At 53.3% G+C, this 56,832-nt stretch carries 51 protein-coding genes, 3 tRNA genes and 5 pseudogenes (1 of these 59 cut by a window edge); 21 read left to right on the top strand and 38 right to left on the bottom strand.

All coding sequences use genetic code 11. The features are described 5' to 3' along the window. The 3 genes from CKV66_RS00575 to CKV66_RS00565 all read right to left on the bottom strand — a co-directional run. Positions 1–721 carry the 5' portion of a M16 family metallopeptidase gene (locus CKV66_RS00575; protein WP_408633890.1) on the bottom strand. The gene continues 602 nt to the left of window position 1, outside the view, so only the first 721 of its 1,323 coding nucleotides appear in the window; its start codon is at positions 719–721; its stop codon lies beyond the left edge, outside the window. A gap of 109 nt (positions 722–830) precedes the next feature. Then, positions 831–1,934, bottom strand: coding sequence for a peptide chain release factor 2 (prfB, locus tag CKV66_RS00570; protein WP_085364192.1), 1,104 nt, complete (start codon positions 1,932–1,934; stop codon positions 831–833). Between the two features lie 160 nt (positions 1,935–2,094). After that, a complete protein-coding gene (locus CKV66_RS00565) occupies positions 2,095–3,123 on the bottom strand; it encodes a hypothetical protein (protein ID WP_085364180.1) in 1,029 nt (342 codons plus the stop codon). A 306-nt stretch (positions 3,124–3,429) separates the two neighbouring features. Between CKV66_RS00565 and CKV66_RS00560 the strand changes: the two genes are divergently transcribed. From CKV66_RS00560 to CKV66_RS00530, 7 genes are all read left to right on the top strand, one after another. Beyond that, positions 3,430–4,281: a mechanosensitive ion channel family protein gene (locus CKV66_RS00560; RefSeq protein ID WP_085364191.1), complete on the top strand. Its 852-nt coding sequence runs from the start codon at positions 3,430–3,432 to the stop codon at positions 4,279–4,281. A gap of 30 nt (positions 4,282–4,311) precedes the next feature. Beyond that, positions 4,312–5,064 carry an AraC family transcriptional regulator gene (locus tag CKV66_RS00555; protein WP_085364179.1) on the top strand — a complete coding sequence of 251 codons (753 nt, stop codon included), beginning with the start codon at positions 4,312–4,314 and terminating at the stop codon, positions 5,062–5,064. A 296-nt stretch (positions 5,065–5,360) separates the two neighbouring features. Continuing rightward, on the top strand, positions 5,361–6,326 hold the full coding sequence (locus CKV66_RS00550) for a 4-hydroxyproline epimerase (protein WP_085364178.1): 966 nt from the start codon (positions 5,361–5,363) through the stop codon (positions 6,324–6,326). Next, positions 6,323–7,576 carry an NAD(P)/FAD-dependent oxidoreductase gene (locus CKV66_RS00545; RefSeq protein WP_085364177.1) on the top strand — a complete coding sequence of 418 codons (1,254 nt, stop codon included), beginning with the start codon at positions 6,323–6,325 and terminating at the stop codon, positions 7,574–7,576. The genes CKV66_RS00550 and CKV66_RS00545 overlap by 4 nt, the downstream gene beginning before the upstream one ends. A gap of 88 nt (positions 7,577–7,664) precedes the next feature. Continuing rightward, positions 7,665–8,528, top strand: coding sequence for a 4-hydroxy-tetrahydrodipicolinate synthase (gene dapA, locus CKV66_RS00540; protein WP_085357788.1), 864 nt, complete (start codon positions 7,665–7,667; stop codon positions 8,526–8,528). A gap of 194 nt (positions 8,529–8,722) precedes the next feature. Continuing rightward, positions 8,723–10,192 (top strand): aldehyde dehydrogenase, encoded by a 1,470-nt coding sequence (locus tag CKV66_RS00535; protein WP_085364176.1) that lies wholly within the window; start codon positions 8,723–8,725, stop codon positions 10,190–10,192. A gap of 245 nt (positions 10,193–10,437) precedes the next feature. Next, positions 10,438–11,889 (top strand): alanine/glycine:cation symporter family protein, encoded by a 1,452-nt coding sequence (locus CKV66_RS00530; RefSeq protein ID WP_085355687.1) that lies wholly within the window; start codon positions 10,438–10,440, stop codon positions 11,887–11,889. Positions 11,890–11,996: 107 nt separating this feature from the next. Here the strand turns inward: CKV66_RS00530 and CKV66_RS00525 are convergent, their stop codons facing one another. From CKV66_RS00525 to CKV66_RS00425, 21 genes and pseudogenes are all read right to left on the bottom strand, one after another. After that, entirely contained in the window at positions 11,997–14,162 is a 2,166-nt protein-coding gene (locus tag CKV66_RS00525; RefSeq protein WP_085355686.1) for a polysaccharide biosynthesis tyrosine autokinase, read from the bottom strand. Positions 14,163–14,199: 37 nt separating this feature from the next. After that, on the bottom strand, positions 14,200–14,640 hold the full coding sequence (locus CKV66_RS00520; RefSeq protein ID WP_085364190.1) for an arsenate reductase/protein-tyrosine-phosphatase family protein: 441 nt from the start codon (positions 14,638–14,640) through the stop codon (positions 14,200–14,202). 32 nt (positions 14,641–14,672) lie between these two features. Further along, complete coding sequence (locus CKV66_RS00515; RefSeq protein WP_085364175.1) at positions 14,673–15,803, bottom strand: polysaccharide export protein; 1,131 nt, start codon at positions 15,801–15,803, stop codon at positions 14,673–14,675. Positions 15,804–15,854: 51 nt separating this feature from the next. Then, entirely contained in the window at positions 15,855–17,759 is a 1,905-nt protein-coding gene (locus CKV66_RS00510; RefSeq protein WP_085364174.1) for a nucleoside-diphosphate sugar epimerase/dehydratase, read from the bottom strand. 101 nt (positions 17,760–17,860) lie between these two features. Next, a complete protein-coding gene (locus CKV66_RS00505) occupies positions 17,861–19,036 on the bottom strand; it encodes a DegT/DnrJ/EryC1/StrS family aminotransferase (RefSeq protein ID WP_085364173.1) in 1,176 nt (391 codons plus the stop codon). Continuing rightward, positions 19,029–19,154: pseudogene (locus CKV66_RS00500) on the bottom strand (formyl transferase); the annotation flags it as partial. The pseudogene CKV66_RS00500 and the gene CKV66_RS00505, both read right to left, overlap by 8 nt. Positions 19,155–19,233: 79 nt before the next feature. Beyond that, positions 19,234–19,914, bottom strand: a complete 681-nt coding sequence (locus tag CKV66_RS00495; RefSeq protein ID WP_085364172.1) for an HAD family hydrolase — start codon at positions 19,912–19,914, stop codon at positions 19,234–19,236. Beyond that, positions 19,907–20,872, bottom strand: a complete 966-nt coding sequence (locus tag CKV66_RS00490; RefSeq protein WP_085364171.1) for an ATP-grasp domain-containing protein — start codon at positions 20,870–20,872, stop codon at positions 19,907–19,909. The genes CKV66_RS00495 and CKV66_RS00490 overlap by 8 nt, the downstream gene beginning before the upstream one ends. After that, positions 20,859–21,503: a sugar transferase gene (locus tag CKV66_RS00485; protein WP_085364170.1), complete on the bottom strand. Its 645-nt coding sequence runs from the start codon at positions 21,501–21,503 to the stop codon at positions 20,859–20,861. Before CKV66_RS00485 ends, CKV66_RS00490 begins: the two co-directional genes overlap by 14 nt. Then, positions 21,496–22,668 (bottom strand): glycosyltransferase, encoded by a 1,173-nt coding sequence (locus tag CKV66_RS00480; RefSeq protein WP_085364169.1) that lies wholly within the window; start codon positions 22,666–22,668, stop codon positions 21,496–21,498. The genes CKV66_RS00485 and CKV66_RS00480 overlap by 8 nt, the downstream gene beginning before the upstream one ends. Before the next feature lie 16 nt (positions 22,669–22,684). Next, positions 22,685–23,752: a glycosyltransferase family 4 protein gene (locus tag CKV66_RS00475; RefSeq protein WP_085364168.1), complete on the bottom strand. Its 1,068-nt coding sequence runs from the start codon at positions 23,750–23,752 to the stop codon at positions 22,685–22,687. Between the two features lie 186 nt (positions 23,753–23,938). Further along, the gene (locus CKV66_RS00470) at positions 23,939–25,237 is read right to left on the bottom strand and encodes an O-antigen ligase family protein (protein WP_085364167.1); all 1,299 of its coding nucleotides are present in this window, start codon (positions 25,235–25,237) and stop codon (positions 23,939–23,941) included. A gap of 5 nt (positions 25,238–25,242) precedes the next feature. Beyond that, positions 25,243–26,418 (bottom strand): glycosyltransferase, encoded by a 1,176-nt coding sequence (locus tag CKV66_RS00465; RefSeq protein ID WP_085364166.1) that lies wholly within the window; start codon positions 26,416–26,418, stop codon positions 25,243–25,245. 54 nt (positions 26,419–26,472) lie between these two features. Next, positions 26,473–27,903 carry a lipopolysaccharide biosynthesis protein gene (locus CKV66_RS00460; protein WP_085364165.1) on the bottom strand — a complete coding sequence of 477 codons (1,431 nt, stop codon included), beginning with the start codon at positions 27,901–27,903 and terminating at the stop codon, positions 26,473–26,475. A gap of 60 nt (positions 27,904–27,963) precedes the next feature. Further along, the gene (locus tag CKV66_RS00455) at positions 27,964–29,043 is read right to left on the bottom strand and encodes a DegT/DnrJ/EryC1/StrS family aminotransferase (protein ID WP_085364164.1); all 1,080 of its coding nucleotides are present in this window, start codon (positions 29,041–29,043) and stop codon (positions 27,964–27,966) included. A gap of 16 nt (positions 29,044–29,059) precedes the next feature. Next, positions 29,060–29,641, bottom strand: a complete 582-nt coding sequence (locus CKV66_RS00450; RefSeq protein WP_085364163.1) for an acyltransferase — start codon at positions 29,639–29,641, stop codon at positions 29,060–29,062. After that, positions 29,638–30,678 carry a glycerol-3-phosphate dehydrogenase/oxidase gene (locus CKV66_RS00445; protein ID WP_085364162.1) on the bottom strand — a complete coding sequence of 347 codons (1,041 nt, stop codon included), beginning with the start codon at positions 30,676–30,678 and terminating at the stop codon, positions 29,638–29,640. Before CKV66_RS00445 ends, CKV66_RS00450 begins: the two co-directional genes overlap by 4 nt. 15 nt (positions 30,679–30,693) lie before the next feature. Further along, positions 30,694–31,746 (bottom strand): Gfo/Idh/MocA family protein, encoded by a 1,053-nt coding sequence (locus CKV66_RS00440; protein WP_085364161.1) that lies wholly within the window; start codon positions 31,744–31,746, stop codon positions 30,694–30,696. Between the two features lie 15 nt (positions 31,747–31,761). Continuing rightward, entirely contained in the window at positions 31,762–33,066 is a 1,305-nt protein-coding gene (locus CKV66_RS00435; protein WP_085364160.1) for a nucleotide sugar dehydrogenase, read from the bottom strand. Positions 33,067–33,502: 436 nt separating this feature from the next. Further along, entirely contained in the window at positions 33,503–34,597 is a 1,095-nt protein-coding gene (gene ribD, locus CKV66_RS00430; protein WP_085364159.1) for a bifunctional diaminohydroxyphosphoribosylaminopyrimidine deaminase/5-amino-6-(5-phosphoribosylamino)uracil reductase RibD, read from the bottom strand. Between the two features lie 45 nt (positions 34,598–34,642). Continuing rightward, a complete protein-coding gene (locus tag CKV66_RS00425; RefSeq protein ID WP_085364158.1) occupies positions 34,643–35,209 on the bottom strand; it encodes a cytochrome C in 567 nt (188 codons plus the stop codon). Positions 35,210–35,690: 481 nt separating this feature from the next. Between CKV66_RS00425 and CKV66_RS00420 the strand changes: the two genes are divergently transcribed. From CKV66_RS00420 to CKV66_RS12405, 7 genes and pseudogenes are all read left to right on the top strand, one after another. Then, positions 35,691–35,909 (top strand): hypothetical protein, encoded by a 219-nt coding sequence (locus CKV66_RS00420; RefSeq protein ID WP_085364157.1) that lies wholly within the window; start codon positions 35,691–35,693, stop codon positions 35,907–35,909. Positions 35,910–36,339: 430 nt separating this feature from the next. After that, positions 36,340–36,558: a hypothetical protein gene (locus CKV66_RS00410; RefSeq protein WP_085364155.1), complete on the top strand. Its 219-nt coding sequence runs from the start codon at positions 36,340–36,342 to the stop codon at positions 36,556–36,558. Positions 36,559–36,733: 175 nt separating this feature from the next. Then, positions 36,734–37,126, top strand: coding sequence for a hypothetical protein (locus CKV66_RS00405; RefSeq protein WP_143773814.1), 393 nt, complete (start codon positions 36,734–36,736; stop codon positions 37,124–37,126). A 244-nt stretch (positions 37,127–37,370) separates the two neighbouring features. After that, positions 37,371–37,671: pseudogene (locus CKV66_RS00400) on the top strand (HlyD family secretion protein); the annotation flags it as partial. Between the two features lie 40 nt (positions 37,672–37,711). Then, positions 37,712–37,921, top strand: coding sequence for a hypothetical protein (locus CKV66_RS00395; protein WP_085364153.1), 210 nt, complete (start codon positions 37,712–37,714; stop codon positions 37,919–37,921). 74 nt (positions 37,922–37,995) lie between these two features. Next, positions 37,996–38,226 (top strand): annotated as a pseudogene (locus CKV66_RS00390) (cysteine peptidase family C39 domain-containing protein); the annotation flags it as partial. Beyond that, a pseudogene (locus tag CKV66_RS12405) lies at positions 38,226–38,395 on the top strand (lipoprotein signal peptidase). The pseudogenes CKV66_RS00390 and CKV66_RS12405, both read left to right, overlap by 1 nt. Before the next feature lie 353 nt (positions 38,396–38,748). Here CKV66_RS12405 and nrdR read toward each other — a convergent pair. The 10 genes from nrdR to pdxA form a co-directional block, all read right to left on the bottom strand. Next, a complete protein-coding gene (nrdR, locus tag CKV66_RS00385; RefSeq protein ID WP_085364152.1) occupies positions 38,749–39,207 on the bottom strand; it encodes a transcriptional regulator NrdR in 459 nt (152 codons plus the stop codon). Positions 39,208–39,464: 257 nt separating this feature from the next. Then, positions 39,465–39,540, bottom strand: a tRNA-His gene (locus CKV66_RS00380). A 13-nt stretch (positions 39,541–39,553) separates the two neighbouring features. Beyond that, a tRNA-Arg gene (locus CKV66_RS00375) sits at positions 39,554–39,630 on the bottom strand. A gap of 51 nt (positions 39,631–39,681) precedes the next feature. Continuing rightward, positions 39,682–39,759: transfer RNA gene (locus tag CKV66_RS00370), tRNA-Pro, on the bottom strand. 122 nt (positions 39,760–39,881) lie between these two features. Beyond that, positions 39,882–40,274 (bottom strand): ribosome silencing factor, encoded by a 393-nt coding sequence (gene rsfS, locus CKV66_RS00365; RefSeq protein WP_085364151.1) that lies wholly within the window; start codon positions 40,272–40,274, stop codon positions 39,882–39,884. A 77-nt stretch (positions 40,275–40,351) separates the two neighbouring features. Continuing rightward, the gene (nadD, locus tag CKV66_RS00360; RefSeq protein ID WP_085364150.1) at positions 40,352–40,963 is read right to left on the bottom strand and encodes a nicotinate-nucleotide adenylyltransferase; all 612 of its coding nucleotides are present in this window, start codon (positions 40,961–40,963) and stop codon (positions 40,352–40,354) included. A gap of 22 nt (positions 40,964–40,985) precedes the next feature. After that, a complete protein-coding gene (locus tag CKV66_RS00355) occupies positions 40,986–41,564 on the bottom strand; it encodes a beta-class carbonic anhydrase (RefSeq protein ID WP_085364149.1) in 579 nt (192 codons plus the stop codon). A gap of 118 nt (positions 41,565–41,682) precedes the next feature. Further along, the gene (locus tag CKV66_RS00350) at positions 41,683–41,982 is read right to left on the bottom strand and encodes a DUF6968 family protein (RefSeq protein WP_085364189.1); all 300 of its coding nucleotides are present in this window, start codon (positions 41,980–41,982) and stop codon (positions 41,683–41,685) included. 91 nt (positions 41,983–42,073) lie between these two features. After that, on the bottom strand, positions 42,074–42,322 hold the full coding sequence (locus CKV66_RS00345; protein ID WP_085364148.1) for a VIT1/CCC1 transporter family protein: 249 nt from the start codon (positions 42,320–42,322) through the stop codon (positions 42,074–42,076). 20 nt (positions 42,323–42,342) lie between these two features. Beyond that, positions 42,343–43,353 (bottom strand): 4-hydroxythreonine-4-phosphate dehydrogenase PdxA, encoded by a 1,011-nt coding sequence (pdxA, locus tag CKV66_RS00340; RefSeq protein WP_085364147.1) that lies wholly within the window; start codon positions 43,351–43,353, stop codon positions 42,343–42,345. A gap of 128 nt (positions 43,354–43,481) precedes the next feature. On the opposite strand from pdxA, the pseudogene CKV66_RS12265 reads away from it, so the two are divergent. Continuing rightward, positions 43,482–43,627, top strand: a pseudogene (locus CKV66_RS12265) (lipoprotein signal peptidase). 28 nt (positions 43,628–43,655) lie between these two features. Here CKV66_RS12265 and CKV66_RS00330 read toward each other — a convergent pair. Beyond that, a complete protein-coding gene (locus tag CKV66_RS00330; protein WP_085364146.1) occupies positions 43,656–43,895 on the bottom strand; it encodes a TM2 domain-containing protein in 240 nt (79 codons plus the stop codon). A gap of 238 nt (positions 43,896–44,133) precedes the next feature. Further along, on the bottom strand, positions 44,134–45,018 hold the full coding sequence (locus CKV66_RS00325; protein WP_085364145.1) for an NUDIX hydrolase: 885 nt from the start codon (positions 45,016–45,018) through the stop codon (positions 44,134–44,136). Positions 45,019–45,324: 306 nt separating this feature from the next. On the opposite strand from CKV66_RS00325, the gene parC reads away from it, so the two are divergent. The 5 genes from parC to CKV66_RS00300 all read left to right on the top strand — a co-directional run bounded on the left by parC (position 45,325) and on the right by CKV66_RS00300 (position 53,254). Further along, entirely contained in the window at positions 45,325–47,634 is a 2,310-nt protein-coding gene (gene parC, locus CKV66_RS00320; protein ID WP_085364144.1) for a DNA topoisomerase IV subunit A, read from the top strand. 142 nt (positions 47,635–47,776) lie between these two features. Next, entirely contained in the window at positions 47,777–49,372 is a 1,596-nt protein-coding gene (locus CKV66_RS00315; protein WP_085364143.1) for a two-component system sensor histidine kinase NtrB, read from the top strand. Next, entirely contained in the window at positions 49,359–51,044 is a 1,686-nt protein-coding gene (locus tag CKV66_RS00310) for a sigma-54-dependent transcriptional regulator (protein ID WP_085364142.1), read from the top strand. Before CKV66_RS00315 ends, CKV66_RS00310 begins: the two co-directional genes overlap by 14 nt. 84 nt (positions 51,045–51,128) lie before the next feature. Then, positions 51,129–51,887: a class I SAM-dependent methyltransferase gene (locus CKV66_RS00305; protein WP_085364141.1), complete on the top strand. Its 759-nt coding sequence runs from the start codon at positions 51,129–51,131 to the stop codon at positions 51,885–51,887. Positions 51,888–51,982: 95 nt separating this feature from the next. After that, positions 51,983–53,254, top strand: a complete 1,272-nt coding sequence (locus tag CKV66_RS00300; protein WP_085364140.1) for a tetratricopeptide repeat protein — start codon at positions 51,983–51,985, stop codon at positions 53,252–53,254. A gap of 202 nt (positions 53,255–53,456) precedes the next feature. Here CKV66_RS00300 and ffh read toward each other — a convergent pair whose 3' ends face one another. Continuing rightward, positions 53,457–54,827 carry a signal recognition particle protein gene (gene ffh / locus CKV66_RS00295; protein ID WP_085364139.1) on the bottom strand — a complete coding sequence of 457 codons (1,371 nt, stop codon included), beginning with the start codon at positions 54,825–54,827 and terminating at the stop codon, positions 53,457–53,459. 122 nt (positions 54,828–54,949) lie between these two features. Here ffh and CKV66_RS00290 point away from each other — a divergent pair, with 122 nt between their 5' ends. Further along, positions 54,950–55,756, top strand: coding sequence for a cytochrome C assembly family protein (locus CKV66_RS00290; protein ID WP_085364138.1), 807 nt, complete (start codon positions 54,950–54,952; stop codon positions 55,754–55,756). 396 nt (positions 55,757–56,152) lie between these two features. Here the strand turns inward: CKV66_RS00290 and CKV66_RS00285 are convergent, their stop codons facing one another. Next, complete coding sequence (locus tag CKV66_RS00285; protein ID WP_085364137.1) at positions 56,153–56,812, bottom strand: HAD-IA family hydrolase; 660 nt, start codon at positions 56,810–56,812, stop codon at positions 56,153–56,155. Between the last annotated feature and the right edge of the window lie 20 nt (positions 56,813–56,832).

Genomic DNA, 56,832 nt, shown 5'->3' with positions numbered 1-56,832 from the left:
CGTTTTCTACGGCGCTGCTGCGTGCGGGCAGGCCGTTGAGTGCTTTTGCGACCAAGGCTTCGGTTTGGCGGCGGTTGAGGTCGCCGATCACGGCAACGATGGCGTTGTTTTTACCGTAGCGGCTGCGGTGGAAGGCGCGGATGTCGTCGAGCGTGACTTTGCGGATGCTCTCGACGCTGGTTTGCGCCGAACGGCCATAAGGGTGGCTGCCGTAATTGAGGCGGGCAAACTCGCGGTTGGCGATGAAGCCGGGGTCGGTTTCCTGCTGTTGCAAGGCGGTAATGCTTTGTTTGCGCAGGCGCTCGAATACAGGTTCGGCAAAGCGCGGTTGGGTCAGCGATTGGTTGAGCAGGCCGACGGCGGGTTGCAGGCTGCTGTTTTTGCTGAGGCTGCGCAAGGTGATGGATGCGCTTTCTTCGCTGCTGTTGCTGTTGAGTGAGGCGGCCAAATCGTTGATGCGGGCGTGGAAGGCTTCTTCGTCGAGCTGCTGTGTGCCGGTGGTCAGCATGGCGGCGGTAAATTCGGCCACTTCGCTTTTGTCGGCCGGGTTGAACGTGCTGCCTGCGCCTTTGAAGCTGATGCTGACATCGACGATGGGGTTTTCATGGCGTTCGACCAGCAAAACCTGTGTGCCGTCGGCGGTGTGCCAGCGTTGAATCTTCACGGCGGCTTGGGCGGTTAAGGGCAGGAGGAGCAGGGGGAGCAGGAGTTTGGAAGATATAGACATGATGCGGCTTTCCGGTGTCGGAGGCCGTCTGAACATTTCAGACGGCCTGCCTGTTCGATAACGGCTGCGCGGCAGCAAGAGAGGGTGAAGAAGCGGCTCGGGTTTAAACGCCCTGTTTCAGACTGGCTTCGATAAAGCCGTCCAAATCGCCGTCCATCACGGCTTTGATGTTGCCGACTTCGTAAGAAGTGCGCAAATCTTTGATACGTGATTGGTCGAACACATACGAGCGGATTTGGTGGCCCCAACCCACGTCGGATTTGCTGTCTTCCAGCGATTGTTTTTCTTCGTTGCGTTTGCGCATTTCCAATTCAAACAGCTTCGCTTTCAGCATGTTCATCGCTTCGTCGCGGTTGCGGTGTTGCGAACGGTCGTTTTGGCATTGCACCACGATGCCGGTCGGGTTGTGGGTAATCCGCACGGCGGAATCGGTTTTGTTGATGTGCTGGCCGCCCGCACCGGAAGCGCGGTAGGTGTCGATGCGCAGGTCGGCGGGGTTGATTTCCACTTCAAAGCTGTCGTCTACTTCGGGGTAAACGAATACCGAGCAGAATGAAGTGTGGCGTTTGTTGTTGGAATCGAACGGCGAGTAGCGAACCAAACGGTGGATGCCGGTTTCGGTGCGTAACAGGCCGTAAGCGTATTCGCCTTCGAGCTTGATGGTGGCGCGGTTGATGCCGGCAATGTCGCCTTCGTCTTCTTCCAACACGTCCACTTTGAAGCCTTTACGCTCGGCATAGCGCAGATACATGCGGTAGAGCATGCCCGCCCAATCTTCCGCTTCGGTGCCGCCCGCACCGGCGGTGATGTCGATAAAGCAGTTGTTCACGTCGGCCGGCTGGTTAAACATACGTTTGAATTCCAGCTTGCCCATTTGTTTTTCGAGGTTGGCGATGTCTGCCTGCACGGCGGCAAAGCCTTCTTCGTCGTTTTCTTCCACCACCATTTCCAGTAGCTCGCGGTTGTCGTCGATGCCGGCGGCGATGTTGTCGAGCGTGAGCACGATGCCTTCGAGCACTTTGCGCTCTTTGCCGATTTCTTGGGCTTTTTTAGGGTCGTTCCACAAATCGGGGTCTTCGGAAAGGCCGACGACTTCTTCCAAACGGTCTTTTTTGCCGTCGTAGTCGAGGTAGCCGCGGATGTCTTTGCTGCGTGCGGCGAGGTCGTTGAGCATACCGTTTAGTTGGTTGACGATTTCGGCTTCAATCATGATGTTCTCTTTATTCGTCTCAATCTTAAAAATCAGGTGCGTATTGTACTGAATTTTATAAGGGCTTGCTATGTGGCTTGGGTGTGCGCTGCTTGGCTTGCGGGTAACAATTGAGGCCGTCTGAAATGTTCAGACGGCCTCAAAGTGCTCATCGGGATTATTTGTTGAGATCGGCGTAATCGATCAGCAGGTAGCGGGCGGGGCGTTGTTTTTTCACGCTGCCTTCGTCGCCCATCAGCAGCAGGCGGGGTTTGCCGTTGACGGTTACCGATTCTACGGCTTCGATGTTTTTCAGCTTCACGTTTTCAGGCAGGTTCAGCGCCACGGGTGCGGATTGGGCTTTGCCGTCCCACGTCCATAATTGCGATTGGCCTTTGCCGTTTTCGCCGGTTACTTCGTTGGCCAGCAGGTAGGCTTTGAGTACGGGATCGTAAGTCAGCGAACGGATGCCGCCGCCTTGCAGTTTGAGAACCACCGGTTCGCCGAAGCGCGGTGCGGCGCCTTTGCCGAACACGTCGTCAGGGTTTTCAATCGGCACGATCATGCTTAAAGGATCACGGAACCCGAGCAGCAGGCGCTTGGTGGCTTGGTCGTAGTGCATGCCTTCGACGTTCATGGTGTGGAAGTCGAGGGTGCGGCCGGTTTGTTTTTTGATGCTTTGCAGCAGGGATTGGGCATTGCCGAGTGCGTCTTTCAAATTGGGCGCGTAGCTGATTTGTTCGGCTTTGTTGCCGTTGATTTTAAAGCGCAAAAAGTGTTCGCGGTCGGTGAGGCGCTCGTTTTGCTTGGTTTCGGAATGCGAGCTGACGGTATAAATCCAGCCTTGCGGGTCTTGGGCAAGGGCTTCCAAATCGCTGTGCGGGTGTTTGAAGCTGCCCATCAGTTCGGCATCGGCGGCTTCGTCTTCTTTAACATTGCCGTCTTGCTCAAACGAGAGCAGGTTGAAGGCGCGCTTGGCTTCGTCTTCTACTACCAAAACGCGGCCGTCTGAAAGCTGGATGGCACCGGAAGGCTCGTAAATGTTTTGCAGGTGGTAGCGGCTGTCGGCTTTATCGCTTTTTTCGGCTTGGCTGTTTTGTTTTTGTTCGGTTTTGCTGTTGCTGCCGCTGTTGTCGGCGCAGGCCGGAAGCATGGCGCAGGCGATCGATACGGCCAGCATACGGCTGAGAATTGAGGGTTTAAACATGATTTTCCTATCCTTTCCGGGGTTGGACAATGTTGTGTGCAGGTAGTTTCAGACGGCCTGCCCGGGCAATCTAACACAGTAAAATTAGTCGGATATTAGCGGATAACGGGGCAGATTCCAAATTGACAGCCGTTTGGGCGGGCGTCTCGGCAGCGGCGGCGGAAGGGTTTACAATCATGCCGGTAAACTTTTACACGTCTTGCCGCAGGGGATTTTTCAGACGGCCGAGATATGCCCGGCCGCTTTGCTATATACTGCTTTATCTTATCTTGGCGGCATGACAAATATAAACGGAATAAATGGATTATGTGGGAAACCATACACCAATATATTGAAAACGGGCCGGTAAAGGCCGAAATACTCGAATCGGTGCTGATGATTGTCGGCATACTGATTTTGCGGGGCGTGATTCTGCAAGCCCATTTCCGCAGAAATCCGGCGATGGAAATCGAAGAAAAACGGCGCTGGGTGGTGGTGAGCCGCAACTTCACGCTGATTTTTGCCGTGTTCGGGCTGGCGATTATTTGGGCGGCGCAAATCCAAACGCTGGCATTATCCATGTTTGCCGTGGCCGCCGCCATTGTGTTAGCCACCAAAGAGCTGATCATGTGCTTGTCGGGCAGCCTGCTGAGGGCATCGACCAACCAATATTCGGTTGGCGATTATATAGAAGTGAACGGGCTGCGGGGCAGGGTGGTCGATATCAATCTGCTCAATACCCTGATGATGCAGATCGGCCCGCATACTTTGGTGGGGCAGTTGAGCGGCAAAACCGTATCCTTTCCCAACAGCCTGCTGCTGTCGCATTCGGTGCAGCGCGACAACGTGCTGGGCATGTATGTGATTCATACGCTCGAAATCCCCGTGCCCATTCATTTGGATTCGGATGCCATCGTGCCCGGCCTGCAAAAGCTGCTGGAAAAACTCTGCCTGCCCTATATCGCCGCCATCGAACGCCACTTGGAAGAAGTGCAGACGCAAAAGCTGTTTATTACGCCGGCCGCACAACCGCGCATCACCCGCGTGCCGCACGACGACAAGGTGTACCACATTGTCGTGCGTTTTGCCTCGCCGGTGCAGAAGCGTTTGGAAATCCAGCAGGCCTTGCTCGACGAATTTATCCGTATTCAGTATAAATTATTGAATAATAAAGATTAATAAAGAAACTGCCGCACAACCTTATCCGCCATGCTACCCGCCTTCCTCCCGCCCGCGGTTCAGCCGCAGGATTTAAACGACCTCATCCGCAGCCTGAACATGTTTGCGCCTGTGTTGCAGGTGCTGCCGAGCACGGTGTTTTTTGTAAAAAACACGCAGGCGCAATACGTTTATGCCAACGATACGCTGCTGCACCGCCTGCAATTGCCCGATATGGCCGCTTTGATCGGCAAAACGTCGGAAGATCTGTTTCAGTCGGAATGGGGGCAGCGCTATACGCAGCAAGACAGGGAAGTGTTGAGCGAGGGCAAAACCATCAGCAACAAGCTGGAGCTGCATACTTATGCTTCGGGAGAACTGGGCTGGTGTATCACGCATAAAATGCCGGTGCGCAATCCGCAGGGTGAGGTTATTGCCATGCTCGGTGTGTCGGTGGATGTGGAAACCAACGACAGCAACCGCCCCGAGCTGAACAAGAAAATCGCGCTGATTGAAAAATACATCGCCGGCCATTTCGACCAAAGCATCAAAATGAAAGACTTGGAAGCCGTTTCGCGCCTTTCCACCGCCCAAATCGAGCGTTATTTCAAAAAGATTTTCCACATCACGCCTTCGCAATACATTCAAAAAGTGCGCATCGAAGCGGCGATGGCGATGCTGGAAACGGGCTTGTCGGTCACGGAAATTTCCGCCCGCTGCGGCTATTCTGACCACAGCGCGTTTACGCGGCAGTTTAAGGCGCTGGTGGGCTTGGCGCCGTCTGAATTTAAGAAATCGAGATAACGGCGAAAGTGTAGAAACGCCTGTCTGAAAACTGTTTTTCAGACAGGCGTTTTGTTTTGTGCAAGCGGCAAGTGAAGCAATTTGCACCAAAGTACGTCCGTCATACTCGGGCTTGACCCGAGTATCTCGAATTTCAGTAAGGCCGGGAGATACTCGGGTCAAGCCCGAGTATGACGGTTTTGTGATTTAACTGTGGGTATGCCCATTTCTGCACAAAAAACGGGAAATTCATCAAGACGGCGGCAGCGGCGGTTTTGTAAGGTTGGCGGAAGTTTGTTTAGTAATAGGATTTGGCCATGCCGCATACCGAATATACTTTTTCCGTGATTGATTCCCATACCGGCGGCGAGCCGACCCGTGTGGTGTATGGCGGATTCCCCGAGCTTTCCGGCAGCAGTTTGCAGGAGCAGTGCGCCGATTTTGCCGGGCGTTTCGACCATTTGCGCCGCGCGTTGATTTTGGAGCCGCGCGGTTCGGACGTTTTGGTGGGGGCGTTGTTGTGCAAGCCGCAAGACCCCGCTTCTGCCGCCGGTGTGATTTTTTTCAACAACAGCGGCTATTTGGGCATGTGCGGCCACGGCACCATCGGCCTGATTAAAACGCTGCAACACCTCAAACGTATTGATGTAGGCACGCACACCATCGAAACGCCGGTGGGCAATGTGCGCTGCACGCTGCATGAAGACGGCTCGGTGAGCGTGCGCAACGTGCCGGCCTACCGCTACCGCAAAGACGTGTCGCTCGACGTGGAAGGCATCGGCAGCATCACCGGCGATATTGCTTGGGGCGGCAACTGGTTTTTTTTGGTGAACGACCACGGCTGCACCATCGCGCCCGACAATCTGGAGCAGCTCACCGATGTTTCTTGGCGCATCCGCACCGCGCTGAACGAGCAGGGCATCACCGGCAAAGACGGGCAGGAAATCGACCACATCGAGCTGTTCGGCAAAACCGACACGGCCAACAGCCGCAGCTTCGTGCTCTGCCCGGGCAAAGCCTACGACCGCTCGCCCTGCGGCACGGGCACCAGCGCGAAGATGGCCTGTTTGGCGGCCGACGGCGTGTGGCCGTCTGAAAAAGAATGGATACAGGAAAGCGTGATCGGTAGCCGCTTTGCCGCGTCTTACGAACCGTTTTCAGACGGCCTGCATCCAGAAGGGATGATCATACCGACCATCAAAGGCGAGGCGCACATTCATGCGGCGGCGGAAATTTTTGTGAACGCGGACGACCCGTTCCGCTACGGAATCGAAACATCATGAGCGGGCAGGTTTTTTCTGCGGCGGTGGTCGGCGGCGGCATCGTCGGTTTGAGCATTGCGCTGGCATTGCAAAGCAGCGGCGAAAGCGTGCTGCTGTTGGAGCGCGATAACGTGTGCGGCGGCGCATCTTACGGCAATGCGGGGCATATCGCTACCGAACAGGTGTTTCCGATTGCGTCGCCCGACGTGCTCAAGCAGCTGCCGAAAATGCTGTTCGACCCGCTCGGCCCGTTGCGGCTGGATTGGAAATACCTGCCGAAAATCACGCCGTGGCTGTTCAGCCTGCTGCGCCATCTCACGCCCGAACGCTTCCGGCGCAGCCACCGCGCCCTGATGGCGCTCAACAGCCGCGCTTTACCGGCATGGCAGGCGTTTGCGCGCGAATGGGGCGTGGAAAAGCATATCCGCATCGAAGGCTCGCTGCTGGTGTGCGAAACCGAAAGCGGGCAGGCGGCGTTGCAAAAGCACGGCAGGGCGTTGAATGAATTGGGCGTGGTCAACGAATGGCTCGACCATGCCGGCCTGCATGAGCGCGAACCGGCGCTGGCCGACACGCAACGCGGTGCGTTGTTTTACCCCGATACCGGCCATGTGGTCGATTTGGCGGGCATGGCGGCGGATTTGCAGCAAGCATTTATACGGGCGGGCGGCACGGTGAGTGAACATACCGACGTTTCCGATATCCAATCCTTTTCAGACGGCCTGTTCCGCATCATCGGCGGCGGCAAGGCGTTTGAAGCTAAGCGTGTGGTGATTGCCGCCGGTGCGTTTTCCAAGCCGTGGCTGAAAAAGTTGTGCGGCAGTAGCGTTCCGCTCGACACCGAACGCGGCTACCACCTGATGTTGTCGCACAGCCGGGATATTTTGAACGTGCCGGTGAGCAGCTTCGAGCGCAAATTCATCATGACGCCCATGAACGCGGGCTTGCGCTTGGCCGGAACGGTGGAGTTTGCCGGGCTGGACGCGCCGCCGAATATGGAACGGGCGGAGCAGCTGTTCCGCTTGGCGGAACCTATGCTCAAAGGCCGTCTGAACCGGCAAGGCGCGGTGCCGTGGATGGGTTTCCGCCCGTCGGTTGCCGATTCGCTGCCGGTAATCGACCGCAAAGAAAACGTTTTGCTGGCGTTCGGGCATCAGCATTTGGGGCTGACCCAAGCACCGCTGACCGCGCAATTGGTCAAAGCCCTGTATTTCGGCGAACAGCCTGCCATGGATTTAAGCCCTTACCGTTTTAACCGTTTCGGCAGCTAGAAAGTCCCGTCATATTCGGGTTAAGCCCGGGTATGACGGATGTAGTTTTTTAAATTGATTCACCATTTATCTCAAGAGGAGAAGCATCATGAACATCGAAGGTATTTTAGTTCCCATCGTTACCCCGTTTACCGCCGACAATCAGGTCGATACCGCGCTGCTGGCCGAATTGGTGGACGCGTTTATCGCCAAAGGCGTGCGCGGCATCGTGGCCTGCGGCACCACCGGCGAGTATTACGCCTTGTCGGAAGACGAGCGCGAAACCGTGTTGAACACCATCGTCAAAGCCGCCGCAGGCCGCTGCACGCTGATTGCAGGTGTGAGCGATATGTCGAGCGAAGTGGCGGCACAACGCGCCATACGCGCCAAAGAATTGGGCTACCACGGCCTGATGCTGTCGGCGCCGCCATACAGCCTGCCGTCGCAACAAGGCATTATCGAACACTTTGAATATGTGGCTTCCAAAACCGATTTGCCGATTATTCTCTACAACTTCCCCGCGCGTATCGGCGTAGAACTCGAATTCGACACCGTGGCGCATTTGGCGAAACACCCCAACATCGTCGGCATCAAAGAAAGCACCGGCAATTTCTCCAATGCGCTGCGCATGATTCAGGCGAAATTCGACAATTTCCAAGTGGTGTGCGGCTGCGACGACCAGCCTTTGGATTTCTTCTTCTGGGGCGTGAAAAGCTGGATTGCCGGTGCCGCCAACGTGTTCCCCGGCGAGCAGGTTGCCCTGTTTAACGCCGCACAAGCCCAAGATTGGAACCAAGCCCGCCAAATTCTCACCAATCTTTATCCCGCCCTGCATTCGATGGAATCGGGCGACTACAACCAAAAAGCCAAAATCGGCTGCTTAAACGGCACCAAACCCGCCGGCAAAGTGCGCCTGCCGCTGCACAACCTGACCGCGCAGGAAGCCGCCGAATTTACGGCTTTGTTGAAATAAGTTTCGAACCGCTTGCTTTATTACAGCTCGTCATACTCGGGCTTGACCCGAGTATCTCCTAAATTTACTGGAGCCAGAGATACTCGGGTCAAGCCCGAGTATGACGAGCGTACTATTTTTAAGTTGATTCACTTAGTGTATTCAAAAATACCCAACCTTTCTTAAGAGAGGTTTCCAAAAGAAAAGGAGTATAGATGAAAACCGTTGAACAAATATTCGAGGCCGCCAAAGCAGGCAGCCTGTGGGCGGGGCATTTGATTCCGAACCACGCCGATTCGGGCAAGAAGCTGGAAAACCGCACGCCTATCGACAATTCCCTTATCGGCTATATCGCAGACGGCAGCGAGCAGGATATGGATGCCGCCGTGCGCGCCGCGCGGGCTGCATTTTCAGACGGCCTTTGGGCAGACCAAAGCCCGTCTGAAAAGCGGGCCGTGCTGCTGCGTTGGGCGCAATTGATTGAAGAACACGCCGAAGAGCTGGCCGCGTTGGACTGTATCGATGCGGGCAAGCCCATCAGCGAGTGCATCAACACCGACATGCCCGCCACCATCGAAACCTTTTATTTTTACGCCGAATATGTCGATAAAGCCTTCGGCCGCGTTGCCCCCACCGGAAAAGACGCCATGGGCTTGATTGTGCACGAGCCGGTCGGCGTGGTCGGCGCGGTGTTGCCGTGGAACTTCCCCGCACAGATGTTCGCGTGGAAAGTGGTGCCGGCATTGGCGGCAGGCAATTCGGTGATTGTGAAACCGGCCGAGCTGACTTCGCTGAGTGCCTACCGCATGGTGCAGCTGGCGCATGAAGCGGGCGTGCCCGAAGCCGCGCTGACGCTGGTGTGCGGCTTGGGCGAAACGGTGGGCAAGGCTTTGGGCATGCATCACGATGTCGATATGGTGGCCTTTACCGGATCTACCGAAGTCGGCCGCTATTTCTTGGAATATTCGGCCAAGAGCAATTTGAAAGAAATCGTGTTGGAATGCGGCGGCAAAAGCCCGCAAATCGTGTTTGCCGACGCGGATTTGGATAAAGCCGTGCCGTCGATTTTGGCCGCCGCATTCTGGAACATGGGCGAAAACTGCAGCTGCGGCTCGCGCCTGATTGTGGAAGCAAGCATTAAAGACACCTTGCTGGCCAAGCTTTCAGACGGCCTCAAGCAAGATTGGAAAGTCGGCGATCCCCGCCTGCCTGAAACCAATCTCGGCCCGCTGGTGGAAGAGGCGCATTTCGATAAGGTGTGCCGTTATTTCGATACCGCATTGAAAGAGGGCGGCAAACTGCTTACCGGCGGCAAAACCGGCGAAGGCTGGTATTTCGAGCCGGCGATCATCGACGGCGTAACCGCCGATATGACCGTGTTCCAAGAAGAAATTTTCGGCCCGGTGCTGGCGGTAACCACATTCAGTAGAGAAGAAGAAGCCGTTCGTTTGGCGAACCAATCGGACTACGGCTTGGCCGCTTCGTTCTACACCTCCGATGTCCGCCGCGCCCACCGCGTTGCCCGCAAAATTCAGGCAGGCACGGTATCGGTAAACGGCTTTTCGGAAGGCAGCATCGCCACGCCGTTCGGCGGCTACAAGCAATCCGGCTTCGGCGGCCGCGACAAAGGCGTGGAGGCGTTTGAACAGTACACGCAGGCAAAAACGATTTGGTTTGTGGAATAACAAAAAACAATACTCAGGCCGTCTGAAGCCGGTAGGTTTCTGCGAAGCCCAAACTGCTTTTTCAGACGGCCTTCTATAGTGGAGCAACTTAAAAACAGTACGTTCGTCATACTCGGGCTTGACCCGAGTATCTCCTAAAGTTAGCGAAACTCAAGATACTCGGGTCAAGCCCGAGTATGACGGAAATACTAATAAAATCAAGTGTTTTAACTATATAACCACAAATAACCACAAAGGAGAAAAAGATGGAAAACATAGTCAATACGCTGGTGGACTATATTTGGGGTAACGGCCTCGTTTATCTGGCTTTGGCCGTCGGCCTCTATTTCACCGTGATTACCAAAGGCGTGCAGTTCCGCTATCTGCCCGAAATGATCCGCCTGTTGAGGGAAAAGCAGGAATCCGGCGCGGGTATTTCGTCGTTTCAGGCATTCTGTATGTCGCTGTCGGGGCGTATCGGTGTCGGCAACATCGCCGGCGTGGCCACCGCCATTGCCGCGGGCGGGCCGGGGGCGGTGTTTTGGATGATTGTGATGGCGCTGTTGGGCGGTGCCAGCGCGTTTGTAGAATCGACTTTGGCGCAGGTGTATAAAACCAAAGTCGGCACCGAATACCGCGGCGGTTCGCCTTACTACATCGAACGCGGCCTGAAGCTGAAAGCCTTTGCCGTGTTGGTGGCCGTGGTGATTTTCTTGAGCTACGGCGTGTTGGTGCCGGGCATTCAGGCCAATACCATCGCTACGTCGTTTGAGAACGCCTTCGGCCTGTCTGTATGGATCACCGGCACCGCGGTTTCCGCCATGCTGGCGTTTCTGATTTTCGGCGGCACCAAACGCATCGCCCGCGCCGCCGACCGCATCATCCCGCTGATGGCCTTGGGCTATGTCGGCCTGATGCTGATTGTGTTGGTTAGCCACGCCGCGAAAATTCCCGAAACCGTGAGCCTGATTATCGGCAGCGCGTTCGGCACCGATGCGGTATTCGGCGGCATTGTCGGCACTGCCATTTCGTGGGGCGTGCGCCGCGCCGTGTTCTCCAACGTAGCCGGTGCGGGCGAGGCAACGTTCAGCTCGGCCGCAGCCGAAGTGAGCCATCCCGTGAAACAAGGTTTGGTACAAGGTTTTTCGGTGTATATCGACACCGTGCTGGTGTGCACTTCAACCGCCATCATGATTCTGATTACCGGCATGTATAACGTGCAGCCGCCCGGCATGGAAACGCCGCTGGTGGAAAACATCCCCGGCGTGGTTGCAGGCTCGGCCTACACGCAGGCGGCCTTGGGCACGGTGTTCGGCGATTTCGGCGGCGCATTCGTGGCGGTGGGCATTTTCTTCTTTGCTTTCACCTGTCTGCTGGCTTACTACTACATCGCCGAAACCGCGCTGCTTTACCTCGACCAAAAGCTGAAATACCCCATTCTCAGCATGATTTTGCGGGTGGTGTTTTTAGCCGTCGTGTTTACCGGCAGCGTGCAGTCCGCCAGCCTGATGTGGGGCTTGGGCGACATCGGCTTCGGCAGCATGTGTTACCTCAACCTGATTGCCATCGTATTCCTGAGCAAACCCGCCCTGCGCGCGCTGCGTGATTACGACCGCCAGAAAAAAGCGGGTTTAGACCCGGTATTCGACCCGCGCGAGGCGGGGATTGAGAATGCTGAGTTTTGGGTGGAGTACGCACAACAGCACGGTAAGCGATAACGCGCAAGCCCGCATAAATGTTTATTAAGCGTGTTAAGGCCGTCTGAAAATATGGTTTTCAGACGGCCTTCTTTTGATACATGATGCGGCGGTTCAATACGGCGGGTTTACGCTTTCTTGTAGTTGTAAGAAGTGTAATAGCCGTAGCCGTTGGGCGAGTCGCTCTTCATGCCGTTGAGAATGATGCCGTGTACTTCGACGTTGCTTTGCTGCAAGCGGTTGACGCTGAGGTCGAGTTCGTGGGCAGAGGTTTTGTCGTATCGGGTAACCATCAGGGTAATGCCTGCCTGCTGGCCGACAATGTTGGCATCGGTAACCGACAACACCGGCGGGGTGTCGATAATCACATAGTCGTAGCGTTGGCGGGCACGGCTGAGCAGGGTGTTCAGACGGCCGTCGAGCAGCAGTTCGGACGGGTTGTCGGGCAGGGTGCCGTGGCTGATAAAGCTCAGGTTGGGCACAAGGGTTTCCTGAACGGCCTGGCCGGGGGAGAGTTTGCCTTCGAGAATGTCGGAAAGGCCCTGTTCGGGGTCGGCATCGAAGAAATCGTCGAGATAACCTTTGCGCATGTCGCCGTCGATTAAAAGGATTTTTTTGCCGGATTGCGCCATGACTGCGGCGAGGTTGGCGGCGATGAACGATTTGCCGGAGCCGGGTGCGGGGCTGGTGATCATCAGCAGGTTGTTTTTGGCATCGTTCATGGAGAAGTAAATGTTGGTACGCAGGGCGCGCAGGGCTTCCACGGCGGCATCGGTCGGCGCTTCGCTGGTGAGCAGGTAGCCGGAGCGGGGCGTGGAGGCGGAAAGGCCTTTGAGCTTGCTGCCGAGGGCATCGTGTTTCTGTTGTGCGCGTGAAAGGGGGATGATGGCGGCAACGTCTAATCCGAGGGTTTCGATGTCTTCGGGTTTGTTGAGGCCGTGGCGCATCACGGAGCGCAACAGATACCACGCGGCGGTTAATACGCCGGCGGTGATGGCGGAAAGCAGGGTAATCACGGCTTTGCGCGGGGCGACGGGTTTTTCGGGTTTGTCGGCGTAATCGACAATCCATACGTTACCTTGTGCGCTGGCTTTCATGATGTTGAGTTCTTGCTGTTTGGTCAGCAGCTGGGTGTAGGTGTTTTGGTTGGTTTCTACGTCGCGGGTCAGGCGGATCACTTCCTGCTGGGTATTGGGCAGGTCGGCAATTTGCTGGTTGATTTTTCTTTTGGCTTTTTCGAGCACGGCAAGTTTGTCGAGCACGGCTTTGTAGTTGGGATGCTCGGGCGTGTAGAGTTCAGCCAAGCCGGCTTCTTCGGTGCGCAGGTTGGTGATTTGGGTTTCGATGTTGATCAGGCTTTCAAGCGCGCCTTTGGATTCGACGGGGATGTCGAGCGAGCCGCTTTTTTTGCGGTATTCGTTCAGTTTGTTTTCGGCTTCCTGCAATGTGGCTTGAAGGCGGGGCAGCTCTTCCGAGATGAAGGCCAAACCGCTGGCGGCCACCTGAACGTCGCGGTTGATGTTTTGGTTAACGTAGTTGTCGGCGATGCTGTTGAGAATGGCGGTGATTTTTTCGGGTTCGGTGCCTTTGTATGCCAGATTGATGATGGGGCTGGTTTTGCCTTTGCTGGATACGGTCAGGTTTTGTTTGATGTGGTCGATGGCATTGAGCCGCGAGTGTTTGGTCAGGGTGAAACGCTGTCCGTTTTCGGCCAGAATCTGGTTGATTTGCAGTGTGGTTTGCCCGTTGATTTTGAGCGGCTGGCCGACTTTGCCTTCCATGATGCGGTCGTTGGGCAGCTCTACGGAGTAGAGTTTTTTGCTTTTGGCTGTGATGATAAACGGTTTGTTGCGCCATTCTTCATCTACGGTGAAGGTATGGATTTTCAGCTCGGGTTCGATGTCGCTTCTGAGGTTGTGCACCAGCCGCCCGAATACGGGCAGGTATTTGGGTTCTACGGTTTGGTCGAGCTGAAGGTCGTCGACGGTTTTGCCGAGCACCAGCCGCGATTGCAGTAATTCCAATTCGGCTTCGGATGTGGGCGAATCCGACGAAGTCAACATGTTGTTGATTTCGGTAAGAATCTGGTTTTGCTTGGTTTCTACTTCCAGCATGGCGTCGGCACGGTACACGGGCGTAACCGACAGGCTGTAAACGGCACCCAAAAGGCCGCCGGCAACCACTGCGATGGCAATCGGGTATTTGTAGTTGAGCAAGTTGCGCAGCTGCAGGCCTACGTCGATTTCACCGCTGCTGTTTTTTTGTTGGAGGTTGGGCGGGTATGGTGTTGGCATTGTCGGGTTTTCCTTCTCATTTTTTACCGGGGAGGGTTTACGGTCTGACGGTCAGTTTGTATGCCCATTGTTCGGCGGCTTCTTCCAGTTTCCGGTAAACCGTTTCAAAAAACGCCTCGGTTTGCATATAGGGATCGGGTATGCTTTTTTGCGGCAGCCATTGGGCGAACAGCATGGTTTTGCTTCGGGCGGAAGGCAGTACGTCGGCAACCATGTCGATGTGCTGCGGTTCCATCACCAATATCAAATCGGCTTCCCCGCACATGGCGGGGGTAAGCTGGCGGGCGGTGTGTCCGGCAATGATGAGGCCGTGCCGCAGCGCCGTGCGTATGGCTTGCAGATCGGCGTCTTTGCCTGCCAGAGCCTTCAAACCTGCGGAGGATATCTGCAGGTGGGGCATTTTTTGCTGCAACAGCCGCTCCGCCGTGGGCGAGCGGCAGATGTTGCCGATACAGACGATTAAAATCTTGTTAAACATCTCGCGTCGCTTCTGGGGCTTTGCGGCCGGCATCAGTTGAAGGAGCTGTTCAGGGAGGTAATGTTGGAAACGGAGTTGGTTACTTGGGAAACTACGCGGTTCCAACGCGATACCGGTGCGGCAGTTACATAAACAACGTCATCGGCACGCAGTTTGAAGCGGTTGGCCAATGCGTAGGCTGATGCGTCTTTCAGGTTGAGTTGGTAAACGTGTATCGGTTTGGCCCGGTCTTCGGGCACGTTGCGGATCACGAATACGCCGGATGCGTTAGCCGTTACTTGGTTGATGCCGCCCGCGTCGCCCAGTGCCTGCGTGAGGGTCAGGCCGTAGCTGCCCATACGCAGGGAGGTTTGTTTGCCGACTTCGCCCATCACATGCACTCTGCTGTTGTCGGTGGTGGGTACATACACGATATCGCCGCCGCTCAACAGCAGGTTTTGCGACAAGTCGCCGTGTTGGCGGATGTCTTGCAGCGAGATGGTGCGTTCTACGCCGTCTTTCGTCCATCGGATGTTGTTGGTGTCGGCGTTTTCGGCTGCGCCGCCTGCTTGGTCGATGGCGTCAACCAAAGTCAGAGGCACGTTGGTAATCGGGAACTGTCCCGGTTTGCCGACTGCGCCGGACACGGAAACGCGTTGCGAGCGGAATTCGGTCACGGTTAACGATACTTGCGGGTTTTTGATGTAGCGTTTCAGACGACCTGTGATGATTTTTTGCAGTTCGGGCAGGGTTTTGCCGCGGGCGTAGATTTTGCCTGCCAGCGGATAGGCGAGATAACCGGCTTCATCCACCCACACGCCGTTGCTTACTTGTTTGCTTTCGGCCGACATGCCGGACGAAGAGGGGGAGTTCAGGTCGGGATGGTGCCATACCATCACGTTTAATACGTCGCCGCTGCCGACGCGGTAGCGGTAAGCTGATTTCTGACGGTCAAGTGCGGGATTGCTCAAGGCGCCGCGGCGTTGTTCCTGCATACGCTCGATCAGGCCGAGGGTAATGGGGTAGATATTGATGCGGCTGTCTAATGCGGTGTCACGCGGGGTTTCGTTATTTTCGTAAACCACGGTTTTGTTGTGCGTGGGCAGGCCGGAGCCGGGCACGACGGTACAGCCGGCGGTAAAAGCCAGCAGGGACAAGCTGATTGCAGTGAGTGTAGTCTTCACAGTTTTATCCTTTAAGGTGTTGCGGCAGGCCGTCTGAACGGTATGGGGTTTTCAGACGGCCTGCCGGTTTTGCAGCCAAACCAAATCGCAGATGTCGTCTTTGGGCGCAAAACCGGTTGGTGCTTCCAATAAGAGTTGTCTGAGGGCCATTTGGTTCATTTCGCGGCATGCCGTATCCATACGGGTGAGAATGTCGGACAGGGCATCCCACGGCAGCATGACTTCGTTGGCGGTCATGATACGGGGATGGCCGGTTTGTTGAACTTCTTCGCCGATCAGCAATTCTTCATACAGTTTCTCGCCCGGGCGCAGGCCGGTTACTTTGATTTCGATGTCGCCGTCGGGGTGTTCTGCGTCTTTCACTTCCAAACCGCTCAGGCGGATCATTTGTTTGGCCAGGTCGATAATCCGCACCGATTCGCCCATGTCGAGCACGAACACGTCGCCGCCTTTGCCCATTGCTCCGGCTTGGATCACCAGTTGGGCGGCTTCGGGGATGGTCATAAAGTAGCGGGTAATGTCTTGGTGGGTCAGGGTAATCGGCCCGCCTGCCTCAATCTGTTTCTCAAACACGGGTACCACGGAGCCGGACGAGCCGAGCACGTTGCCGAAGCGCACCATGCAGAAACGGGTTTGTTGGCCGGCTTCGGCGGCCATTGCCTGAAGGCAGAGTTCGGCCATACGTTTGCTGGCGCCCATGGTGTTGGTGGGGCGCACGGCTTTGTCGGTGGAAATCAGCACGAAAGTTTCCACACCCGCATCTACCGCGGCCTGTGCGCAGAAGAGCGTGCCGTACACATTGTTGCGCACGCCTTCGATGGTGTTGAACTCAACCATCGGCACGTGTTTGTAGGCGGCGGCGTGGTAAACGGTTTGCACGCCGTAGGCTTCCATGATGCTGAACAGGCGTTTGCGGTGTTGAACCGAACCCAGCAGCGGCACAACTTCGATATCCAAGTTTGAGGCCGTCTGAAATTCGCGCAGCTCTTTATCGATGCTGTACAGCGAAAATTCCGACAATTCAAACAGCAAAAGTTTGGCCGGACGGTAGCGGATAATCTGACGGCACAACTCCGAACCGATAGAACCGCCCGCGCCCGTTACCAACACCACTTTATTGGAAATATCGGCGCTCATCAGTTCGGGGCGGGGCGCAACGGGGTCGCGGCCGAGCAGGTCGATAACAGACACCTTTTTCAGCGAGCTGATGCTGATTTTACCGTCCACCAAATCTTTCATGCCCGGAATCGCCAGCACTTCGCACGAAAAGCTTTTTAACCGTTCCACAATCAGCTTGCGTTCTTCTTTCGACGCACTCGGAATCGCCAGCAGGATTTTCTCCACGCCGTAGCGTTTGATCAGGTCTTCCAATTCAGACGGCCTGTACACGGGCAGATCGTAAATGGTGGTACGTTGGATGGCGGGATTGTCGTCCACAAAGGCCACGGCATTGTATTCGTTGACCTGTTTGATGGCTTCCAAGAGTTGGCGCCCGGATTGGCCGGCGCCGTAGATAATCACCGGCGCCATCTGCTTGCGGTGGCGGCGGTCGGAAAGAATCGATTTAAGAATGATGCGCGAGCTGGTCACCAGCACCACCAGCATCAGGAAATACACCACCGGCAGCGCCAGCCGCAGACGTTGCTCGAATACCCACACACTGATCAGGAAAATCAGCGCGGAAACCATGCAGCCGAATACCGCCGTGCTGAGAATGCGCGTACTCACATAGCGGGTTACGGCGCGGTAAAGACCCATTTTCACAAACAGCAAAATCGTCAACAGCGCCGTGGCGGCGAATGCCAGCCAGTTGGCCGTGCTGACCCATTCGGCGTCGTAGCTAACCTTCAGGCTCTGCGCGAACCAAAAAGACACGAAAATCACCAATACGTCGTGAATGATGAAGCATGCTTTTTTGGCGTTGCGCGGCAAGGAAAGTAAGGTTTCCAGATTCATAATCGTTTATCCGGTGTTGTTATTTATTGTTGTTGTGGGCGGTTTTGCACAGCATATTCAGACGGCCTCAAAACCTGAAAGGCCGTCTGAAAAGGCAGGATTTATGCCGTAGCTTCTGCCATCACTTCTTCGATATGGCGGCAGCAGAAATCTATTTCTTCCGGCGTGATGGTCGGATGCACCAAGAACATCAGGCTGGTGTCGCCCAATTCCACCGCGTTTTTCAAACGCTCTTTCGGCCGCCACGGCGTGTTGTCGAAAGCTTTTTCCAAATACACCTCCGAGCAGCTGCCCTGATAGCACGGCACTTTGCGCGCGCCCAATTCTTCGACGATGCGGTCGCGGCTCCAGCCTGCTTTGAGGTTTTCGGGTTTCACGAACGCATAGAATTTGTATTGCGCGTGTTCGATGTAGTCGGGAACGTTCACCAAGCGGATGCTGCCGAAGTTTTTTAAGACGGCCTCCAGCTTAGCGGCGTTGGCTTGGCGTTTGGCCGTCCATTCCGGCATACGTTTGAGCTGAATGCGGCCGATGGCGGCCTGCATTTCCATCATGCGCCAGTTGGTGCCGAAACTTTCGTGCAGCCAGCGGAAGCCGGGCGGATGTTGGCGGTTGTACACGGCATCGTAGCTTTTGCCGTGGTCTTTATACGACCACATTTTCGACCACAGCTCTTTATCGTTGGTGGTAACCATGCCGCCTTCGCCGCCGGTGGTCATGATTTTGTCTTGGCAGAACGACCATGCGCCGACATGGCCGATGGAGCCGACCGGCTTGCCTTTGTATTTCGCACCGTGCGCTTGGGCGCAGTCTTCGATCACCCACAGATTGTGCTTGTCGGCCAAAGCCATAATCGCGTCCATTTCGGCGGGCATACCGGCCAAATGCACCACGATAACGGCTTTGGTGTTCGGAGTTAAGGCCGTCTGAATGGTTTCGGCGGAAATGTTTTGGCTGTTCAAATCCACATCGGCAAACACGGGGTTGGCACCGGCGGTTACGATGGAAGAAGCGGAAGCCAAAAACGTGCGCGAGGTAACGATCACATCGTCGCCCGCACCGATGCCCATGGCTTTCAAGGCAACGTCCAAAGCCAGCGTGCCGTTGCCGAGTGCCACGGCGTATTGCGTGCCGGCAAAGGCGGCAAATTCTTGTTCAAACTCGCGGCATTCCGTGCCCGTCCAATAATTGACTTTGTTGGAGAGCAATACGCGGGATACGGCATCGGCCTCTTCTTGGGTAAACGAAGGCCACGGGGCGATAGAAGTGTTAAGCATCGGCTTGTCCTGCAAAAAGGCTGGTGGAATCTTTAGGGGCGACGTCTTCTAAAATCCGGCGGTTGACCAGAGTGAATTTTTTGCCGTCGATTTCAATATACGCATCGTCGTAAGGGGGAACCAAAACGCGGGCTGCGTATTTTTTAATTTATCAATCTTATTGGATGTGTGTTTTGTGATGCCGGTTGGAGCCGGTTTTATTGTTCGAGTAATTGGGGCAGTTCTTCGATTCCGTTTAGCCACACTTGCGGCTGGTAATTCGTATCAAAATGCTTTTCTTGATGTTGGTGTATGTTGTTTTGTTTGGGAAGAATGCCTATGGTCAGCCAGCCTAATTTGTTGGGAGTAACGAAATCTTTGGCAATGTTGTCTCCCACATAAATATATTGTTTGTTGGGATATTGCTGCTGTATGTGTGTCAGGCGCTTATCATCGGGTTTCTCTGAATTAAATGTTTCTGAAATTAAAATTTCATCAAAACAGTCTAAAAGTCCCAGCGCATGCAGTTTCAAGCGCTGGGTAAGGCTCCGGCCGTCTGAAAGCAATATCCCGGCATGAAATGGTTTCAGCATATCTTTTAAGTTCTCAGACGGCATAAATGGCGTTAAGTTCGGTGTGTGTGTTCGATATAGCCATAATAAAGAGTGTTTTTCCGATTCATTGAAGCGGCATAAGCTGCAAATTTGGTCGAGCCAGCTATTGCCCGTTGTATCCAGCTGCGCCATGAGATTGTCTTCCCTGTGTTCGGGGTAAAGCAGGGAGATGTGCTTACACACGGCGCGTATGCCGGATAGTTTATAGTCGTATTCTGGATAAAGCGTATCGTCTAAATCTAAGACCAAAATGCTTTCCGAAGGCTTGATGTTGTGTCTATTCATGTACCAATACTTTCGCATCGTAACGCAGCATGATTAAGTTGTTTTCCCATTGGTCGAAAAACGGGATATCTTTTCCATAGAGATATTCGCTGATCAGCCAACCGGGATAATGGCCGCCCGCCGCATAAGTCAACGGAAAGCCACCGCCGAAACGGGGGTTGATTTCGATGCCGTAAACGGTATCGTCTTTACAGAAAAACTGGGCGGTGATACAGCCGCGCGCGCCTTCCAATACCGGCATTTTTTCCAGCATCAGCGAATACAGGTTATTTTTGCGGGTGGCACCTTTACTGACTTCGCCGGAGCGTACTTCAAGGCGTTCGCGCGGTACGGCACATTTCAGACGGCCTGCGCGGTCGTAATACAAATCAACGGTAAACTCGGTAAATTCATTGGTAATGTCGATGTAGCGGCAGAAAATGATTTTGGGGTCGCTCAGCAGGTCGTACGACAAATCTTCGGCCGAGTGGATATATTTCGCACCTATGCTGCGGCTGCCGTCGTAAGGCTTGGCAAAGCAGGGGAAGGTCAGATCTTCGCGCTCGTAAATTTCCGGCGAGTCGATGCCGTGGCGGTTGAACAATCCGGCCGTGAAGCGTTTGTCGCGGCAGATGGTAATCAGCTCGGGGTCGGAAATGATAATGTGGATCCCGGCTTGCTCGAAGCGGTCGCGGGCGTCTGCCAGTTTTTGCAGCTCGGTGTCGATGGTCGGGATAATCAGCCCTACACTGTTTTTTTCTGCTATTGCGAAAACCGCATCAATGTATTCGTCGGCTGCAATCGGCGGTACGCTGAATGCGCCGTCAGACACTTGGCAGGCGGCAGACATGACCGGATTCAAATCGGTTGTGAATACTTGGATGCCGTCTGAAAAACGTGCGGCTTCGGTTTTGAAATCCTGAACCAGTTCTACGCGGCGGCCGGCCGACAGAATGAGAATGTTTTTATTTGTTTTCATTGTCTTGTTTCCCTTGGGTAGCATCGTTTCCGGTATTTCCGGTAAAACTAGGCATGGTAACGTCTTCGCCTGCGTTAATGCTTTCTCGTACAAATACTTTTTTCACGGTAAGCAGCAGGATTTTGATATCCAACCAAAAGCTTTGGTTATCGACATACCAAACGTCATGGGCGAATTTTTCGTCCCAAGAAATAGCATTGCGCCCGTTGACCTGCGCCCAGCCGGTGATGCCCGGTTTGACTTCGTGGCGGCGGTATTGGAAATCATTGTACAGCGGCAGGTATTTCATCAGCAAAGGGCGTGGGCCGACCAAACTCATGTCTCCTTTTAAGACATTCCAAAGCTCAGGTAATTCATCCAAGCTCGAAGCACGCAGTTTTTTGCCGAAAGGTGTCAGCCTTTCGCTGTCGGGCAGCGGCTTGCCTTCTGCATCGACGGCATCGCGCATGGAGCGGAATTTGATCATCTCGAAAGGTTTGCCGTCTTTGCCGGGGCGGGTTTGGATAAAAAAGACGGGAGAGCCGAGATTCTTGCGGATTAAATACGCAAGAATCAGCAGCACCGGCGATAATACCAACAGGCCGGCCGCCGAGGCAAAGATGTCAAACAGGCGTTTTATGACTTTATTCATGGCCGAAGCTCTCAATCAGGTTGACGATTTTACGGTAGGAGATATCGCGCTTGAAGCGACGCACGATTTCTTCGCTGTTCACCGGATCATCTTTGTGTGTGAGTATGTGGCGGGCGGCCGAAATAAAGCTGTTTACGTCGCCGGAGCGGTAGTTCGCATGGGGCAGCAAGGTTAAAATTTCATCGATTTCGCTGCTGACTTGGCTGTTGAGTATCGGTTTTTCCAAAGCCATATAGTCTGAGAGTTTGTTGGTTACCGACTGCATGGCGTAAGAATGAATCGGATTGATGGCGACATCGCATCCTTTGGCTACCGACATCATTTCGGCATAAGGAATGTAGCCGTAAAATTTGATGGACTTGGATTCATATTGTTTGAGTTTGTCTAAGTCGGGACCGCCGCCCATGATATGCAGTTCCACATTTTCACCGGCTTCTACCAAGCGCTGTATGCCTTTGCATACGGTTTCCATGTCGTAGCTGTAACTGAGCGTGCCCAAATAGAAGAAACGGGTTTTGTCGCCTTCAAAATGTTTGGGCTGCGCGCTGCCGAGCTTGTCGTAATCTGCGCCGATATACACCACTTCGCCGGGTACGTTCGGATTGGCTTCTTTGGCGCGGTTGAGATAGCTTTGCGATACGGCGACCAAACCGTCGGCATAGGCATAGGCGGCATTGGCGCGTGAGGCAAAAGGCAGCAGATTGTGCGGAATTTTTTTCAGGGTGGGAATCACGGCGGAAAAGGCTTCCGGCCATACGTCTTGCACGTCGATAATCAATTTATAGCCTAGACGTGCTTTGTGTTTGCCCAGCAGAATGTTGGTGGCAATCAGCGGATAGGCGGAATACACCACGTCCCACTCGCCGGGGCGGCAGTGTTCCAGCCATTGCTCGAAATCTTTAACCAAAACGTGATGGCTTTGCACGCGCGCAATGGAAACGTTTTTGGTGTAGCCGCTCTCCCGCAGGAGCTTGACTTTCAGACGGCCTTGAGAAGACTCTTCTGCCATTTCAGGCCGTCTGAAAGATTTGTTCATATGTTTGAAGTTGCTGGTCAGCAGCAGCACATCGTGCGACTGCGACAACAATACGGCCAAATACCAAAAACGGTTGAAGTTGGGTTCCCCCGGCAGTGAACAGTAAGGTGCGACAATAGCGATTTTCATGACGGCTCCCCCGTGTTTAGAGATTATAGGCGGCGATGGTGGTGCGGTAGATTTCTTCGTCTGAACACAAGGCGGTTACTCTGTCGTGAAGAGCTTTACCCATTTTGCTGCGTAATGCGGCATCGTTGACCAATGTTTCCACTGCGGCGATAAACCGCTCTTGGTTTTCAGTGGGAACGCAGTAGCTGGTTTCGCCGTCCACCACCATTTCCGAAATACCCGCCCCATCGTAGGTCACAACCGGAGTTTCGTACAAACCGGCTTCTAAGATATTGTTACCTACGCCGGCACCGTGGTCGCCGATGAGTATCGGTGTGTTGAGCAGAATATCGACTTCTTGGAAGTAAGCAGGCAAATCGCGCACGCCGCCGAGAAAACTGACTTTGTCGGCAATGCCCAATGCTTGGGCTTGGGCTTTGAGGCTGTCGGTTTCTTCGCCGATACCGGCTATTGATAAACGCACAGGCAGGCCGCGGTCGATTAATGCTTTAGTGATGTCGAGCACCAAATGAACGGCACGTGTTTTGCTCAAGCGCGATAAAGTGCCCAGCATCACATAATCTTTAGGCTTTTTGTCGAGAATAGTGCCGCGGACGGGCAGTGCATTGTAGGTATAGGCGATGCGCGAGGCGGGAAAGCCGTGACGGATCAACTTTTTGCGCTCATGCTTGCAGTTGCCGATGATATATACGCCGAGTTTGTCGAACAATTTGGCGATTTTCGGATAAGTTTCCGGATCCAGCCCGCGGGCGTGATAGAACACTTTGGTTCTAGGTGAAGCCATTTTTGCGGCAACAGCGCAGGCAGGCACAATGCGCGCCATTTGGCAGTGAATCACGTCGGGCTGTTCTTGTTTCAGCATGCGGATGTAGGCTGCCATGCCTTTCAGATAACCTAATTTGCCGCTGTAAAAATCGATGTCGTACCACTTCATGCCGGCCGCTTGGGCATCTTTGACCAAAGGGCCGTCTGAAGACGCCAAAATAACGGTATGGCCGTGATCTAACAGCAGTTTGCCCAAACGGAACGCAGCATGCTCCGTTCCGCCCAGTCCGCTCATTGAAGTGGTAATAATAATTTTCATGGCTCTAAATATATGTAGATAAATATTCCCTTAATCGATTTTCGACAGATTGAGGGTGTTAAAAATCTAACGGGCAGTGCAAATAAAATTAAAAATATCCAATCGGCAAAACCATTAGGCTTCAAAAGGCCGGAATAGGTTGGTCACAAACTGTCGCTTATGCTTTTTGTTGTGTTTAGTTTGTTGTTATCGGGTGCGTTGCAAGTGTTTTGACCATGAGGCCGTCTGAAAGGTTTGCGGCAATTTAACGCACAAGGCATAGATGGCAATCAGGAAACAGGGCAGCCACACGAAAGGAAGCCTTAATATCGAAGAAGGAATAAAACCGCCGATCAAAAATACCGCCATTGCGCTTAGGGCAAACACACGAAATCTGGAGTCAAACCGTTGGGCAAAGGCAAAGGTGCCTATGTAGCCAGCCACATAGTAGACGAAACCGAGTAAGGAAACGATACCGAAGCCCAGATATAGCTCGACGATGAAGCTGTGCGGGTTTTCAAAGCCCAAGCTGCTGCTGAGATGGCCGCCGAAAAATTCGGCAAAGTTTTTCGGGCCGTAACCGGTAATGAGTAAAGGGAAGTTGTTTAAAAAATGATTGTAAATTTCTTGGCGGGAAGAGACGGAGCTGTCACTCTCGAAATCATATAAAAACAGGTAAACGCGGCTGGAAAAGCGCTCTAAAAATTCATTGCTGTTTAACGACAGCAAGAAGTTTTGTATGGCTTCGGAAGGAATCATGGCAAATACCAAGTAAACCGCTACAACGGAAAGCAGCGTAGCCAAACCGTTTTTACGGTACATCAGCGCCAGCAAAGTGAGCAATACATAGCAGGCGATGGCGGTACGGGATGCGCTGGCGAAAATAATGATGCCCAACAGCAGATACAGGCCCCAACCTGCCAAAACCTGTTTGCGGTTTTCTGCTTCGAAATTGAAAAACATCAGCACCGCGGGAGCTAAGCACACGGCAGTAGTGGCCAAGTTATTGGGGTTGAAAAACAAGCCTTTTACTGCACCGGCTTCGATGGCCAGCTCTTCCGCGGCGGTTACAAACTGCATGCCTGCACCGATTTCGATAAAAGGCGGGATACAGATGAATGCGGAAAAAAATATGATTAAATTGCGGACAAACCGCAACGGATGTTCCGTGCGCGAAATAATCAGATAAAGCAGGTAGAAAAAGCAGGGAATCGAGATGAAAAACATCAAATCGATAAATTGGGTCCCACTGATGAAAGAAATGCCAAAATGCAGGGCGCTCCATGCTGTCATGACCGTCAAACTGCCCAGCAGTAGGGCAATACGGGACGGGAAGCGTTTGCTTTCCAGCAGGGCAATTAGCAAAGTGAGGGCAATAAACAGTATCGTCAGGAAGTTGTCGATACGCTGTATGCCGAATTTATACGATAAAGAAGGGCCGATCATATAGGCGCCCAACATGCCGTAAACCAACAGGCTGTATAAATGGATATTTTTAACTTTCATACCTGTTATTCCGTTTGCGTGTGATTGAGAACGCGGCGGTATTGTTCAATAATTTGTCGGACAACGCTCTGTTCGCCAAATTCTTCAAGGCAACTCTTCCGCAAAGCTTCAGGATCGTAGCGGTGGCGGTTTTCATACAGAGAGACCAATGCTTCTGCCAAAGCTTCTTGATTTTCAGTCGGCACCAACAAGCCTTTTTCCGGCGTGATAAGTGCATTCGGGCCGCCGCAGCGGGTGGCGACCACCGGCAAACCTTGCGACAACGCTTCAATAAAGACAACGCCGAAAGTTTCATAGCGGCTGGAGAGTACAAAGGCATCGCTGCTGCGCATCAAATCCAGCACTTCTTCGTTTTGCAGCTTGCCGAGAAACGTAACCGCATGGCCGATGCCCAGCTCTTCGGTCATTTTGTGCAGTTGTGCCTCAAATAAACCGCTGCCGCCGATTTTCAATTTCAGATTCGGGTGTTTTTTCAGTGCGTCTGCAAAGGCAGGCAGCAAAATGTCAAAGCCCTTGTTGCGTTTTAAATTGGCTACGGAACAGAAGGTAAAATCTTGGTTTTTCGGTTTGCCGTCTAAATGAAACGACTGAAAGAATTTCGCGGGCAGAATGTTGGGGATATATTGCCAATTCAATCCCGAATATTCCTTTTCCAGCAGGCGGCAGAAATCGTGGCTTACGGCGATGCGGGCCGCACATTGTTTCGCTGATTCCCGCATGCCTTTGCGCTGCCATTTGCGCGTACGGTTAAGGGCGAGGGCGGAGCTGTGTTCAGTCAGAACATAGGGAATGCCTGTGGTTTGATGGATTTTATGCGCCAAAATGCCGGCGTGATTCATACTGTGTGCGTGCAAGATGTCGGGGAGGCCGTTTTCGCGCACATAACGGCGGAACAATCTCATCCCCGCGTTCAGCCACCGCAGGCGGTCGAGCCGGGTGTGGGGAAAGAAATACATGCTTTTGTGCAGATAAGTTGGAATACCTTCGTCGAGATGGTAGCGTTGGCCGTAGCCGCCGGTCACAATGGAAGCCGGTTCGCCGCGCAATGAGCGGAACACCGGCGCGATCACGCCCACTTTCAAACCGGCGCGCTGTAAAGCGTGCGCCTGTTGGCGGAAGAAAATGCCGTTGATATCGGTCGGTGACGAGGGATACCAAGATGGAATAATCAAAACATGCATTTTGTGTTGCCTTATTATTTAATCTTATCGAACGTAAGTAAGCGCAATGCTGCCTCAAACCGCCGTGGTGCGTTTCAGACGGCCTTTAATCTGCGTGGCCGCCTGATGCAAGGCAGAACGGTGTTTCAGGTATAAAAACACCAATACCGCCAGCCAAAACAGGGCGAAGAAGTAGTAGTTGCTGCTGTTGCCGTAGTAGGTATAACTCAGGCAGGCAGCCAAGCATAAAAATGTGCTTCCGTATATTTTTGCGCGCGGCAGCGGCAGCCACAGGCGTATCGACGCTTCCGACTTCAACACCGAAAACACCCAAAACGATACGGCGGTCGCCATTGCCGCACCCCGCGCACCGAGCAGGGGAACGAGCCAGTAGAGCAGGCTCAGGTTGCACAGCAGGGCAACGAGCGAAAACACGGTAATCAGCCACGTTTTCTTGCTCACGTTGATGCCGATGCCGGTTACTTCGGTAAGCGTGTAGAGCAGCGGAAACAGCATGCTCGACAGCAGGATAAACTGCACCGGTGCGTATTTTTCCGGCAGTATCCAAGTGACCATCGGCGAGCAGATGCCTACGATGCAGATTAAAGCGGCAATCAGATCGGTCATGGATTCGGTGATGCCGCCGATTTTATCCAAATGGATATTTTCTTTGACCCATTTAAATACCATCGGTGCCCAAATAACCGAAAAAATATTCTGAAAGATTAAAGCAATCGCTCCAAAACTGACGGCCATCGAGTAAACCCCCAGTTCCGACAAGCCGCCTAACGACTTGAGCAGAAAGCGGTCTATCGAAGTAAAACCCCAATACGCCAACCCGCCCAAAGCCAGCGGCACGCCGTAATGCAGGCTTTCTTTCAGCAGCGGTGCGGAAAACGGCGCACGGGCGGCAGCGGCCAATTCGCCGCGTGTTTGGGCGGCCAGCACGCCTACGGTAAGCACTTGCGCCGCCACATAAGCCGCCACCAGCGTGAAAGTGTCTTTAGGCAAGCCTGCCGCCACATATACCAACACTAAAAGCAAAATCAGCACTTTGGGTGTGAGCTGGCTGAACGAAAAGGCAAACGAGCGTTCTTTCATCCGCAAAATCAACGCGAAATAGCGCGACAGCAACGATGCGCCGAAAAAAAGCAGGCACAACAGTCCCAGGGTGCTGCTGTTGATGTCGAACACTTTTTCAGACGGCCACGATAACCGCCCCAAGCCGATGGCGGCGGCAAACAATGCGGTGAGTGCAACCGGCAGCGCAATCACGGCTTTAAACAACGCCGCTTTGTTTTCGGCCGCATGGTATTCGCGGATATAAGATTGATCCAAGCCCAAGCCCATCAGCGTGAGCGTGAGTGCCGACACGGTTTGCAGCAGCACGATGCGGCCGATGTCTTCGGCGGGGAAATACCATGAAATCAGAGGCAGCGAAACGATACCGATGGCGGCACTGCCCAGCGGGCCGAGTGCGTAGCCTAAAAGTTTTTTTATGTTCATACGAATATGTTTTCAGACGGCCTCCCACACAGCGGAGAGGCCGTCTGAAAAGAAAAACAGTCAAAGGGTGGCTTTGAGTGCGTCTGCCACCTGCCGCACTTGCTTGTGCGTCATATACGGGTGCATCGGCAGGCTCATCACTTCCTGCGCCACCAAGTCGCCCACCGGCAGCACGGCATCGCTGGCGACGGCGGGCTGTTTGTTCAGCGGAATCGGGTAATGCACGGCGGTGGGAATGCCCGCTTCTTTCAAGGCCGTCTGAACGGCATCGCGGTTTTTCACGCGGATGGTGTATTGGGCATAGGCGCTGCGGTTGTGTGCTTCGATAAACGGCACATCGATGCCCGCATCTTGCAGGGCTTCGGCATACATGGCAGCAACTTGTTGGCGCAACTGCATTTCTTCTTCGAGAATCGCCAGTTTCGGCAGCAGGATGGCGGCTTGCAGCGTATCCAAACGGCTGTTTACGCCCACGCGGATATGATGATAGCGGCGGTCTTGGCCGTGGCGGGCAATCTGTCGGATAACGGTGGCCAGCGTTTCATCGTTGGTGAAAACCGCTCCGCCGTCGCCGTAGCAGCCCAGAGGTTTGCTGGGGAAAAAGCTGGTGCAGGCGATGGTGGTTAAGTTGCCCGATTTTCTGCCTTTGTAGGTGGCACCGAAACTTTGGGCGGCATCTTCGATCACCGGCAGCTTGTGTTTGGCGGCGATGGCGTTAATGGCGTCGTAATCGGCGCATTGGCCGTAGAGCGATACGGGAATGATAGCTTTGGTTTTGTCGGTGATGGCCGCTTCGATTTGGGCGGGGTCGATATTGTAGGTTTTCTCGTCGATATCGACATACACGGGTTTGGCACCGAGCAGGGCCACGGTTTCGGCGGTGGCGATGTAGGTAAAGCCGGGGGTAATCACTTCGTCGCCGGCCTGCACGCCCAAGGCCATCAGCGCGATTTGCAGTGCGTCGGTACCGTTGGCGCAGGTAATGCAGTATTGTGCGCCGCAATAGGCTTTGAGCTGTTCTTCCAATTCGGCGACTTCGGGGCCGAGGATATAGCCGCCGTGTGCCAGCACTTTTTGGATGTTGGCATCGATTTGGTCTTTGATTCGGGCTTGTTGTGCGGCGAGGTCGATAAATTGCATGATGGTTTCCTTAATATTATTCTGATTTGGTTAAGAGGCCGTCTGAAAGCGTATAAACGGCTCCGGTGTGGGAACAGCTTGCTTTGCCGCTGCCGTGCACGGGCAGGTCGAGCTGTTCGCCGTATTCGCTCATCCAACCGATTTGGCGGGCGGGCACGCCGACCATCAGGGCGTAATCGGGCACGTCTTTGTTCACCACTGCACCCGCGCCGATAAAGGCGAAACGGCCGATGGTGATGCCGCACACGATGGTGCAGTTTGCGCCCAAAGTCGCGCCTTTTTTAACCAGCGTGTCGCGGTATTCGCTTTTGCGTTCGATCAGCGAGCGCGGGTTGTACACATTGGTAAACACCATGCTGGGGCCGCAGAATACGCCTTCTTCGAGATGCACGTTGTCGTACACAGATACGTTGTTTTGGATTTTGCAGTTGTCGCCGATGGTTACGCGGTTGCCCACAAAAACATTTTGCCCGAACGAGCAGTTTTTGCCGATAACGGCTCCGCCGCAGATATGCACGAAATGCCAGATGCGGCTGCCTGCGCCGATTTTCGCGCCGTCGTCAACGATGGCGGAAGGGTGTACGGTGTAGTCGGTCATTTCAATAATTCCTCCAAAGCGGCTTCGCCCTGTATTTGTGCGGTCGTCCACTTGCCGCCGTAGATGTGCAGCACATTGCCCACGCGCTCGAACGCCCATTCGCGGGTAGCATCGCTGGGATTGGCGGCACTTTTCAACAAAGGGCGCACGCCGGAAAAGCTGCCGCTGATGTCTTGTGTCGTGAGCTTTTCGCTGTGATAGGCATTGTAGGCGGCCAGCAGGTAATCGGTTTCTTCTTCAGACGGCCTCTCCGCTTCGGGGTGGTGTTGGCGGACTTCAGTGGTGCCGATTAAGGTTTTGCCCTGATAAGGCAGCACGAAGAAAATCCGTTTTTCCTGCGGAATCGGCAGCATCAAAGCCTGCGTGCATTCGCGGTCGGTAAAGATATGGCTGCCGCGCACCCAATCTATGGTATAGGCGGGAGAGCCGCCTTGTTGTGCGCGCAGTTCCATCGCCCACGGGCCGGTGGCGTTGACGATGCGGTCGAAACCGGCGAGGCTGTCGAATGTTTCGATTTTGCGGTGTTCGACTACTTCCACGCCCAAATCACGGCATTGGCCGACCACCCATTGTCCAAGCGCGAAATCGTCCATTTGGGCATCGTAAAAGGAAAACGCACCCTTGAGGCCGTCTGAAAGCAGGGCGGGGCAGCGGTTCAGCACTTCCGTTTTATTCAGCCACGAGCTGCGGGGAAAGCCGCTGCCCGCCGCAAGAAAATCGTAGAGTTTGGTGCCGATGCCGATTTGCCATTTGGGGCGGAGCGTGCCTGCGTAAATCGGGAACAGCAGCTCCAACGGCCTGCACAGGTGCGGAGCCTGTTCCAGCCAAAAGCGGCGGGCGTGCAGGGCTTTTTTAACCAGCGCAAACTGGCCGGTTTCGAGATAGCGCAACCCGCCGTGCAGCAGCTTGGAAGACGATCGGCTGGTGTGTGCCATGGCGGTATGCTGTTCAAACAGCACCACGCTGTGTCCGCGCCGTGCCGCAGCCCAAGCGGTACACGCTCCGACTATGCCTGCGCCTGCTACTGCAATCTTCATTTCAGACGGCCTTTATCAGTAAACCAAAGGCAGCGATACGGTTTTGTTGTCGCGGGCGGAGAGATAGGCGGCAATCAGCAGCTCCAGCGATTTCAATCCTTCGCGGCCGTCGGTAATCGGTTCGGCTTCGCCGCGCATCACGTCGATCACATTGCGGTAATAGAGCGGATGGCCGAAACCGTAAACCGAGGTGGTTTCGTAGTTGGCGGTTTTCACTTGCTGGTCGTAATCGCGCGAATCGGCAAAGTTCCATTCCTGAATTTCGTTCACCGCCATGCCGCCGATGCGCACCGTGCCGGTTTCGCCCAAAATGGTAATCGAGCCTTCGAGGTTTTTCGGGTAAGTGCACATGGTTACGGCCATCGAGCCGAGCGCACCGTTGCGCCAGCGGATGTTCATTACGCCGGTGTCTTCCGCTTCGATGTCGCGGTGGGTGGAAATCATCGCCTGCACGTCCTGCACCGGGCCGATCAGCCATTCCATCAAATCGACATAATGGCTGGCCTGATTCATAAACGCGCCGCCGTCCAGCTCCCAGGTGCCGCGCCAGCCGCCGCCTTGGTCGTAATAAGACTGCGGGCGCGTCCAAAATACATTCAAATGCACCATGCAGATTTTGCCGAAGCGTTTTTCGGTTACGGCGCGTTTGAGCATCTGCAAAGTGGCGTTCAAGCGGTTTTGTTTCACCACAAACAGGCGTTTGCCGGCTTTGTCGGCCGCTTTGACCATGCGTTCGCCGTCGTGCAGGCGGGTGGCCATCGGTTTTTCGGTAACCACATGAAAACCCGCTTCCAAAGCCTGCACGGCTTGGTCGGGGTGCAGGCCGGAGGGCGAGGTGAGCACGATAATGTCGGCATCGGTGTCTGCCAGCATTTCCGTATAAGAAGCATAGCCTTTGGCACCCGTGCGCTCGACGGCAGCTTGTAGATTGGCGGGGTCGATGTCGCACACGCCGACGATTTCGCATTGGTCTTTCAAGGCTTCGAACGAACCGAAATGGTTGTTGGCAATGCGGCCGCAGCCGACCAATGCAAATTTGATTTTACGGTCTTTGATGGTTTCAAACATATTCAGACGGCCTCTTTATGCTTTAACAACGTTATCGGATTTGCCCAAATATTTACCGCGTGTGTCGATAATCAATTTGGCGTGCTGTTTGATTAAGTCGTAATCGAATTTGTCGTGGTCGGTTGTCAGCACCACGCAATCGAAGCGGGCAATGTTTTCAGCGGTGAAAGGTTCGCTCTTCAAATCGAATTTGTGTTCGCGCATTTTCGGGAACACCGGCACATGCGGGTCGCAGTATGCCACTTCTGCGCCCAAATCGCGCAGCAATTCCATAATTTCTACCGACGGGCTTTCACGCATGTCGTCCACGTTTTTCTTGTAGGAAATACCCAATACCAAGATTTTGCTGCCTTTGATCGAGCGGTGGTGGTCGTTGAGCGCCAATGCGGTTTTGTTGACCACATATTCGGGCATACCTGAGTTTACTTCGCCAGCCAATTCAATGAAACGGGTGTTCACGCCGTATTCGCGGGCTTTCCAAGTCAGGTAGAACGGATCGATGGGGATACAGTGGCCACCCAAGCCCGGGCCGGGGTAGTAGGCAACGAAGCCGAACGGTTTGGTGGCCGCGGCATTGATGACTTCGTGGATATCGATGTCCATTTTGTCGGCCACGACTTTCATTTCGTTAACCAAGCCGATGTTAACGGCTCGGTGGATGTTTTCCAGCAGTTTGGTCAGCTCGGCCGCTTTGGTGGAGCTGACGGGCACTACTTTATCGATAGCGGGCTGGTAAAGCGCGATACCCACTTCCAAACACGCAGGCGTGTGACCGCCGATTACTTTCGGAATGGTGCGGGTTTCAAAATCGGGATTGCCCGGGTCTTCGCGTTCGGGCGAGTAAACCAAGAATACGTTTTCGCCCACTTTCAGGCCGCCTTCTTCGATGCGGGGCAGCAGCTCTTCTTCGGTGGTGCCGGGGTAAGTGGTGGATTCCAAAGACAATACCTGACCGGCGCGCAGATAAGGTTTCACCGCATCGGTGGTATCGATCACGAAGCTCATGTCCGGTTCGCGGTATTTGTTGAGCGGTGTGGGTACGCACAAAATCACGGCTTCCACTTCGCCGATACGCGTGAAATCGGTGGTGGCTTCAAACAGGTTTTTACGCGCGTCGGCAATTTTGCCGGCGGGAATATGCTCGATATAACTCTCGCCGTTGTTCAGTTTTTCTACTTTTTCTTCATCAATATCAAAGCCTAAGACTTGATAACCGATATCGACATAGCGCAACATCAGCGGCAGGCCGACATAACCCAAGCCGACAATACCGATCTTGGCGGTTTTATCGGCAAATTTCTGAATGGTGGTATTTTTCATAGATAGTCTCTAGTAAAGATGATGGAATGGATTATGCAATGCCGATTGAATTTATCAAGGCATACATTAAAGAAAGATTGCTTATTGAGACTAAATTAAATTTAATCGGTTTCACGACATCTTTTGCCGCCGGGCAAAGTTTACATAACGGCAACAAATACGGATGCCGCCATAAAGAATGCTAAGAAAGCAGATAAAAATAATCTCCCGTGCATAAGAAATGTGCCGGGAGAAACGGGATTCAATAAATGCTTGAATAAAATAGTAATAAGATTACTTGGTAATATACGGAGAATAGTGTGGGCGTATCCCGATTTTATCTTCGGAAGCAGATTAAAAAAGCATAGCTACATATTCCGTTTACAAAAATTTTCATCTCAAATATAAGTTTATAGACTAATCGGCTTATATTTTAAATTATTTACAATAAGATAAGTTATATTTTCAAAACCATTTTCATGTCGCTGCCGATGATTTCGGATGAAATGATTTTCCAGCGGCTTGCGTGGTGTAAAACCTGCTCGTTTTCTTTCAAGTCAAATAAACTCCGCGCCTGATTTCCGAGTATTTTTGGGGCTTGATACAAAACGATTTCGTCCACCAAATCTGCTTCTAAGAAAGCGCCTGCCAGTGTAGCACCGGCTTCCACCATCACTTCTCCATAGCCTTGCCCGGCCAATAAAGCCAACAAATGATGCAGATCGATGCGGCCATTGTTTTCAGACGGCCTCAAGATTTGCACATGTGTGTGGTTTGTGTATTTTTGTAATAAAGTTTCATTGTTGGATAAGGTGGCAATCAAAGTCGGGCTGCCGCTGTCTTGAATCAGCTTGCTGTCGAGCGGTGTTTGCAGACGGCTGTCGAGTATCACGCGGGCAGGTTGGCGCAGGGTGGGGAAGCGGCGCACGTTGAGTTGCGGATTGTCGGCGCGTACCGTGCCGACGCCTGTAATCACGGCACAACTTTCTGCGCGGAGTATCTGCACGTCGGCACGGGCTTCTTCGCCGGTGATCCATTGGCTTTGGCCGTCTGAAAGTGCGGTTTTACTATCAAGGCTGGCGGCACATTTCAAGCGTACAAACGGGCGGCCGCGTTCGATACGAGAAAGAAAACCGCGGTTCAGTTCGCGTGCTTCTTGTTCGAGCAGACCGCTTTGCGTGCGGATGCCTGCCGCTTCCAGCATGGCCAAGCCTTTGCCTGCAACCAGAGGGTTGGGGTCGGTCATGGCAGCAACCACGCGCGATACGCCCGATTCGATCAATGCTTTGGCGCAAGGCGGTGTGCGGCCGTAGTGGCTGCACGGTTCGAGCGTTACATAAGCTGTTGCCCCTTGTGCCATCGCGCCGGCTTGCCGCAAAGCATGTACTTCGGCGTGCGGCTCTCCGACACGAACGTGGAAGCCTTGTCCGACAATTTGGCTGCCGTGAGCAATCACGCAGCCCACGCGCGGATTGGGTGATGTTGAAAAACGCCCTTGCCATGCGAGGGCGAGGGCGTTTTGCATCATGTGTATATCGTTTGCGTCAAACATTTTTCAGACGGCCTTAAGCGTTAAACGTCCGCAAGATACGACGGTTTATTTAACCAAATTCACTTCTTTCAATACGGCAGCCAAAGATTCCGCAGAAGCGGTGGGGCTGCTGGCGCAGACGTTGTAGAGATTGGTTTCGTAAATCGAAATGCAGCTCTCGCGCAGCAGATTGCCTTGGTTGTCGTTTTGGGCAAAGCGGTAATTCATGCGGGTGTCGGTGGCGGCGCCGACTTGCACTTCGGTCAAACCTTGGGTGGATTCCAATGCAGTTTTCAGGTTGGAGAAATAGCTTTTGGCATCGGTTTTGGGTGTGCCGAGATTCACAACGTATAACGTGATATCACTGTTGTTGTCGCGTTGGAGCAGCGTCAGCTCTTCCGCCGTAATACCTTCGGGGAGTGCATTGGGGTCTTGCGAAGCATCTTCAAAGCTGCTGCCTTGAATCACAACGCTTACTTTGCCGTCTTTGCCGGTGAGGGTTTGTAATTGTTTTTCGACGGCAGGGGCGGAAGCAGTTGCAGAGGAAGCAGGAACTGAAGTTTCAACTTGTTGGCTGCATGCGGCCAAGCCGATGGAGGTGATGGCAGCCAAAGTAAAAACAGATAATTTCATTGGTCAAATTCCGTATGTGTTAGCAAAAAATGATTCTAAGTATATCAAATTTTTAAGCCGTTGGCGGACAAGCCGGTAGGGTATCTTGCAAATATAGTTGAAATATTGGTTATTGTTGAAATATTGTTGCCACGGCAAAAGATATCCTGCCATTCCTTTATTTTATCGATTCCACTTTATCCGTTTCATCCGCCATAGTTTATGGTTTTCGAACTTGCAAAGATGCCGTCTGAAAGCAGGGTTTATTATCAAAGGCAAAACAATGAAGTTTTTATTTGGTTTACTTTTATCATGATAGGTCAGGAAATAATGGCGATGATCAATCAGGAAGTAACTATGGAGGATAAGCAGCTTATTTTATGAATGAAATAGCTCCGTCTTATTTTCCAGCATTTTCAGACGGCCTTGATTCTAAGGCCGTCTGAAAACAGGCTGATAAACAAGTTGGGTTGGAGCGGGGTAATATTATGAAAGGATGTCTATGCAAATCAATTTAAACAATATGCTCAAGCACTGGAAGTTGCTTTTGGTTTTAATCATTGTTTTTCAACCCTTAAGCGGCTTGGTATTTTATTGGTTTGATATTCAGGATATTTCTGTCGATAAGGGCATAGTATTAGGTAGAGCGGGTTTGTCGAGTGCCGTCGGCGCATTGATTGCAAATATTGTGTTTTTCGTTATTTTGAAATGCAAAAAGTAAACTTGAAACGGGATAAATGCTGCCGACTATAGTCAATCAACTTAAAAATAGTACACTCGTCATACTCGGGCTTGACCCGAGTATCTTGAATTTCGGCAAGTTTGGGTGATACTCGGGTCAAGCCCGAGTATGACGGTTGTGTTATTAAAATTAAGTGAATTAACTGTGTATGGAGAAATCAGGCATGAAAGGATATTGCCGTGCAATTAAACATTAAAAATCTATATAAACATTGGAAGGTATTATTGTTTATCGGCATCGGCATCGGCATGCCTTGTCTGTTTGATTTGCTGTATTGGTTGACCGGATTTGACGGCATACCTGTAAGTAAGCATTTTTCTTTAAGCAGAAACGGCATAAGCGGTTTTCTGTCGGTATTACTGTATTACCTGTATGTTTATTTAAAAAAGAACCATAAAGAAAGGCGGGTATGTTGATGCAGAAATTGATGAAGTTGGCGGGACAGCTCTGCTTGGCGGCTGCGGTATTTTTTGCCCTTGCTATTCCGCTGAAATTTCTTTTGAAAATATATATTTATTCATGGTTTGATATACCGCCTGATTCGGATATAGGCGTTGGCGGAATTCACTTTTTTTCCGCAATCGTGGCGTTCAACTGGGTTTTCGGCAATAAAAATAAAACAAAATAATTGCTGTAAGCGTAAGGGAATTTTGTTTTTCAGACGGCCTGAGTATGAAGGCCGTCTGAAAAAGGCAGACCTAATTTATAAAACGGCTAGGGTTGATTAGGAGAAGTCTTGCTGATGCTTCAGACAGTATTTGAACGGTTTCAAAAACGGTATGGGAAATACGGAAAGGAAATAGGTGGAAAATATGGATAAGAAGTGGTTGTATCTCGTAAGAGCCGTTTATATTTCGATTGGGGTATATCTTGCCGTATCGGTTATTGTTTTTCATGATACGGAGGCTCTCGGCTTGTTGCTGCTCGGCGGGCTGCTTGCTTGGGTGGATATACATTGTTTCGAGAAAGCGGTTTTTTCAAAGATTATGGTCGGCAGCAGGCTGGAAAAAGCTTTTTTGATAGTGAAATATCTGCTTGTATTCTTATTGTTGTCGCTTTTAACAGCCATGATTGCGGTGGAAGAAGTGAGAAATGAAACTTCGGCCGGTGTTTTGGCGGTTATTGCGGCTGCAATCGTCATGCTGCTTGTATATGTGTTTGTCGATTTCCGCAAGCGGAGGAATTATAGGCATTGATTGGAATGCGGACGGTTGTTTCGGTTTGGGTGTAAATAGCAAGAGTTGCCGTTTGGTTATTTTCAGACGGCCTCAAAACAAAGGCCGCCTGAAAATAATGTGTATCGGAAAGTACTATTATTTAAGATTTTATTTAAGGTGTGCGTAAAGAGTATGTTTGGTCGAACGTGGGGAATGCGGCGGTATGGGTGATTCTTTTTTCCGCCCCGAAGTTTTAGTGGAGAAGAAGCAGCGTTGGACCGGCAAAGTGGTGTTGCGCTATCAGGCTTTCCCTTATCAGAAGTTCGGCCATGCCGAGAGCAGAATCGTTTCGGCGAATACGGCAGTTGGCGGGTTTGGGCTTGATTTTTTCCAATCCGGCATTGGTAAACGAGACTGCTTATTGGGTGAAGGTAAAGCCGGCCAAGCAAACGGTTAAGGCATACGGGGAAGAAAAGCCGCTGCAAATCGGCATGGTGTTGGAGGCAGATATTCTGCACGAGCGTAAAAAGCTTTACGAGTGGGTGCTTGAGCCGCTGTACAGTATCTGGGGTAAGCGGCATTAAAGTATTTGGGATATTCGCGACAGGAAAGAAGAGGCGGTAAATGAATAACTGGCGGCAATTTTTTTTATTTGTTTTCCTTATGTTTATCTTGATGCGCTTGCAATATTACATTGCCGACCGTTTTTTATCTGATTGGTTCGCGGCGCATTCCATTGATGCCATCTGGGTGGAAAGCTTTGTTTTTTCATGGTCGATGGGGCTGGCTTATCATATGGTAAAGCGCACGGCGAAATGGAAATGGCTGGCGTAGTAACCGTATCGAAGCGATGAGGCCATCTGAACATTTCAGACGGTATTTTTAGGTATATTTCAAGGCGGGGTGTTATGGATTATTTAAACCGTTTGTCTTTCGGTTTCAATAAAAGGCTGCCGGTGGTGCTGCAAACCGAGGTGGCTGAATGAAGGTTGGCATATTTGGCAGCTGTTTTGGGTTATCACGGCTGCCAAACCGATTTGAGAACGCTGCGGCAGAAGTATTCGTTGTCGCTCAAAGGGGCAAACCTTGCCCATATTGTGCGCTTTGCCCATGATTTGAACCTGACATCCCGAGACCTTTGCAAAACCCCCATCTGCGGCGCATTTCTGCGTTGTGCGCTGCTCGCTCGTTTGGCTATCTTATGATATGTCTGCACCCGCTGTGCTGCTACGCCTTGAACTGCATCCACATCTGAGGGGTTTGCAAAGGTCTCATCCCGTGCTTTACGTTTGGACATGGATGAATTAAGCCGCTTGAAGCTGCCGGCCGTTTGGACATAAACAATGAAAAAGCAATAAATGAAAATTTGAAAGAGCTTAAAATTACCAAAATTATGGTGGCTCATAGAAAAGAAACAATTAAATCGGCAGATAGAATCTTGAATATGACGCCAACTAAGCCGGCCGGGGATTTATCGGCGATTCCACATTAGCCGTATTTCCAAAAGTAGGATTTCTGTGGTCAATAAAGTGAATTTTATTGCGGAATACAAAGGAAACGATTGTATAAACTTCATAAAGTGCTGGAGTCAATCTAATCTCGTACTACTTGCCTTGTCTGTGGTTTTTTCTTTATTTCATAATTTCATATCAAAAATAAAGTTACTTACCTTCTTTCGGAAGCGTGGCGATGGCTTGTGTGAACTCGGATACGTCGTTGAAGCTTTTATAAACAGAGGCAAAGCGCACATAGGCTACTTGGTCGATTTTAGCCAGCTCTTCCATGGCCATTTCGCCGACGAGTTGGGACGACACTTCTTTGTGCCCGAGGCTGTATAAGCGTTGTTCGATTAATGCAACGGTATCGTCGATGGTTTCGGCGTCAATCGGGCGTTTGTGCAGGGCGCGTTCTAGGCTGGTGCGCAGTTTGTGGGGATTGAATGGTACGCGCGCGCCTGTGCTTTTGATGATTTGCGGCATCCGCATCTCTACGGTTTCAAATGTACCGAAACGCTGCCCGCATGAAGGGCAACGGCGGCGGCGGCGGATGCTGTTGGTTTCTTCCAAAAGCCGCGAGTCGGTCACTTGGGTGTTAGGGTGATGGCAGAAAGGGCATTTCATCGAAAATAAGGGTGTATTGTGAAGGTCCTGAATTGTTTATTGTAGCGTAAATAAGTGGATGCTGGGCAGAAAACAGAAGCTGATGGGAGTGATTGCGAATGTGCTTGTGATTTTGGTTGCGCATTTTCCTGTTGAGGTTTGGGGGTGAATGTTTTGTGCTAATGTTTGAGGTAGATTCCGTTAGTGGAAATATAGATATTGGTAATGAAAAGGCAATGAAAAACCCGTGTATGGTTTCATACACGGGTTTCGGTGTTTGGGGTGGCTGATGGGGCTCGAACCCACGACAACCGGAATCACAATCCGGGGCTCTACCAACTGAGCTACAGCCACCGCAATAAAAACTTGGCACGCCCGACAGGAATCGAACCTGTAACCGCCCGCTTAGAAGGCGGGTGCTCTATCCGGTTGAGCTACGGGCGCGTTGCGGTTTCGCGCCTGAATATATCGGGCTACTCGCAGGAAACTGAAAACTGGTCGGGGCGGTGGGATTCGAACTCACGACCCCCTGTTCCCAAAACAGGTGCGCTAACCAGACTGCGCTACGCCCCGACGAGAAAGCCGAACTATACCGACAGTCTGTTTATCCGTCAAGCCTCTGTGTGAGGGAAATTGGGCGTATGTGTCTATCTAATTCATTTCTTTTGGAAAAGAAATCGGGTGGGGTGTTGCGGTTAGTTGTCTGCTGCGTGCCACGGTTTTTGTGCGCCGGCGTGGAATGAGGGTTTTTCGCCGCCCCATAGGGTGTCGATGTCGTAGAAGTCGCGTACGGCGGGCAGCATAACGTGTACGACTAAGTCGCCGGCATCTACCAGCGCCCATTCTCCGCTGTCTTGGCCTTCGCTGCCGATGATTTCGAAGCCGGCTTCTTTTAAGTCGACGGCGACGTTGTTGGCGAGTGCTTTGACTTGGCGGTTGCTGTCGCCGCTGGCGATGATCATGCGGGCAAACAGTGAGGTTTTTTCTTGGGTTTCGAGGACGACGATGTCTTTGCCTTTGATGTCTTCTAGGGCATTGACGGCGATGTCGACCATTTTTTGCAGGTCTTGCAGTTCTTGTTCGTTCATAGGTTTTCCTGTTTTAAGGTGTTTCAGACGGCCTGTGGCGGTTGTCTGATTGTTATGGGGTCGATAAAGGGGCAAGGTTAACGGTAAAGGTGGTTTCGGGCAATGTAATTTTCGACGCGGGGGTCGATGAGGCCGCTGACCGGTTCGCCGTTGCGGATGCGGCGGCGGATTTCGGTGGAGCTGATGTTGTACATGGGGGTTTGCAGCAGGTGCAGGCTGCCGTTTTGCAGGGCGCTGCCTATCCAGCCGTGCAGTTCGCGCGGGGCTTGGGCGATGTTGTCGCCTTCACGGGCGGCGACGGCGATGTGGGTTTGGTTGACGAGGGTTTGCCATTTTTTCCAAGTGTGGAGCTGGAGCAGGCTGTCGCTGCCGAGCAGCCACCAGAGTTGTGCGGATGGAAATTGCTGGCGGAAAATCTGTACGGTATCGAAGGTGTAGGTGGCGCCTTCTCTGATGATGTCGCAGTCGCTGGCGGCAAAGCGCGGGTCGTCGCTGATGGCCAGTTCGGTCATGGCGAGGCGGTGTCGGGCGTCGGTGCGGGTTTGTTCTTCTTTTTTGTGGTAGGGGTTGCCTGCGGGGAGGAAGACGACCATGTCGAGCGCTAGTTCATCGGCGAAGGCGCGGGCGATGTGGATGTGTCCGTTGTGGATAGGGTCGAAGGTGCCGCCGAAAAGTCCTATTTTTTTCATGTGTTTGAGGCCGTCTGAAAGGTTAGGGTTTGATGGGGCATTCGTTTTTGCCGTTGACGACGACGGTCAGTTTGCCGGTGGTGGGGTGGATAACCATGCCGTGCACGGCGACGTTTTCGGGCATGAGGGGGTGGCGACGGATGATGCCGACGGTGTGGCGTACGCTCTCTTCTACGTTGTCGAAGCCGGTAAGCCAGTTGTCGAGGTCGATGCCGGCGTTGCGCAGGGTGGTGATGCGGTCGTCGGGAATGCCTTGGTCGTGGGCGCTTTTTAGGAATTTCTCGGGGCTGAGGCCGCGCATGCCGCAGTCGTGGTGGGCGATGACCATGATTTCTTTGACTTTTAGTTCGAATACGGCAACGAGCAGGCTGCGCATGACGGAACCCCACGGGTGGGTAACGAGTGCGCCGGCGTTTTTAATGAGCTTGGCGTCGCCGTTTTTTAGACCCATGGCGCGGGGGAGTAGCTCGACCATGCGGGCGTCCATGCACGATAGGATGGCGAGTTGGCGTTCGGGGAATTTGTTGGTGAAAAATCGGGCGTATTCGCCTGATTCTACAAAATTTTCGTTGAAGCTCAGTATGTTGTCTAATTCGCTCATGTCTGCTTTGGTTTTTGGGTTTGTTTGGCGTTCATTATAACGGTTTCGTGCGGCGAAGTGGGAACAGGCCGTCTGAAAGCTTATTAACGCTGTTTCAGACGGCCTGTGGGTAATGTGCTTAGTATTCTTCGGTAAAACCGGGGAATTTTTGCCCGTCTAATAGTAGTTCGAGGTCGGCGCCGATGAGGGCTCCGTCGATCACTTTCCAGATCAACTGCAAAACCTGTACGCTGTCGTAGCCGTGGATTTGGAAGTTGATGTCTTTTCCTGCGCCGACGATGCGGTAGGGGCAGATCCATTCTTCTTCGTGTAATTGCTCGGGTTTGCCGATGAAAATATCGACTTTTTCTCCCGGTCGGCCTACTACTTCGAATGAGCGGCGGGCGATGGCGGTGTCTGAAGTCAGTTTGTGTGTCATGGTGTTTTGTCCGGCAAAGGGGCGGAATGCGGTGAGGCCGTCTGAAAGCAAACTTGGCGGGTTTTGCTTTCAGACGGCCTGCGGTGTTGATTTAGTCTTCGGAATCTTCGTATTTGCGTTCGGTTTCGTGAACGTGGTCGAAGTCGGTTAGCGCGTCGTTGACGGTTTGTTCGATCGGGTTGATGCCAGACTGCTCGCGTACGACGGCTTTTTCGCGTTCGCTTAAGGGCGGGTTGACGGCGAGGGCGTCTTCTTCGCGCTTGCGTTCGGCTTCTTCAAAGCTTTCGTAGGGTTGGGGTTTGATTTTGCTGAAGTCGATGTCGTTGTTGTGTTGTGACATGTGTGCCTCCTTTTGTGTGGTTATGTAGTCGCTTGAATGGATTGGGTTTTTGACCTGTTGATATGGTGCGCCATTTCGAGGGCGGTGTCCACGGCGGCGAGCAGGCTGCCGGATGCGGCTTTGCCTGTACCGGCCAGATCGAGGGCGGTGCCGTGGTCGACCGAGGTGCGGATGAAGGGCAGCCCTAAGGTGATGTTGACGCCTTCTCCGAAGCCTGCGTATTTCAATACGGGCAGCCCTTGGTCGTGATACATGGCGAGCACGGCGTCGGCGTCTTTCAGGATAAAGGGTTGGAACAGGGTGTCGGCGGGGAAGGGGCCGCGCACATTCAGCCCTTGCTGTTGCAGTGTTTCGAGCGCGGGGATGATGGTGTCGATTTCTTCGCGGCCGAGATGCCCGCCTTCGCCTGCGTGGGGGTTCAGCCCGGCAACGAGGATGCGGGGCGAGGGCAGGCCGAATTTGGTTTGCAGGTCGCGGTGCAGGATAGGTAATACGGACTCAAGCAGCGGCCGGGTAATTTGGGCGGCAACGTCTTTCAGCGGCAGGTGGGTGGTGGCAAGGGCAACACGCAGCCCGCCGCCGGCCAGCATCATGACAACTTGCGGGGTATGGCTTTTTTCGGCGAGGTATTCGGTGTGGCCGCTGAAGGGTACGCCGGCATCGTTGATCACGCCTTTGTGCAGCGGTGCGGTAACCATGCCTGCAAATGTGCCGTCGCAGATGCCGTTGTAGGCGGTGTCGAGCAGTTCGAGCACATAGGCGGCATTGGCGGTGTTCAGACGGCCTGTTTCGCACGGGGCGCGCAGGGGGATGTGCCAAACATCGAGCGTGCCGCGTTCGGGCGGAACGCCTGTTTGGTAGTCGCGCAGGTTGATGTGTTTTCCGAGCTGCCGGGCGCGTTGCTGCAACAGGTGTTTGTCGCCCAGTATGACGCAGTGGCAGCGGGTGTCTGCTTCGGCTAAGTCCAAACAGATGTCGGGGCCGATGCCTGCGGGTTCGCCGCTGGTTACGGCCAATACGGGAAGGGTCATGGAAGTGCTCCGCTGGTGTTGCTGCTGAAAAAATGGGCAGCAGCCGGTAGTGATGGAGGGTTGCCCGAGGTGCGGGCGGGCTGTTATTAGAGCGTGTTCTGTACGGCGGATCAATAAGGCTGAGACCTTTGCAAAACCCGCATCTGCGGCGCATTTCTGCGTTGTGCGCTGCTCGCTCGTTTGCCTATCGTGTGATATGTCTGCACTCGCTGCGCTGCTACGCCTTGAACTGCATCCACATCTGCAGGTTTTGCAAAGGTCTCAGGCCGTCTGAAAAATGTTTTTCAGACGGCCTCTTGCCTTTATACGACGATAGCGCCTAAGGAATCGGTGGGTTTGAATGCGGCCAGCACGCCTTCGATGATGCCGAGGACGGTGGGGATGAATGTCCAGCTGAGCAGGAAATAGATGATGCCCATCCACACGCGGCCGGCGCAGAATTTGTGGACGCCGAAGGTGCCGAAAAGCAAGGCCATGGCGACATACAGGGCTTTGTTGCAGGTGTGCGGATAAGATGCGGCGTAGGATACGGGTGCGTTCATTGAGTTTTCCTTTTTATCTTTATCGCCAATAAACTTTATTTCTATTCCGACGTTACTGCCTTGAGTCGGGAAAATCATTTTACTGGCTGTATTGTTGTTGGTAACGGCGTTTAAATGGTGCGAATTGGCTTAAGTTAAAGATGTATTTGGTAAAAACAGGCAAACGTGAGGCCGTCTGAAAAATGTTTTCAGACGGCCTCGCCTTTTTATATTAAGTAGGAACGGTAAACGGTGAAACTCAAGCGCTGCGGGTTTCGGCCAGCCATTTCGTCAGGCCGTGGTTTTCGTCCAGCAAACCGTAGCGCGAAAACGCATCGAGCGTGGCGAGCATGGCGTCGTTCATCATCAGACCGTCGCACATGGCGGCGGTGAGGTCGGCGGGGTTCATCAATTTGAACTCGGCCACTTCGCCGTCTTGGTTTTCGGGGCGGGTTTCAGACGGCAGGATTACGTCGAAAATGTGCAGCAGTTCGTTGTGCAGTCCGCGCGACACGGGGCGGACGCTCAAACGGCGGTTTTGGCAGACGAGGTTTTGCAGCAGCGCGGCATCCAGCCCGGCTTCTTCGCCGCCCTCGCGCATCATGGCTTGGCGCACGCTCTCGCCGCTGGCAATGCCGCCGCCGACGAGGTTGTCGAGCTTGTTGGGGTCAACTGCTTTATACGGGCTGCGGCGGCCTATCCAAAACATCCATTCGCTTTCGTGCAGGGTTAAACCGTTGATGTGTACGGCGTGGCTCATCAGCCCCAACGGTCTAAACGCCGCCCGCTCCAGCGCAAACAGCGGCTTGCCTTCTGCATCTTCGACATCGAATTTTTCATTGCGCCAGCCGCCGAGCACGCCGAGCTGGTGCCAGCTTTGGGTCATGTGTTGCAGGCTGTCGCCCATCGTCAGCCAGTTGTCGGCATAAAGATGAAAACCGTCGGGCTTGGTTTCGCTGCGTTCCGGCCAATCCTGCTGTACGCGCTGAAGCCAAGCGCCGTTCAGACGGCCCAGCTTCACGCCGTTCAACCACAAAGGCTGCCATGTGTCGGCGTGCGGGTTGAAATGGGTTTGCAGGCGGGATAGCAAACGGTCGTGTTCGGTTTCGCTCAGGCGGCGGGTAAATTGGGGACGGGTAATCATAGCGTTTTCCGTGGCAGACGATGGGCGGATTATATCAGGACAAGCGCGTAAAAAACTTTGACCTTACTGTGTGCAAAGCCCGTATTTCCGCAACAAACGAAAGATGCGGTGCGGTGCTTGGTGCCGGAGCCAAACAGTTAGCCATGCCCTGAATCAATATGGCTTACGCATTTTTTGACTGCGTGTCCGGCCATAGGTTTCATGCGCTTCGGGTGGCACATGAGGCCGTCTGAAATGCCGTGCGGGCGGATGAATCCAAATTGCTTTACAATACAGGCTTTTTCAATTCAGCATTTTCCGCTTGTGATGAACGAACAAACCCCACAGCCCGCCGTCGGCGACGATTATCTGCTGCTCGGCCAATACGCCGAACGCGCCTATCTCGAATACGCCATGAGCGTGGTCAAAGGCCGCGCCCTGCCCGAAGTTTCAGACGGCCAAAAGCCCGTGCAGCGGCGGATTCTCTACGCCATGCGCGACATGGGGCTGACGCACGGTGCCAAGCCGGTGAAATCCGCCCGCGTGGTGGGGGAGATTCTCGGTAAATACCATCCGCACGGCGATGCTTCGGCCTACGATGCCATGGTGCGCATGGCGCAAGACTTTACCCTGCGCTATCCCCTAATCGACGGCATCGGCAACTTCGGCTCGCGCGACGGCGACGGCGCGGCGGCGATGCGTTACACCGAAGCGCGGCTCACACCGATTGCCGAGCTGCTGCTTTCCGAAATCAATATGGGCACGGTGGATTTCGTGCCGAACTACGACGGCGCGTTTGAAGAGCCGGTGCATCTGCCCGCCCGCCTGCCGATGGTGCTGCTCAACGGCGCATCGGGCATTGCCGTCGGTTTGGCTACCGAAATCCCGTCGCACAACCTGACCGAAGTTACCCAAGCGGCCATCGCCCTCTTGAAAAAACCGTCGCTGGAAACCGCCGACCTGATGCAGTACATTCCCGCGCCCGATTTTGCCGGCGGCGGGCAAATCATCACTTCCGCCGCCGATTTGCAGCAGATTTACGAAACCGGCAAAGGCAGCGTGCGCGTGCGTGCGCGTTACGAAATCGAAAAACTGGCGCGCGGGCAATGGCGCATCATCGTAACTGAGCTGCCGCCCAACACCAGCGCGCAGAAAATCCTTGCCGAAATCGAAGAGCAGACCAATCCCAAGCCCAAGTCCGGCAAGAAAAACCTCACGCAAGACCAGCAAAACACCAAAGCGCTGATGTTGTCGCTGTTGGAAAAAGTGCGCGACGAAAGCGACGGCGAATCGCCCGTGCGTTTGGTGTTCGAGCCGAAATCCAGCCGTATCGAACCTGAAAACTTCATCAACACGCTGATGGCGCAAACCGGTTTGGAAGGCAATGTGCCGATGAACTTGGTGATGATGGGCTTGGACAACCGCCCCGCGCAGAAAAACCTCAAAACCATTTTGCAGGAATGGCTGGATTTCCGCGTGATTACCGTTACACGCCGTCTGAAATTCCGCCTCGCCCAAGTGGAAAAACGCATCCATATCCTCGACGGACGCATGATCGCTTTTCTGCATATCGACGAAGTGATTAAAGTTATCCGCGAATCCGACGAACCCAAACCCGACCTGATGGCGGCGTTCGGCCTCACCGAAATCCAAGCCGAAGACATTCTCGAAATCCGCCTGCGCCAGCTTGCCCGCTTGGAAGGTTTCAAGCTCGAAAAAGAATTGAACGAACTGCGTGAAGAAGAAGGCCGTCTGAAAATCCTGCTGGGCGACGAAAACGAAAAACGCAAACTCATCATCAAAGAAATGCAGGCCGACATGAAGCAGTTCGGCGACGAGCGCCGCACTTTGGTCGAAGAAGCGAGCCGCGCCACCCTCACGCAAACCACCGCCGACGAGCCGGTTACATTGATATTGTCGAACAAAGGCTGGATACGCAGCCGCGCCGGCCACAACGTCGATTTAAGCCAAACCACTTTCAAAGAAGGCGACGGGCTGAAACAGGTGATCGAAGGCCGCACCGTGTGGCCGGTGGTGGTGCTCGATTCGCACGGCCGCACCTACACGCTCGATGCGGCGGAAATCCCCGGCGGCCGCGGCGACGGCGTTCCCGTGGCTTCGCTGATCGAACTGCAAAACGGCGCCGAAGTCGTTGCCATGATGACCGGCCTGCCCGAACAGCATTATTTATTGAGCAACAGCGGCGGCTACGGCTTTATCGCCAAACTCGGCGATATGGTCAGCCGCATCAAAGCCGGCAAAGTCGTGATGACGCTCAAAGCCGGAGAGCGAACCCTGCCGCCGGTGAGCATCTATGCCGTGTCGCTCATCAACCCCGAGTGCAAAGTGCTGCTGGCTACCGACGAACCGCGCCTGCTGGCGTTTACCATCGGCGAATTGGAAGTAATGGCCAAAGGTCGCGGCCTGCAGTTAATCGGCCTTTCAGACGGCGTCAAGCTCGAATATGTCGCCGTTACTTCATCGCCCGAATTTATCGTAGAAAGCATCGGCAAACGCGGTGCGGCACATAAAGAGCGCCTGCGGATTCAAGATATAAACAACAAACGTGGCAGAAAAGGCAAAGTTTTAGAGATTTCAGGCCGTCTGAAAAGATTATCCGGCGCAGATTCGGTATAATTACATAAGATGTAAATATACTAAGGCAACTATATTGCATGGGAGTACCGCCTGCCGGGGCTGGCGGTAAGCGATTCAAGTTGCCGGCATAACAACACAAACCCACCCGCCCAAAACAAAAATATCCAAGGCCCGACATTACATGAGTGTAAACAGATTATTCGTTAAGCAGGATTGGGAAACACTCAACGAACGCATACCCGGCTTAATCAATATTGCCCGGATTGCCATCGTCCTTTCCCTCTTGGTTTTTCACTTATTCAGCTTTTCCACCGGTGGCGAAACCGCCAAAAGCATGTTTCCCACCGTTGAGTTTTACAGCTGGATAACCGTGTACGGCCTCCTGATTCTGCTGACGATTTTCAAACCCGACTGGCAGCTCCAAACGCTTGAACTGCCCAACGCCAGCGCCGTGGTCGACATTACCATGGTGATGGTGCTCACCTATATCACAGGCGGCATAGAATCCGGTTTCGGCATTCTGGTGCTCCCTTTTATCGCGACCTCCTGCCTGCTCAGTCATGGCCGCTATCCCATGCTGTATGCAGGTTATGCGATGATGCTGATTGTTTTGAACATGTTTTTCGCAGGGCAGGTGCAGTTCCGCCCGCTGGAATGGGACGGCCGCATTGTCGTATCCGGCGCACTGCTGTCCGGCGCGTGTTTTCTGGTGGCGGCGTTAACCGCTTTTTCCGCCACTTATTTGCAAGCCGCTACCGAATCCGCCACCAAACACCAATTGGCCTACCGCCGCGTGAGCGGCCTCAACCGCGTGGTACTCAACCGCGTGCAGGAAGCCGTGATCGTTATCGACGCCGGCCAGCGCGTTTGGCTGTTTAACCGCCAAGCCAAAACCTATTTCCCCGGCTTGGAAGTGGACAAGCAGGAAACCGTGTTCGGCGAATTGGTGGCACGCTGGCAATACCAGCCCGATAAAAACTTTGAAACCGACATCCATATTTTCCAGCACTCCATGCATGTGCGTGCCGTGCCGGTGATTCAGGAAAAAACCGAGCTGCTGATGCTGTTTGTGCGCTCGTTGCGCGAAGTGGCAGCGGAAGCGTTGGCCACCAAGCTGGCTTCTTTAGGCCAGCTTACCGCCAATCTGGCACATGAAATCCGCAACCCCATGTCGGCCATCCGCCATGCCAGCGATTTGCTGCAAGACGAAGACGGCAACGACCCCACCAAAGCCAAGCTGCACAACATCATCGACACCAACATCCAGCGTATCGACAAAATGCTGGAAGACGTTTCCCTGATCAACAAGCGCGACAGCCTGCGCCGCGAGCCGGTCAACCTGATGAAGTTCTGGCTCGAATTCAAACAGGAATTTACGCTGAACAACCCCGATTCCGTCAGCTGTATCCGCATGAACATGGACGGCAGCAACCTGAGCGTGTTGGTCGATCCTATGCACTTGCAGCAAATCATGTGGAACCTGTGTAACAACGCTTGGCGGCACAGCCGTCAAGACCACCATGCCATTACCGTATTGATGAAATCGAGCGGGCGCATGCACATTTCCATTGTGGTTGCCGACAACGGCATCGGCGTCCCCCCCGACGTGCGCAACCATTTGTTTGAGCCTTTCTATACCACCGAAAAACAGGGTACGGGCTTGGGTCTGTATGTTGCCCGCGAATTGGCGCACGCCAATATGGGGCAGCTGCATTACCACCCTGAAATGAACGGCTTCGAACTGATTTTACCGAGAGAAAGCGATGAGCAACCATAACCTGCAAGATCCCGTATTGGTCGTGGACGACGAGGCCGACATCCGCGACTTGATGGAAATGACCCTGATGAAGATGGGTTTGCGCGTTCAGACGGCCGTGGGTGTAGAAGATGCCAAAGACAAGCTCGACAACGAAGACTATTCGCTGGTGTTGACCGACATGCGCATGCCCGACGGTTCGGGTTTGGAAGTGGTGCAATACATCAATGAATTGGCGTTGGACACTCCGGTGGCAGTGATTACCGCTTTCGGCAATGCCGATCAGGCCGTAGAAGCTTTGCGGGCGGGTGCGTTTGATTACCTGCAAAAACCGATTACCTTGTCGCAACTGCGCTCTTTGGTAAAGTCTGCCGTTAAAGTCAGCGAGCCGCTCGAAGGCGTTCGTGCGCCCGTGCAAGCCGAGCCTGAACAGCCCGAACCGGCGCGTCAGGTTCCGCCGCCAAAGCCGGAGGTGATCAATCCGGTTTTATCTGTGCCGCAACGCATGTCGCCGGCACCGCGCCAACCTTATTCTCCGCCAAAAAGAAGCGGCTCCGCATTAACCCGTTCGGCCGGCGTGCCGGAAGGTTTGCGTTCATTGAAAGAACGCTTTTCCAGCGGCGAATTAACCGCAAGGATTTTGCCGGATTCGGGTAAAGATTTGGGCGGAGAGTCCGACATGCCGCGCCTGCTCGGTATGTCGCCGCAAATGATTGAAGTGCGCCATTTGATCCGCCGTTTGGCCAAAAGCGTCGTGCCGGTTTACATTGCAGGCGAATCGGGTACGGGTAAAGAGCAGGCGGCGCGCACCATACACGAACTGTCCGACCGTGCAGACAAGCCTTTTATCGCCGTCAACTGCGGCGCGATTCCCGAAAACCTGATGGAAAGCGAATTTTTCGGTTATAAAAAAGGCAGCTTTACCGGTGCCGACAGCGACCGCTTGGGCTTCTTCCAACATGCCGACGGCGGCACGCTGTTTCTCGACGAAGTGGCCGACCTGCCGCTGGCGATGCAGGTAAAACTGCTGCGTGCCATCCAAGAAAAAGCCGTGCGCCGCATCGGTGATGCCCGCGAAACCTATGTGGACGTGCGCATCATTTGCGCCACGCATAAAAATCTCGAGCATTTGGTGGACGCGGGATCGTTCCGACAAGACTTATATTACCGCTTGAACGTGGTGTCGCTGAGCATGCCGCCGTTGCGCGAAATGCGCGAAGACTTGGGCGGACTCATCATGCACTTGCTGCATAAACACTGCACGGGCAACGAGAATTACAAACTCAGCCCCAAAGCCCAAGAAGCATTGCTGCATTACAGCTATCCGGGCAACTTCCGTGAGTTGGAAAACATTTTGGAGCGTGCCGTCGCCCTGACGGTAGGGCAGGTGATCCAGTTGGACGACCTGCAAATCCACACCGGCACCACCCCGCAATTTCAGGCAGGCAAACTTGAGCAGCAGCATCTTCACGATACGGAAGACGAAGTTTCAGACGGCCTGCAACTGAGCGGCGGCTTGCCCGATTTTGTGCCCGGCAAAATGCAGATACAGGATTATCTCGACCAAATCGAGCGCGAAATCATCGAGCAGGCTTTGAAGCAGACGCGCTACAACCGCACGCAGGCCGCCAAGCTTTTGGGTATCAGCTTCCGTTCGATGCGCTACCGTATGGAACGCTTGGATATCCACTGATTTTTTCAGACGGCCTGAGCGTTTTCCATCTGATTGTTAAAGTAATGATTTTCCGCACCTCCAAGCCACAGGCCGTCTGAAACCATGATCTACGTTTATCTCAGCGAAACCGCCACCGACACCGCCCGCGAATTAATCAGCCGTTTTCATCTGCTCGTATGCGGCCGACTTCCCGACCAAGGCGAATATCTGCTGGCCGATTCAGACGGCCTCTCTTTATGCCGTGCCGGAGAAAAAGGTAAGGTTCGCGTTGATTTCGCAGGCGGCGCGGCACAATACCGCCGAACCAAAGGCGGGGGCGAACTGATCGGCAAGGCGGTCAACCACACCGCGCACCCCATCGTTTGGGACGGCACGGGCGGTTTGGGGCGCGATGCTTTCGTGCTGGCGTCGCTCGGTTTGCAAGTGAATGTGTTTGAGCAAAATCCCGCCGTTGCCTGCCTGCTTTCAGATGGCCTTCTGCGTGCTTTGCAGTCTGCCGACGAAGAAGTGGCCCTAACCGCCGCCCGCATTACCCTGCATGTCGGCGATACTTGCGCCTTGCTGCCCCGTTTGGCCAACGAACGAGGCCGCCCCGATGTGGTTTACCTCGACCCGATGTATCCCGAAAGCCGCAAATCGGCGGCGGTGAAAAAAGAAATGGCTTATTTTCACGGCTTGGTGGGCGAAGCGCAAAACGAAGCCGAGCTGCTCGACGCCGCCCGCCGCGTTGCCAAAAAGCGCGTGGTCGTCAAACGCCCGCGTTTGGGAGAGTTTCTAAACGGCGAAAAGCCCGCCTACCAATACACGGGCAAAAGCACGCGTTTCGATGTCTATCTGCCTTTCGAACCCGTGACCGACTAAGATTATCCCGAAAGCACGGTTTCAGACGGCCTCATCTACTCAAGCGCAGCAGATACTTAAGTTTATAAAAAAAATCAATCAATTAAAATACGGATATGAACAAACGCTTACCACCTAAACTACAAAAAGTCCAACAACAGCTCAACCACATTTCCGCCTCTTTCTTACAATACATGGCCGCCGGCGATTACCGCAGCGCGCTGACCGAAGCCCTGAAAGCACACAAGCTGATTCCGCAGTCGGTGGCGCCGTTGAGCGATGCGGCCACTGCGGCGGTAAAAGGCGGTTTTTGGCAGGAAGGCATCACTTATGCCCAAAAAGCCCTGCAACGCGACCCGAACCATATCAATTCATTAGACGCGCTGGCTCATGCCTACGGCAGCCTGCAAGACTGGGAAAACTGCCGCACCTACGGTTTGCAGGCACTCACCCTCCGCCACCGCAGTATCACCGCGCGGCCTGCCTTGCCTGATGTGGCGGTTAAGCCAAACGGTAAAAAAATTATTGCCTTTTCATTGTTCGGCAGCAGCCCCGAATATATCGAACCTGCCGTGATGAATACCGAGCTGGCCGGGCAGATTTATCCCGGCTGGGTGTGCCGTTTCTATATCGACGGCAGCGTACCGGCCGATGCCGTGCAACGTTTGCAGGCAAACGGCGCGGAAATCGTGCGGGTAGATGCGGCGGCAGAGCAGTGGCCGGGTACGATGTGGCGGTTTCTTGCCATGGATGACCCCGAAGCGTCGCGCATTATTTTCCGGGATGCGGATTCGGTGATTTCGCAGCGGGAAGCGCGCGCCGTTGCCGAGTGGGAGGCGGGCGGAAAGCTGTTTCACACCCTGCGCGATGCCGGTACGCATACCGAATTGATGATGGCGGGCTTATGGGGCGCCGTCGCAGGCAGCGTGCCGGAAATGCGCGCAAAAATAGAAGCTTATGTGAGCAAACCTTTGGAATCGCGCCATTTTGCCGACCAATTTTTCCTGCGCGAACAGGTATGGCCGTATGCCTGCCAAAGCTTGTCGGCGCACGACCGGATTTTCGGTTTTGCCGATGCACGGCCGTTTCCCGATACCGAAGCCTTTGACTACGAACATTTTCATGTGGGCTGCAATGAAGGCAACAGCCATTTTCAGGCGGCCTTTGACCTGCCCGACGGCAGCCGCGTCTGCTGGCGTTTGTTCAGCCGCATTTCGCCCTTGCTCAACCGCGATTATTCGCACAACCTGCTGCCCCAAGAGCGGCTGGTGTGCGCTTATGAAACCACCGTTCAAAACGGCAAAATCAGCGGCATGATCCCGCGGCGTTATTCAAAAGGCTTTTCAGACGGCCTGTCTAAGATTACGGTGGCGGCTGTGGATGCCTGATCTTGAGGTTGTGAGTGAGGCCGTCTGAAAAATCAGCTGAAACCCGCACAAGTCTTAATTAAGACCAAAGCGGTTCGGCCATAAACAAAAAGCACTTTCTCAACAGCGATAACGATGTATCCAAGTTGAGAAAGTGCTGTTTCTTTTCAGACGGCCTTACTGACTGAGAAGTGGAGGCCGTCTGAAAAACAAGTTGAACAGCTTACAAGCCGGGGAACATGCCTTTCATTCCCTTCATGCCTTTGGCCATGCGCATCAGCTTGGCCATGCCTTTGCCGCTGAACATCTTCATCATCTGTTGCGATTGTTCAAACTGCTTGAGCATTTTGTTCACTTCCTGCACCGAAGTGCCGGAGCCTTCGGCAATGCGACGCTTGCGGCTGGCTTTAATCAACGCAGGGTTGGCGCGTTCTTTCGGCGTCATCGAATTAATGATGGCTTCCACATGCCCCATCGCTTTTTCCGCCGTACCTTCGGGAATTTGTTTGGAAAGCTGGCCAAGCTCACCCGGCATTTTAGACATCAGGCTTTCCAAACCGCCCATGTTGCGCATTTGTTGGATTTGCTCTTTAAAGTCGTTGAGGTCGAAGCCTTTGCCTTTGTGGAGCTTTTTCGCCATTTTGGCGGCGGCTTCTTCGTCGATACCTTTTTGAACGTCTTCAATCAGGCTCAATACGTCGCCCATGCCCAAGATGCGGCTGGCGATACGGTCGGGATAGAAAGGCTCGAGGCCATTGATTTTTTCGCCGACACCGATAAATTTAATCGGTTTACCGGTAACTTGACGCACCGATAAAGCTGCACCGCCGCGCGAATCACCGTCCATTTTGGTCAGAATCACACCGGTGAGTGGCAGTGCTTCGTTAAAGGCTTGGGCGGTATTCACGGCATCTTGGCCGAGCATGGCATCAATCACGAACAGAGTTTCAACGGGATTAACCGCAGCATGAAGCGCTTTAATCTCGTTCATCATCTCTTCGTCAATCGCCAAGCGGCCCGCGGTATCGACCATCAGCACATCGTAAAAATGGCGCTTGGCGTGATCAATAGCGGCTTTGGCAATGTCCACAGGCTGTTGGCCGGCATCGGAAGGGAAGAAATCCACGCCCACTTGTTCGGCCAGTAATTTCAGCTGCTCGATGGCGGCAGGGCGGTACACGTCGGCAGAAACCACGAGGATTTTCTTTTTGTGGTCGTTTTTGAGCAGGCGCGCCAATTTACCCACGGTGGTGGTTTTACCCGCACCCTGCAAACCGGCCATCAACACCACGGCGGGCGGTGCGCTGGCGAGGTTTAAGGTGCTGTTTTCTTTGCCCATCAGTTCGATTAGGGCTTCGTTGACGACGCCGATAAAGGCTTGGTCGGGCGTGAGGCTGCCGGTGATTTTTTGTCCGAGCGCTTTTTCTTTCACGCTATTGATGAATTCTTTAACCACGGGAAGTGCTACGTCGGCTTCCAACAAAGCCAAACGCACTTCGCGCAGAGCTTCTTTGATGTTGTCTTCAGTCAGTTTGGACTGGCCGCGGATGTTTTTCAACACATTACTGAAGCGGCTGGTTAAGTTGTCTAACATACTTGTCCTTGAACATTCATTGATAATGAGAATAGCTGCCCGAATCGGACGTTATTTGATAAAATTATTTTATTTTACACTAGGCGTGCGCCGCTGAATATGCACGCAAGAGAAAGTTTGTCATGCCGATTGTATTGGTTTGTTTGATACTGGTGTATGCCGCGTTGGCGGGCTTTGTGTGGTTCCATCACAAAACCCGCAGCGACAAGCCTTATCCGGTTAAAGCCGAATTAGCCGTGCTTGCCCCGACCTTGCTGGTGCACGGCGCGGTGCTGTTTTTGCCCGTGGTGCAAGATCATGTGGTGGTAATGGGTTTTGGTTATGCGGTCAGTCTGATTGTGTGGCTGATGCTGATGCTGTATTGGACGGGCAGCTTTTTTTATTGCCTGCGCGGTTTGCAGCTGCTGCTGTATCCTTGTGTGGTCTTGTCGTTGGTATTGGGCGCGGTGTTTCCCGGCAAGATGTCGGGTTATCCCATCAACGATTGGCCGTTTATGCTGCATATCGGCACGTCGTTATTAGCTTATGGTTTGTTCGGCATCGTTACTTTGCTGGCAGTGCTGATTTTGCTGTTGAATCACGATTTGCACAAAAAAAGGTTTTCGCCGTTGGTGTCGTTCCTGCCGCCGTTGCTCAGCTTGGAAAAGTTGATGTTTCAAGGTATGTGGGTGGGCTTTCTGTTGCTGACTTATGCCGTAGTGAACGGTACGTTTTTTGCCGATGATGTTTTTGGACAACCTGTGCATTTCACTCATAAAACGCTCTTCGGTATTGTATCGTGGCTGATTTACGGCGGTTTGTTGCTGAAACGCGGGATGACGGCATGGCGCGGTAAAAAGGCGGCGGTGTGGACTATTATTGCTTTTCTGAGTTTGATGTTGGCTTATGTGGGCAGTAAATTTGTGATGGAAATTATATTGCACCGCTAAGTGATTCAAAGCTGATTGCAAGCTTTTCGGGCAAACCGATCCGAGTTTGCCTTGCTTAAATTAAATATCGAACACAGTAAATAAAACAGGCTGCCTTTGACGGGCAGCCTGTTTTGCTAATGCTGATAACTACTTCAATTCTCTCTCTATTTTTGTAGCCTTTGCTTACTTGGCTTTGTGATTGAAATCACGTTGTATGTAGTGCAATGTAATTCATATTAATTGAAAGCGCAAGCTCGGAATGGTTGAAAGCAGCAATAAAGCCCGGTTCTGATTGAAAGAATGCTTGTGTTGGCGTTTAAAGCCAGCTATTTCTGGTTTAATGGAATTAAATGTTAAGCATTTTTCGGGCAAAAAGCGCAGGTAAAGTCAAAAAAACGTTGATAGAAGAAAATGTTATGTCATTTGTATTTTTGACAAAAATTCGGGCAGTGCGGATAAATCTTTTAAGACGGCCAAGCAGGGCTGCCCGGCCAGTTGTGCGGCGGAATGTGCGCCGGTGGCTACGGCGATGGCAGGTGCGCCGGCGTTGGCGGCCATTTCCAGATCGTAAACGGTATCGCCGACCACCACGCTGTCGGCGGGTTGCAGCCCCAGCTCGTCGCACAGTTTGAAAACCATATCGGGTGCGGGTTTGGAAGGCTGTTCGCTGGCGCAAGTGGTGGTCAGCCAGAAATCTGCCGTGCCGGTTTGGGCGATGGCTTTGTCCAGTCCGATGCGGCCTTTGCCGGTGGCGACGGCCAACCAGTAGCCTTGTTCTTTTAAGGTGCGCAGGCACGGCAGGGCGGAGTCGAAGAGGCGCATGTTGTGGTTGTTGGGGTTGAGATAATGGTGGGCGTAGGTTTCGGCGAGTTGTTCTTTCAGATGCTGGTCGGCATCGGGAGCCAGACGGTGGATGATGGTAACAAGGTTGTAACCGATTAAGCTCCGTATCGTGTCGGCTTCGGGTGCAGGCAGGCCGCAGTCGGCAAAGGTGTGCTGGAAGGTGTTGATAATCGGGCCGGTGGTGTCGGCAAGCGTGCCGTCCCAATCGAAAATAATCAGTTTGGGTTTCATGGTGTCGTCCTGTCGGTAGG

It is taken from the genome of Neisseria zoodegmatis (assembly GCF_900187305.1).
GTDB classification, from domain to species: Bacteria; Pseudomonadota; Gammaproteobacteria; order Burkholderiales; family Neisseriaceae; genus Neisseria; species Neisseria zoodegmatis.
This window is presented reverse-complemented; position numbering and strand designations above follow the sequence as displayed.

What these genes read in the sequence shown, in the direction of transcription:
- CKV66_RS00325 (WP_085364145.1), bottom strand. Translation starts at nt 45,018, where the DNA reads ATGATTACCCGTCCCCAATTTACCCGCCGCCTGAGCGAAACCGAACAC.
- CKV66_RS00290 (WP_085364138.1), top strand. Translation starts at nt 54,950, where the DNA reads ATGCCGATTGTATTGGTTTGTTTGATACTGGTGTATGCCGCGTTGGCG.
- CKV66_RS00475 (WP_085364168.1), bottom strand. Translation starts at nt 23,752, where the DNA reads ATGAAAATTATTATTACCACTTCAATGAGCGGACTGGGCGGAACGGAG.
- CKV66_RS00445 (WP_085364162.1), bottom strand. Translation starts at nt 30,678, where the DNA reads ATGAAGATTGCAGTAGCAGGCGCAGGCATAGTCGGAGCGTGTACCGCT.
- CKV66_RS00355 (WP_085364149.1), bottom strand. Translation starts at nt 41,564, where the DNA reads ATGAGCGAATTAGACAACATACTGAGCTTCAACGAAAATTTTGTAGAA.
- CKV66_RS00560 (WP_085364191.1), top strand. Translation starts at nt 3,430, where the DNA reads ATGTGGGAAACCATACACCAATATATTGAAAACGGGCCGGTAAAGGCC.
- CKV66_RS00420 (WP_085364157.1), top strand. Translation starts at nt 35,691, where the DNA reads ATGCAAATCAATTTAAACAATATGCTCAAGCACTGGAAGTTGCTTTTG.
- CKV66_RS00425 (WP_085364158.1), bottom strand. Translation starts at nt 35,209, where the DNA reads ATGAAATTATCTGTTTTTACTTTGGCTGCCATCACCTCCATCGGCTTG.
- CKV66_RS00490 (WP_085364171.1), bottom strand. Translation starts at nt 20,872, where the DNA reads ATGAAAACAAATAAAAACATTCTCATTCTGTCGGCCGGCCGCCGCGTA.
- CKV66_RS00485 (WP_085364170.1), bottom strand. Translation starts at nt 21,503, where the DNA reads ATGAATAAAGTCATAAAACGCCTGTTTGACATCTTTGCCTCGGCGGCC.
- CKV66_RS00545 (WP_085364177.1), top strand. Translation starts at nt 6,323, where the DNA reads ATGAGCGGGCAGGTTTTTTCTGCGGCGGTGGTCGGCGGCGGCATCGTC.
- CKV66_RS00440 (WP_085364161.1), bottom strand. Translation starts at nt 31,746, where the DNA reads ATGTTTGAAACCATCAAAGACCGTAAAATCAAATTTGCATTGGTCGGC.
- ribD (WP_085364159.1), bottom strand. Translation starts at nt 34,597, where the DNA reads ATGTTTGACGCAAACGATATACACATGATGCAAAACGCCCTCGCCCTC.
- CKV66_RS00395 (WP_085364153.1), top strand. Translation starts at nt 37,712, where the DNA reads ATGAATAACTGGCGGCAATTTTTTTTATTTGTTTTCCTTATGTTTATC.
- CKV66_RS00530 (WP_085355687.1), top strand. Translation starts at nt 10,438, where the DNA reads ATGGAAAACATAGTCAATACGCTGGTGGACTATATTTGGGGTAACGGC.
- CKV66_RS00285 (WP_085364137.1), bottom strand. Translation starts at nt 56,812, where the DNA reads ATGAAACCCAAACTGATTATTTTCGATTGGGACGGCACGCTTGCCGAC.
- CKV66_RS00345 (WP_085364148.1), bottom strand. Translation starts at nt 42,322, where the DNA reads ATGTCACAACACAACAACGACATCGACTTCAGCAAAATCAAACCCCAA.
- CKV66_RS00565 (WP_085364180.1), bottom strand. Translation starts at nt 3,123, where the DNA reads ATGTTTAAACCCTCAATTCTCAGCCGTATGCTGGCCGTATCGATCGCC.
- parC (WP_085364144.1), top strand. Translation starts at nt 45,325, where the DNA reads ATGAACGAACAAACCCCACAGCCCGCCGTCGGCGACGATTATCTGCTG.
- nadD (WP_085364150.1), bottom strand. Translation starts at nt 40,963, where the DNA reads ATGAAAAAAATAGGACTTTTCGGCGGCACCTTCGACCCTATCCACAAC.
- CKV66_RS00450 (WP_085364163.1), bottom strand. Translation starts at nt 29,641, where the DNA reads ATGACCGACTACACCGTACACCCTTCCGCCATCGTTGACGACGGCGCG.
- CKV66_RS00300 (WP_085364140.1), top strand. Translation starts at nt 51,983, where the DNA reads ATGAACAAACGCTTACCACCTAAACTACAAAAAGTCCAACAACAGCTC.
- CKV66_RS00410 (WP_085364155.1), top strand. Translation starts at nt 36,340, where the DNA reads ATGTTGATGCAGAAATTGATGAAGTTGGCGGGACAGCTCTGCTTGGCG.
- CKV66_RS00310 (WP_085364142.1), top strand. Translation starts at nt 49,359, where the DNA reads ATGAGCAACCATAACCTGCAAGATCCCGTATTGGTCGTGGACGACGAG.
- CKV66_RS00520 (WP_085364190.1), bottom strand. Translation starts at nt 14,640, where the DNA reads ATGTTTAACAAGATTTTAATCGTCTGTATCGGCAACATCTGCCGCTCG.
- dapA (WP_085357788.1), top strand. Translation starts at nt 7,665, where the DNA reads ATGAACATCGAAGGTATTTTAGTTCCCATCGTTACCCCGTTTACCGCC.
- CKV66_RS00480 (WP_085364169.1), bottom strand. Translation starts at nt 22,668, where the DNA reads ATGAAAATCGCTATTGTCGCACCTTACTGTTCACTGCCGGGGGAACCC.
- nrdR (WP_085364152.1), bottom strand. Translation starts at nt 39,207, where the DNA reads ATGAAATGCCCTTTCTGCCATCACCCTAACACCCAAGTGACCGACTCG.
- CKV66_RS00330 (WP_085364146.1), bottom strand. Translation starts at nt 43,895, where the DNA reads ATGAACGCACCCGTATCCTACGCCGCATCTTATCCGCACACCTGCAAC.
- CKV66_RS00510 (WP_085364174.1), bottom strand. Translation starts at nt 17,759, where the DNA reads ATGAATCTGGAAACCTTACTTTCCTTGCCGCGCAACGCCAAAAAAGCA.
- CKV66_RS00305 (WP_085364141.1), top strand. Translation starts at nt 51,129, where the DNA reads ATGATCTACGTTTATCTCAGCGAAACCGCCACCGACACCGCCCGCGAA.
- CKV66_RS00550 (WP_085364178.1), top strand. Translation starts at nt 5,361, where the DNA reads ATGCCGCATACCGAATATACTTTTTCCGTGATTGATTCCCATACCGGC.
- CKV66_RS00350 (WP_085364189.1), bottom strand. Translation starts at nt 41,982, where the DNA reads ATGACACACAAACTGACTTCAGACACCGCCATCGCCCGCCGCTCATTC.
- CKV66_RS00495 (WP_085364172.1), bottom strand. Translation starts at nt 19,914, where the DNA reads ATGAATAGACACAACATCAAGCCTTCGGAAAGCATTTTGGTCTTAGAT.
- CKV66_RS00505 (WP_085364173.1), bottom strand. Translation starts at nt 19,036, where the DNA reads ATGCTTAACACTTCTATCGCCCCGTGGCCTTCGTTTACCCAAGAAGAG.
- CKV66_RS00470 (WP_085364167.1), bottom strand. Translation starts at nt 25,237, where the DNA reads ATGAAAGTTAAAAATATCCATTTATACAGCCTGTTGGTTTACGGCATG.
- CKV66_RS00455 (WP_085364164.1), bottom strand. Translation starts at nt 29,043, where the DNA reads ATGCAATTTATCGACCTCGCCGCACAACAAGCCCGAATCAAAGACCAA.
- CKV66_RS00465 (WP_085364166.1), bottom strand. Translation starts at nt 26,418, where the DNA reads ATGCATGTTTTGATTATTCCATCTTGGTATCCCTCGTCACCGACCGAT.
- rsfS (WP_085364151.1), bottom strand. Translation starts at nt 40,274, where the DNA reads ATGAACGAACAAGAACTGCAAGACCTGCAAAAAATGGTCGACATCGCC.
- pdxA (WP_085364147.1), bottom strand. Translation starts at nt 43,353, where the DNA reads ATGACCCTTCCCGTATTGGCCGTAACCAGCGGCGAACCCGCAGGCATC.
- CKV66_RS00535 (WP_085364176.1), top strand. Translation starts at nt 8,723, where the DNA reads ATGAAAACCGTTGAACAAATATTCGAGGCCGCCAAAGCAGGCAGCCTG.
- ffh (WP_085364139.1), bottom strand. Translation starts at nt 54,827, where the DNA reads ATGTTAGACAACTTAACCAGCCGCTTCAGTAATGTGTTGAAAAACATC.
- CKV66_RS00460 (WP_085364165.1), bottom strand. Translation starts at nt 27,903, where the DNA reads ATGAACATAAAAAAACTTTTAGGCTACGCACTCGGCCCGCTGGGCAGT.
- CKV66_RS00555 (WP_085364179.1), top strand. Translation starts at nt 4,312, where the DNA reads ATGCTACCCGCCTTCCTCCCGCCCGCGGTTCAGCCGCAGGATTTAAAC.
- CKV66_RS00525 (WP_085355686.1), bottom strand. Translation starts at nt 14,162, where the DNA reads ATGCCAACACCATACCCGCCCAACCTCCAACAAAAAAACAGCAGCGGT.
- CKV66_RS00315 (WP_085364143.1), top strand. Translation starts at nt 47,777, where the DNA reads ATGAGTGTAAACAGATTATTCGTTAAGCAGGATTGGGAAACACTCAAC.
- CKV66_RS00435 (WP_085364160.1), bottom strand. Translation starts at nt 33,066, where the DNA reads ATGAAAAATACCACCATTCAGAAATTTGCCGATAAAACCGCCAAGATC.